At 39.9% G+C, this 55,753-nt stretch carries 72 protein-coding genes and 2 other annotated features (1 of these 74 cut by a window edge); of the genes, 69 read left to right on the top strand and 3 right to left on the bottom strand.

Translation table 11 applies throughout. From position 1 onward, the window contains the following. The 27 genes from radA to tuf all read left to right on the top strand — a co-directional run. Positions 1 to 1,162, top strand: partial view of a DNA repair protein RadA gene (radA, locus tag SLH51_RS16010; RefSeq protein WP_335962358.1) — the 3' portion only. Its footprint begins 212 nt before the window's first position; 1,162 of the gene's 1,374 nt are visible here — the last part of the coding sequence; the start codon falls outside the window, past its left edge; it ends in the stop codon at positions 1,160 to 1,162. Positions 1,163 to 1,165: 3 nt separating this feature from the next. Continuing rightward, positions 1,166 to 2,242, top strand: a complete 1,077-nt coding sequence (gene disA, locus SLH51_RS16005; protein ID WP_335962356.1) for a DNA integrity scanning diadenylate cyclase DisA — start codon at positions 1,166 to 1,168, stop codon at positions 2,240 to 2,242. Positions 2,243 to 2,416: 174 nt separating this feature from the next. Then, on the top strand, positions 2,417 to 3,511 hold the full coding sequence (locus SLH51_RS16000; RefSeq protein ID WP_335962354.1) for a PIN/TRAM domain-containing protein: 1,095 nt from the start codon (positions 2,417 to 2,419) through the stop codon (positions 3,509 to 3,511). Between the two features lie 215 nt (positions 3,512 to 3,726). Beyond that, on the top strand, positions 3,727 to 4,419 hold the full coding sequence (gene ispD / locus SLH51_RS15995; protein WP_335962353.1) for a 2-C-methyl-D-erythritol 4-phosphate cytidylyltransferase: 693 nt from the start codon (positions 3,727 to 3,729) through the stop codon (positions 4,417 to 4,419). Continuing rightward, positions 4,416 to 4,895 carry a 2-C-methyl-D-erythritol 2,4-cyclodiphosphate synthase gene (gene ispF / locus SLH51_RS15990; protein ID WP_335962352.1) on the top strand — a complete coding sequence of 160 codons (480 nt, stop codon included), beginning with the start codon at positions 4,416 to 4,418 and terminating at the stop codon, positions 4,893 to 4,895. The genes ispD and ispF overlap by 4 nt, the downstream gene beginning before the upstream one ends. 289 nt (positions 4,896 to 5,184) lie before the next feature. Continuing rightward, entirely contained in the window at positions 5,185 to 6,645 is a 1,461-nt protein-coding gene (gene gltX / locus SLH51_RS15985; RefSeq protein WP_335962351.1) for a glutamate--tRNA ligase, read from the top strand. 1 nt (position 6,646) lies between these two features. Next, positions 6,647 to 6,876 (top strand) — a binding site (T-box leader). 94 nt (positions 6,877 to 6,970) lie between these two features. Beyond that, on the top strand, positions 6,971 to 7,630 hold the full coding sequence (cysE, locus tag SLH51_RS15980) for a serine O-acetyltransferase (protein ID WP_335962350.1): 660 nt from the start codon (positions 6,971 to 6,973) through the stop codon (positions 7,628 to 7,630). 44 nt (positions 7,631 to 7,674) lie between these two features. After that, positions 7,675 to 9,072, top strand: coding sequence for a cysteine--tRNA ligase (cysS, locus tag SLH51_RS15975; protein WP_335962349.1), 1,398 nt, complete (start codon positions 7,675 to 7,677; stop codon positions 9,070 to 9,072). 1 nt (position 9,073) lies between these two features. Continuing rightward, a complete protein-coding gene (locus SLH51_RS15970; RefSeq protein ID WP_335962348.1) occupies positions 9,074 to 9,481 on the top strand; it encodes a Mini-ribonuclease 3 in 408 nt (135 codons plus the stop codon). Between the two features lie 24 nt (positions 9,482 to 9,505). Continuing rightward, positions 9,506 to 10,255: a 23S rRNA (guanosine(2251)-2'-O)-methyltransferase RlmB gene (gene rlmB / locus SLH51_RS15965; protein WP_335962347.1), complete on the top strand. Its 750-nt coding sequence runs from the start codon at positions 9,506 to 9,508 to the stop codon at positions 10,253 to 10,255. A gap of 1 nt (position 10,256) precedes the next feature. Beyond that, on the top strand, positions 10,257 to 10,766 hold the full coding sequence (locus SLH51_RS15960; protein ID WP_335962346.1) for an NYN domain-containing protein: 510 nt from the start codon (positions 10,257 to 10,259) through the stop codon (positions 10,764 to 10,766). A 79-nt stretch (positions 10,767 to 10,845) separates the two neighbouring features. Next, on the top strand, positions 10,846 to 11,502 hold the full coding sequence (gene sigH / locus SLH51_RS15955) for an RNA polymerase sporulation sigma factor SigH (RefSeq protein WP_335962345.1): 657 nt from the start codon (positions 10,846 to 10,848) through the stop codon (positions 11,500 to 11,502). 196 nt (positions 11,503 to 11,698) lie between these two features. Then, positions 11,699 to 11,848 carry a 50S ribosomal protein L33 gene (gene rpmG / locus SLH51_RS15950; RefSeq protein WP_335962344.1) on the top strand — a complete coding sequence of 50 codons (150 nt, stop codon included), beginning with the start codon at positions 11,699 to 11,701 and terminating at the stop codon, positions 11,846 to 11,848. A gap of 93 nt (positions 11,849 to 11,941) precedes the next feature. After that, on the top strand, positions 11,942 to 12,136 hold the full coding sequence (gene secE, locus SLH51_RS15945; protein WP_335962343.1) for a preprotein translocase subunit SecE: 195 nt from the start codon (positions 11,942 to 11,944) through the stop codon (positions 12,134 to 12,136). Positions 12,137 to 12,255: 119 nt separating this feature from the next. Then, positions 12,256 to 12,789 (top strand): transcription termination/antitermination protein NusG, encoded by a 534-nt coding sequence (gene nusG / locus SLH51_RS15940; RefSeq protein WP_335962342.1) that lies wholly within the window; start codon positions 12,256 to 12,258, stop codon positions 12,787 to 12,789. Positions 12,790 to 12,959: 170 nt separating this feature from the next. After that, a complete protein-coding gene (gene rplK / locus SLH51_RS15935; protein WP_335962341.1) occupies positions 12,960 to 13,385 on the top strand; it encodes a 50S ribosomal protein L11 in 426 nt (141 codons plus the stop codon). A 54-nt stretch (positions 13,386 to 13,439) separates the two neighbouring features. Then, positions 13,440 to 14,180 (top strand): 50S ribosomal protein L1, encoded by a 741-nt coding sequence (rplA, locus tag SLH51_RS15930; protein WP_335962340.1) that lies wholly within the window; start codon positions 13,440 to 13,442, stop codon positions 14,178 to 14,180. Positions 14,181 to 14,238: 58 nt separating this feature from the next. Then, positions 14,239 to 14,370 (top strand) — a sequence feature (ribosomal protein L10 leader region). Positions 14,371 to 14,408: 38 nt separating this feature from the next. Next, positions 14,409 to 14,906 (top strand): 50S ribosomal protein L10, encoded by a 498-nt coding sequence (gene rplJ / locus SLH51_RS15925; protein WP_335962339.1) that lies wholly within the window; start codon positions 14,409 to 14,411, stop codon positions 14,904 to 14,906. A gap of 68 nt (positions 14,907 to 14,974) precedes the next feature. After that, positions 14,975 to 15,337: a 50S ribosomal protein L7/L12 gene (gene rplL, locus SLH51_RS15920; protein WP_335962338.1), complete on the top strand. Its 363-nt coding sequence runs from the start codon at positions 14,975 to 14,977 to the stop codon at positions 15,335 to 15,337. Positions 15,338 to 15,491: 154 nt separating this feature from the next. Next, positions 15,492 to 16,094 carry a class I SAM-dependent methyltransferase gene (locus tag SLH51_RS15915; RefSeq protein WP_335962337.1) on the top strand — a complete coding sequence of 201 codons (603 nt, stop codon included), beginning with the start codon at positions 15,492 to 15,494 and terminating at the stop codon, positions 16,092 to 16,094. 320 nt (positions 16,095 to 16,414) lie between these two features. After that, entirely contained in the window at positions 16,415 to 19,957 is a 3,543-nt protein-coding gene (gene rpoB, locus SLH51_RS15910; RefSeq protein ID WP_335962336.1) for a DNA-directed RNA polymerase subunit beta, read from the top strand. Positions 19,958 to 20,081: 124 nt separating this feature from the next. Continuing rightward, positions 20,082 to 23,708, top strand: a complete 3,627-nt coding sequence (gene rpoC, locus SLH51_RS15905; protein WP_335962335.1) for a DNA-directed RNA polymerase subunit beta' — start codon at positions 20,082 to 20,084, stop codon at positions 23,706 to 23,708. An 88-nt stretch (positions 23,709 to 23,796) separates the two neighbouring features. Beyond that, positions 23,797 to 24,045, top strand: a complete 249-nt coding sequence (locus SLH51_RS15900; RefSeq protein WP_335962334.1) for a 50S ribosomal protein L7ae-like protein — start codon at positions 23,797 to 23,799, stop codon at positions 24,043 to 24,045. 109 nt (positions 24,046 to 24,154) lie between these two features. Further along, the gene (gene rpsL / locus SLH51_RS15895; protein WP_335962333.1) at positions 24,155 to 24,574 is read left to right on the top strand and encodes a 30S ribosomal protein S12; all 420 of its coding nucleotides are present in this window, start codon (positions 24,155 to 24,157) and stop codon (positions 24,572 to 24,574) included. Positions 24,575 to 24,603: 29 nt separating this feature from the next. Further along, positions 24,604 to 25,074, top strand: a complete 471-nt coding sequence (gene rpsG / locus SLH51_RS15890) for a 30S ribosomal protein S7 (protein ID WP_335962332.1) — start codon at positions 24,604 to 24,606, stop codon at positions 25,072 to 25,074. A 51-nt stretch (positions 25,075 to 25,125) separates the two neighbouring features. Then, the gene (fusA, locus tag SLH51_RS15885; protein WP_335962331.1) at positions 25,126 to 27,204 is read left to right on the top strand and encodes an elongation factor G; all 2,079 of its coding nucleotides are present in this window, start codon (positions 25,126 to 25,128) and stop codon (positions 27,202 to 27,204) included. A gap of 137 nt (positions 27,205 to 27,341) precedes the next feature. Beyond that, complete coding sequence (gene tuf, locus SLH51_RS15880; RefSeq protein WP_335962330.1) at positions 27,342 to 28,532, top strand: elongation factor Tu; 1,191 nt, start codon at positions 27,342 to 27,344, stop codon at positions 28,530 to 28,532. Positions 28,533 to 28,796: 264 nt separating this feature from the next. On the opposite strand, the gene SLH51_RS15875 is transcribed toward tuf, so the two are convergent. Next, positions 28,797 to 29,996: an MFS transporter gene (locus SLH51_RS15875; RefSeq protein WP_335962329.1), complete on the bottom strand. Its 1,200-nt coding sequence runs from the start codon at positions 29,994 to 29,996 to the stop codon at positions 28,797 to 28,799. A gap of 310 nt (positions 29,997 to 30,306) precedes the next feature. Here SLH51_RS15875 and rpsJ point away from each other — a divergent pair, with 310 nt between their 5' ends. The 40 genes from rpsJ to SLH51_RS15675 all read left to right on the top strand — a co-directional run bounded on the left by rpsJ (position 30,307) and on the right by SLH51_RS15675 (position 52,597). Further along, a complete protein-coding gene (rpsJ, locus tag SLH51_RS15870) occupies positions 30,307 to 30,615 on the top strand; it encodes a 30S ribosomal protein S10 (protein ID WP_227938904.1) in 309 nt (102 codons plus the stop codon). A 91-nt stretch (positions 30,616 to 30,706) separates the two neighbouring features. Next, a complete protein-coding gene (rplC, locus tag SLH51_RS15865; RefSeq protein ID WP_335962328.1) occupies positions 30,707 to 31,336 on the top strand; it encodes a 50S ribosomal protein L3 in 630 nt (209 codons plus the stop codon). 25 nt (positions 31,337 to 31,361) lie between these two features. Continuing rightward, complete coding sequence (gene rplD, locus SLH51_RS15860) at positions 31,362 to 31,985, top strand: 50S ribosomal protein L4 (protein WP_335962327.1); 624 nt, start codon at positions 31,362 to 31,364, stop codon at positions 31,983 to 31,985. Beyond that, entirely contained in the window at positions 31,985 to 32,275 is a 291-nt protein-coding gene (rplW, locus tag SLH51_RS15855; RefSeq protein WP_332696588.1) for a 50S ribosomal protein L23, read from the top strand. The genes rplD and rplW overlap by 1 nt, the downstream gene beginning before the upstream one ends. A 27-nt stretch (positions 32,276 to 32,302) precedes the next feature. Further along, a complete protein-coding gene (rplB, locus tag SLH51_RS15850) occupies positions 32,303 to 33,133 on the top strand; it encodes a 50S ribosomal protein L2 (protein WP_335962326.1) in 831 nt (276 codons plus the stop codon). Positions 33,134 to 33,191: 58 nt separating this feature from the next. After that, entirely contained in the window at positions 33,192 to 33,476 is a 285-nt protein-coding gene (rpsS, locus tag SLH51_RS15845) for a 30S ribosomal protein S19 (protein WP_335962325.1), read from the top strand. A gap of 28 nt (positions 33,477 to 33,504) precedes the next feature. Continuing rightward, complete coding sequence (gene rplV / locus SLH51_RS15840; protein WP_034631489.1) at positions 33,505 to 33,846, top strand: 50S ribosomal protein L22; 342 nt, start codon at positions 33,505 to 33,507, stop codon at positions 33,844 to 33,846. 3 nt (positions 33,847 to 33,849) lie between these two features. Further along, complete coding sequence (gene rpsC / locus SLH51_RS15835) at positions 33,850 to 34,509, top strand: 30S ribosomal protein S3 (RefSeq protein ID WP_335962324.1); 660 nt, start codon at positions 33,850 to 33,852, stop codon at positions 34,507 to 34,509. Between the two features lie 2 nt (positions 34,510 to 34,511). Next, a complete protein-coding gene (rplP, locus tag SLH51_RS15830) occupies positions 34,512 to 34,946 on the top strand; it encodes a 50S ribosomal protein L16 (RefSeq protein ID WP_335962323.1) in 435 nt (144 codons plus the stop codon). Next, entirely contained in the window at positions 34,936 to 35,139 is a 204-nt protein-coding gene (gene rpmC, locus SLH51_RS15825; RefSeq protein ID WP_003322618.1) for a 50S ribosomal protein L29, read from the top strand. The genes rplP and rpmC overlap by 11 nt, the downstream gene beginning before the upstream one ends. Before the next feature lie 17 nt (positions 35,140 to 35,156). After that, the gene (rpsQ, locus tag SLH51_RS15820) at positions 35,157 to 35,417 is read left to right on the top strand and encodes a 30S ribosomal protein S17 (protein ID WP_335962322.1); all 261 of its coding nucleotides are present in this window, start codon (positions 35,157 to 35,159) and stop codon (positions 35,415 to 35,417) included. Positions 35,418 to 35,450: 33 nt separating this feature from the next. Next, positions 35,451 to 35,819, top strand: coding sequence for a 50S ribosomal protein L14 (gene rplN, locus SLH51_RS15815; RefSeq protein WP_034631482.1), 369 nt, complete (start codon positions 35,451 to 35,453; stop codon positions 35,817 to 35,819). A gap of 48 nt (positions 35,820 to 35,867) precedes the next feature. After that, positions 35,868 to 36,179 (top strand): 50S ribosomal protein L24, encoded by a 312-nt coding sequence (rplX, locus tag SLH51_RS15810; protein ID WP_335962366.1) that lies wholly within the window; start codon positions 35,868 to 35,870, stop codon positions 36,177 to 36,179. 26 nt (positions 36,180 to 36,205) lie between these two features. Beyond that, the gene (gene rplE / locus SLH51_RS15805; protein ID WP_335962321.1) at positions 36,206 to 36,745 is read left to right on the top strand and encodes a 50S ribosomal protein L5; all 540 of its coding nucleotides are present in this window, start codon (positions 36,206 to 36,208) and stop codon (positions 36,743 to 36,745) included. A 30-nt stretch (positions 36,746 to 36,775) separates the two neighbouring features. After that, positions 36,776 to 36,961, top strand: a complete 186-nt coding sequence (locus SLH51_RS15800; protein ID WP_012957149.1) for a type Z 30S ribosomal protein S14 — start codon at positions 36,776 to 36,778, stop codon at positions 36,959 to 36,961. 28 nt (positions 36,962 to 36,989) lie between these two features. Next, positions 36,990 to 37,388 carry a 30S ribosomal protein S8 gene (gene rpsH, locus SLH51_RS15795; RefSeq protein ID WP_335962320.1) on the top strand — a complete coding sequence of 133 codons (399 nt, stop codon included), beginning with the start codon at positions 36,990 to 36,992 and terminating at the stop codon, positions 37,386 to 37,388. 32 nt (positions 37,389 to 37,420) lie between these two features. Next, positions 37,421 to 37,957 carry a 50S ribosomal protein L6 gene (gene rplF / locus SLH51_RS15790; RefSeq protein WP_335962319.1) on the top strand — a complete coding sequence of 179 codons (537 nt, stop codon included), beginning with the start codon at positions 37,421 to 37,423 and terminating at the stop codon, positions 37,955 to 37,957. A gap of 30 nt (positions 37,958 to 37,987) precedes the next feature. Further along, positions 37,988 to 38,347 carry a 50S ribosomal protein L18 gene (rplR, locus tag SLH51_RS15785; protein WP_335962318.1) on the top strand — a complete coding sequence of 120 codons (360 nt, stop codon included), beginning with the start codon at positions 37,988 to 37,990 and terminating at the stop codon, positions 38,345 to 38,347. Between the two features lie 20 nt (positions 38,348 to 38,367). Continuing rightward, positions 38,368 to 38,868 (top strand): 30S ribosomal protein S5, encoded by a 501-nt coding sequence (rpsE, locus tag SLH51_RS15780; RefSeq protein WP_332696619.1) that lies wholly within the window; start codon positions 38,368 to 38,370, stop codon positions 38,866 to 38,868. Between the two features lie 13 nt (positions 38,869 to 38,881). After that, positions 38,882 to 39,070 carry a 50S ribosomal protein L30 gene (rpmD, locus tag SLH51_RS15775; RefSeq protein WP_034631470.1) on the top strand — a complete coding sequence of 63 codons (189 nt, stop codon included), beginning with the start codon at positions 38,882 to 38,884 and terminating at the stop codon, positions 39,068 to 39,070. A 32-nt stretch (positions 39,071 to 39,102) separates the two neighbouring features. After that, on the top strand, positions 39,103 to 39,543 hold the full coding sequence (gene rplO / locus SLH51_RS15770; RefSeq protein ID WP_335962316.1) for a 50S ribosomal protein L15: 441 nt from the start codon (positions 39,103 to 39,105) through the stop codon (positions 39,541 to 39,543). Continuing rightward, positions 39,543 to 40,835: a preprotein translocase subunit SecY gene (gene secY, locus SLH51_RS15765; protein WP_335962315.1), complete on the top strand. Its 1,293-nt coding sequence runs from the start codon at positions 39,543 to 39,545 to the stop codon at positions 40,833 to 40,835. Before rplO ends, secY begins: the two co-directional genes overlap by 1 nt. A gap of 73 nt (positions 40,836 to 40,908) precedes the next feature. Continuing rightward, on the top strand, positions 40,909 to 41,562 hold the full coding sequence (locus SLH51_RS15760; protein WP_335962314.1) for an adenylate kinase: 654 nt from the start codon (positions 40,909 to 40,911) through the stop codon (positions 41,560 to 41,562). Beyond that, the gene (gene map / locus SLH51_RS15755; RefSeq protein WP_335962313.1) at positions 41,559 to 42,305 is read left to right on the top strand and encodes a type I methionyl aminopeptidase; all 747 of its coding nucleotides are present in this window, start codon (positions 41,559 to 41,561) and stop codon (positions 42,303 to 42,305) included. Before SLH51_RS15760 ends, map begins: the two co-directional genes overlap by 4 nt. A gap of 18 nt (positions 42,306 to 42,323) precedes the next feature. Further along, positions 42,324 to 42,629, top strand: a complete 306-nt coding sequence (locus SLH51_RS15750; RefSeq protein WP_335962312.1) for a KOW domain-containing RNA-binding protein — start codon at positions 42,324 to 42,326, stop codon at positions 42,627 to 42,629. Positions 42,630 to 42,633: 4 nt separating this feature from the next. After that, positions 42,634 to 42,852: a translation initiation factor IF-1 gene (infA, locus tag SLH51_RS15745; protein WP_010896341.1), complete on the top strand. Its 219-nt coding sequence runs from the start codon at positions 42,634 to 42,636 to the stop codon at positions 42,850 to 42,852. A 103-nt stretch (positions 42,853 to 42,955) separates the two neighbouring features. Further along, positions 42,956 to 43,069 carry a 50S ribosomal protein L36 gene (rpmJ, locus tag SLH51_RS15740; RefSeq protein WP_003322638.1) on the top strand — a complete coding sequence of 38 codons (114 nt, stop codon included), beginning with the start codon at positions 42,956 to 42,958 and terminating at the stop codon, positions 43,067 to 43,069. A gap of 20 nt (positions 43,070 to 43,089) precedes the next feature. Continuing rightward, entirely contained in the window at positions 43,090 to 43,455 is a 366-nt protein-coding gene (rpsM, locus tag SLH51_RS15735) for a 30S ribosomal protein S13 (protein WP_335962311.1), read from the top strand. Positions 43,456 to 43,475: 20 nt separating this feature from the next. Beyond that, positions 43,476 to 43,868: a 30S ribosomal protein S11 gene (gene rpsK / locus SLH51_RS15730; protein WP_335962310.1), complete on the top strand. Its 393-nt coding sequence runs from the start codon at positions 43,476 to 43,478 to the stop codon at positions 43,866 to 43,868. 166 nt (positions 43,869 to 44,034) lie between these two features. After that, a complete protein-coding gene (locus tag SLH51_RS15725; protein WP_335962308.1) occupies positions 44,035 to 44,979 on the top strand; it encodes a DNA-directed RNA polymerase subunit alpha in 945 nt (314 codons plus the stop codon). A gap of 62 nt (positions 44,980 to 45,041) precedes the next feature. Next, complete coding sequence (gene rplQ, locus SLH51_RS15720) at positions 45,042 to 45,404, top strand: 50S ribosomal protein L17 (RefSeq protein ID WP_335962307.1); 363 nt, start codon at positions 45,042 to 45,044, stop codon at positions 45,402 to 45,404. 118 nt (positions 45,405 to 45,522) lie between these two features. Beyond that, a complete protein-coding gene (locus SLH51_RS15715; protein WP_335962306.1) occupies positions 45,523 to 46,359 on the top strand; it encodes an energy-coupling factor transporter ATPase in 837 nt (278 codons plus the stop codon). Next, entirely contained in the window at positions 46,335 to 47,201 is an 867-nt protein-coding gene (locus SLH51_RS15710) for an energy-coupling factor transporter ATPase (RefSeq protein ID WP_335962305.1), read from the top strand. The genes SLH51_RS15715 and SLH51_RS15710 overlap by 25 nt, the downstream gene beginning before the upstream one ends. Before the next feature lie 4 nt (positions 47,202 to 47,205). Then, on the top strand, positions 47,206 to 48,006 hold the full coding sequence (locus tag SLH51_RS15705; protein ID WP_335962304.1) for an energy-coupling factor transporter transmembrane component T family protein: 801 nt from the start codon (positions 47,206 to 47,208) through the stop codon (positions 48,004 to 48,006). Positions 48,007 to 48,020: 14 nt separating this feature from the next. Continuing rightward, complete coding sequence (truA, locus tag SLH51_RS15700) at positions 48,021 to 48,785, top strand: tRNA pseudouridine(38-40) synthase TruA (protein WP_335962303.1); 765 nt, start codon at positions 48,021 to 48,023, stop codon at positions 48,783 to 48,785. Positions 48,786 to 49,057: 272 nt separating this feature from the next. Continuing rightward, positions 49,058 to 49,495 carry a 50S ribosomal protein L13 gene (gene rplM / locus SLH51_RS15695; protein ID WP_335962302.1) on the top strand — a complete coding sequence of 146 codons (438 nt, stop codon included), beginning with the start codon at positions 49,058 to 49,060 and terminating at the stop codon, positions 49,493 to 49,495. Between the two features lie 19 nt (positions 49,496 to 49,514). Beyond that, positions 49,515 to 49,907, top strand: a complete 393-nt coding sequence (gene rpsI, locus SLH51_RS15690; protein WP_335962301.1) for a 30S ribosomal protein S9 — start codon at positions 49,515 to 49,517, stop codon at positions 49,905 to 49,907. Positions 49,908 to 50,113: 206 nt separating this feature from the next. After that, positions 50,114 to 50,548, top strand: coding sequence for a YbaK family protein (locus tag SLH51_RS15685; protein ID WP_335962300.1), 435 nt, complete (start codon positions 50,114 to 50,116; stop codon positions 50,546 to 50,548). Between the two features lie 159 nt (positions 50,549 to 50,707). Beyond that, on the top strand, positions 50,708 to 51,421 hold the full coding sequence (cwlD, locus tag SLH51_RS15680; RefSeq protein WP_335962365.1) for an N-acetylmuramoyl-L-alanine amidase CwlD: 714 nt from the start codon (positions 50,708 to 50,710) through the stop codon (positions 51,419 to 51,421). A gap of 123 nt (positions 51,422 to 51,544) precedes the next feature. After that, complete coding sequence (locus SLH51_RS15675) at positions 51,545 to 52,597, top strand: Mrp/NBP35 family ATP-binding protein (protein ID WP_335962299.1); 1,053 nt, start codon at positions 51,545 to 51,547, stop codon at positions 52,595 to 52,597. A 75-nt stretch (positions 52,598 to 52,672) separates the two neighbouring features. On the opposite strand, the gene gerD is transcribed toward SLH51_RS15675, so the two are convergent. Continuing rightward, positions 52,673 to 53,290: a spore germination lipoprotein GerD gene (gene gerD, locus SLH51_RS15670; RefSeq protein WP_335962298.1), complete on the bottom strand. Its 618-nt coding sequence runs from the start codon at positions 53,288 to 53,290 to the stop codon at positions 52,673 to 52,675. A gap of 145 nt (positions 53,291 to 53,435) precedes the next feature. Between gerD and SLH51_RS15665 the strand changes: the two genes are divergently transcribed. Then, the gene (locus SLH51_RS15665; RefSeq protein WP_335962297.1) at positions 53,436 to 54,023 is read left to right on the top strand and encodes a KinB-signaling pathway activation protein; all 588 of its coding nucleotides are present in this window, start codon (positions 53,436 to 53,438) and stop codon (positions 54,021 to 54,023) included. 263 nt (positions 54,024 to 54,286) lie between these two features. Here the strand turns inward: SLH51_RS15665 and pdaB are convergent, their stop codons facing one another. Further along, entirely contained in the window at positions 54,287 to 55,048 is a 762-nt protein-coding gene (pdaB, locus tag SLH51_RS15660) for a polysaccharide deacetylase family sporulation protein PdaB (RefSeq protein WP_335962296.1), read from the bottom strand. Between the two features lie 143 nt (positions 55,049 to 55,191). Here pdaB and SLH51_RS15655 point away from each other — a divergent pair, with 143 nt between their 5' ends. Beyond that, entirely contained in the window at positions 55,192 to 55,413 is a 222-nt protein-coding gene (locus SLH51_RS15655; protein ID WP_335962364.1) for a hypothetical protein, read from the top strand. Positions 55,414 to 55,753 lie beyond the last annotated feature (340 nt).

Raw genomic sequence — 55,753 nt, 5'->3', positions numbered from 1 at the left:
AATTAGTACAACAATGATGGAGCTTGATCGTGTTCTTGGTGGGGGAATTGTACCCGGATCCCTTGTACTTGTTGGAGGAGATCCTGGAATTGGAAAATCTACACTATTGCTACAGCTTTCTTCCAAGTTAGCTGAAACAAAGCATAAAGTATTATATATATCAGGTGAGGAGTCGGTGAAACAAACCAAATTACGTTCTGAGCGGTTAGGTGTCTCATCAACTGATTTATTTGTGCTAGCTGAAACCGATGTTTCGATTATTGAACGTGCGATAGATGAAGTACAGCCAACACTTGTTATCATTGATTCTATTCAAACTGTATATCAAGAAGACATTACGTCAGCTCCGGGAAGCGTTGCCCAAGTGAGAGAATGTACAGCTGCTTTTATGAGAGTCGCAAAAACAAGAGGGATAGCCATATTTATTGTTGGACATGTGACAAAGCAAGGCTCGATTGCTGGACCGAAATTGCTTGAACATATGGTTGACTCTGTTTTGTATTTTGAGGGAGAACGACATCATACGTATCGGATATTGCGTGCAGTTAAAAACCGGTTTGGATCAACAAATGAAATGGGTATATTTGAAATGAAAGAGTTGGGTCTTGAAGAGGTACTCAATCCATCTGAAATTTTTTTAGAGGATCGATCTCAAGGAGCAGCAGGGTCCATTGTTGTTGCATCGATGGAAGGAACGAGGCCTGTACTTGTAGAAATTCAAGCATTAGTCTCACCGACCAGTTTTGGAAATCCACGGAGAATGGCAACTGGAGTTGATCATAATCGTGTATCGTTATTAATGGCGGTCCTCGAAAAGCGAGTGGGACTTCTTTTACAAAATCAAGATGCATATTTAAATGTAGCAGGAGGAATACGGCTCGATGAACCAGCAATTGATTTAGCTATCGCAATATGTGTAGCCTCAAGTTTCCGCAATCAAGTGACAAGCCCGACAGATGTAGCGATAGGAGAGGTCGGGTTAACTGGTGAAATTAGACGTATTTCAAGAATTGAACAACGAGTAAATGAAGCTGCAAAGTTAGGCTTTAAACGGGCAATTATTCCAGAGAAGAATTTAGGAGGATGGACGTATCCTAAAGACATTCAAGTGATTGGTGTATCAACATTAGAGAGAGCATTAGAGGTTGGATTAGGAGGTTAATAAATGAGTGAAGGGAAAAAGCGTGATGCTTTTATCCAAAATGTTTTGAAGTTAGTGGCTCCTGGAACAGATTTACGAGCTGGAATTGACAATGTCCTACGTGCCAAAACAGGTGGTTTAATCGTCATTGGCTATGACAATGCAATGGTCCCAATTGTCGATGGAGGATTCTTTATTAATTGTGGCTTTTCCCCAGCGTATTTATATGAATTAGCGAAAATGGATGGGGCAATTATCCTAAGTGAAGATGGCAAAAAGATCTTATATGCAAACACACAGCTTGTTCCAAACAACGGGATTACTTCAAATGAAACGGGAATTCGTCATCGTACAGCAGAACGTGTTGCCAAACAAACTGGAAATTTAGTCGTTTCCATTTCACAGCGACGAAATGTGATCACTCTTTATCAAGGTGAACATCGTTATTCATTAAAGGATATAGGGGTTATCTTAACTAAGGCAAATCAAGCCATTCAAACATTGGAAAAGTATAAAGTTGTGTTAGATCAAGGAATTACCAATTTAGGGGCATTAGAGTTTGAACAACTAGTTACGTTTCATGAAGTCACACAAGTGATCCATCGCGTGCAGATGGTACTTCGGATTAAACGTGAAATTTTAAATTATATTAATGAGTTAGGAAATGAAGGCAGATTAATTACAATGCAACTAAATGAATTAGTTGCCAACACTGAGAAAGAAGCTGCTCTTTTACTGAAAGACTATGTGAAAAATCGCAATCAGAATGTGAACGAAATTTTAAAAGAACTAATGAAGTTTGACACAGAAGAGCTGTTAGATGAACAAGAAATTGTTAAGGCACTAGGTTATGGAAAAAATATTAATATTCAAGAGCAAGCAGTTGCCCCGAGAGGATACCGAATTTTGCATCGTATACCAAGACTGCCGTCATCAATTATTGAGAATTTAATTGTGAAATACGGAAATTTATCGAACATTATGTTCGCAAGTATTAATGATTTAGATGAGGTAGAAGGAATTGGCGAACCAAGAGCAAAAATGATTAAAGATGGAATGAATCGCATTCAAGAACAATTATTTGTTGATCGTCATATCTAAACTTGAGAAATGAGAACCGTAACGGTATAATGATAAGTTTTCAGAATTGACAAAAAATTACTCATTTGGTACGTTTAAGAAGTACGGAAGAATTCTGAGAATTTATGTGAAATGCAGTTTGATAGGTTTCAATTCTGTATTCTTGTCTATAATAATAAAAGGAGGTGAATATGGATGCTGAAGCGAATTGTACAGCTTTTTTTCGTTCTAGTTGGAGGAACATTAGGTTTTATCTTCATCCCAGAACTTATCCATATCTTAAATTTAGGCGAAATGCCTGTTTGGATTATGAATTCTTATGCTGGTTCAGTGATTGGTGCTATTATTTTCTTTTTTGCAACGTTTTGGCTTACCGATTATATTGTAAATGTGATGAAACTACTTGAGGAAGCAATTGTACGGGCCCCTGTAACTGATGTGTTATTCGGAACGCTCGGTTTGATTGTTGGTCTAATTGTTGCTTATTTAATCGGAATTCCGTTAAATGCCATTAACATCCCAATCGTTAGTACTGTCCTTCCAATTTTCACAACCATATTTTTAGGGTATTTTGGATTTCAAATTGGTTTCAAAAAACGAGATGAACTTATTAATTTATTTACCATTACGAGAAATTTAGGCAAGAAAAAAGAGGATGAAGAAGTAGACGTTAATGTAGGAAAACAATTAAAAATTCTTGATACAAGTGTCATTATTGATGGGCGAATTGCGGATATTTGTAAAACTGGTTTCTTAGAAGGGACACTTGTCATCCCTGAGTTCGTATTAGAAGAACTGCAACATATTGCGGATTCTTCAGATGTATTAAAACGAAACCGAGGTCGTCGTGGGCTTGATATTTTAAATAAAATTCAAAAAGAACTACCGATTAATGTTGAGATTTATGAAGGTGATTTTGAAGAGATCTCAGAAGTGGATAGCAAGCTTGTTAAATTAGCGAAAGTTTCTTTAGGGATGGTTGTAACGAATGATTTTAACTTAAATAAAGTTTGTGAATTACAAGGAGTCTCCGTTCTGAACATTAACGATTTAGCTAATGCAGTAAAGCCAGTTGTCTTACCTGGGGAAGAACTTAAAGTACAAGTGATTAAAGATGGAAAAGAACAGCACCAAGGTGTCGCTTATTTAGATGATGGCACAATGATTGTCGTCGAAGGTGGACGTGATTATATCGGAAAGCACCTTGACGTTGTTGTCACAAGTGTTCTTCAAACAAGTGCTGGCCGAATGATCTTTGCAAAACCAAAACTGCTTGAAAAGGCTCTATAATAAAAGTGATATATTTAAAAGTAGCGCTATACTTCTAAAAGGAAGGTGGCGCTTCTCTTTTGTACAAAAGCCAATTGTACAAGCATTTCTGAAAACAAACATATGCACATTGTTGGTAGAACGTGCTAAAATGAAATCGATTTTGTGAATAAGTGTGAGCGATCATCGAACCTTTATATTCACATAAGTACGTATAGTAATAGGAGAGAACTCGGATGAACTATAGTGTCGTCATACCCGCTGCCGGGCAAGGGAAAAGAATGAAGGCGGGGAGAAACAAACAATTTTTAAAGTTGGCAGGAGAACCGCTAATTGTTCATACACTTCGTTTGTTTGAAAATGATTCGTGGTGTGAAAACATCATTTTGGTGGCAAATAAAACGGAACACCAAATGATGTGGAACTTAGCAAAGGAAATGGGATTTCAGAAAATATCCGGAGTCATTTGTGGTGGAGAAGAAAGACAGCAAAGTGTAAAAAATGGGATTGATTCACTACATAAAGAGCAGATTGTACTTGTGCATGACGGTGCTCGTCCATTTATTACGGTTGATGTGATTCACCGACTCGTTGAAACAGCCATGGAAAAAAGGGCAGTAACCGTAGCGGTGCCGGTTAAAGATACCATTAAGCGAGTAAAAAAAGGGAAAGTCGTCGATACGTTAAATAGAGAGGAACTGTGGCAGATCCAAACTCCACAAGCGTTCCAACTGTCTCTATTGCAAGAAGCACACACACGAGCAAAACAAGAGGGAATGATTGGGACAGATGACGCGAGCCTAGTAGAATGGTTAGGTCATGAGGTATGTGTGATCGAGGGGGACTATCAAAATATTAAGCTTACTACCCCCGATGATATGCTGTTAGCAGAGGCTATTTTACAGAAAAGGGAGTTAGGGAAGTCATGATGAGAATTGGACAAGGTTTTGACGTACATCAATTAGTTGAAGGAAGACCGCTAATACTTGGAGGAATTACAATTCCATACGAGAAAGGGCTGCTTGGTCATTCTGATGCTGATGTTTTATTACATACAATTGCTGACGCGGCACTTGGAGCGATCGGAGAAGGAGATATCGGAAAGCATTTCCCTGATACAGATAGTGCCTTTAAAGATGCTGATTCGGCAAAGCTTCTAATTCATGTATGGAATCTGGTGAAAGAGAGAGGCTACCAATTAGGAAATATCGATTGTACCATTATTGCCCAAAAGCCCAAAATGGCTCCTCATATTGAAGATATGAGAACACGGATTGCCGAGTTATTAGAAGCGGATACGACTCAGGTGAATGTGAAAGCAACAACAACTGAAAAATTAGGATTTACAGGTAGAGGCGAAGGTATTGCCGCTCAAGCTGTGATTTTATTAGTACAGCAGCCATAAGAGTACCCTCAAAAAGGTAAAAATCAACCTTTTTGAGGAGTGTTTCGGGGAAGAGGCAATGGCTCCGCACGCCGTACGCCTTTTGAGAAGTATTCGGGGAAGAGGCAATGGCTCCGCACGTCGTGCGCCTTTTGAGAAGTTCGCTCAAAAGGCTTAAAAGATAACGACGGCTCCGCTCATTGCTAAGAGTAGTACCCTCAAAAAGGTTAAAATCCAACCTTTTTGAGGGTACTCTATGCTAAAATAGGGAAAGTATAAAAAGTGATGATAGAAATGGAAGGTGTTTATTATGGGAAGTGACGTTCGCGTTCGTTTTGCTCCTAGTCCAACAGGACATTTACATATTGGTGGTGCTCGTTCAGCGCTATTTAATTATTTATTTGCAAAAAGCCAAGGAGGGAAATTTGTTCTTCGTATTGAGGATACGGATCAAGCTCGTAATGTCGATCAGGCAAAAGAAAAGTTATTAGAAAGTTTAAAGTGGCTTGGTCTTGATTGGGATGAGAGTATTGATGTTGGTGGTGAGTATGGGCCGTATAGCTGTATGGAGCGCGTAGGTTTATACCAGGAGTATATTGAGCAGCTTCTTGAAAAAGGGAAGGCTTACTATTGCTACATGACAGAAGAAGAACTTGATGCTGAACGTGAGGCACAAAAGGCTCGTGGTGAATTGCCAAAGTACAGTGGACGTGATCGAAATTTAACGGAAGAACAACGCAATCAATATGAAGCGAAAGGTCTTAAGCCTGTTGTTCGTTTCCGTGTTCCAGAGGGCAAGGTCATTGAGATTGATGATGCTGTTCGTGGCCATGTTACCTTTGAATCTGATGGAATTGGTGACTTTGTTATTGCGCGTAAAGACGGCATTCCTATGTACAATTTTGCGGTCGTGATTGATGATCACTTAATGAAGATTTCTCATGTGATTCGTGGAGAAGAACATTTATCGAATACACCAAGACAAGTCTTGTTATATGAAGCATTCGATTGGGATGTACCTCGCTTTGCGCATGCATCACTTATCTTAAACCCTGACCGTCAAAAAATGAGTAAGCGTGATGAATCGATTATACAGTTTGTTGAACAATATAAAGAATTAGGTTACATGCCGGAAGCATTAGTTAATTTTCTGGCGCTACTCGGGTGGTCTCCAGTTGGTGAAGAAGAAACTTTCTCAATGAAAGAATTGGGAGAGCAATTTACGTTAGAGCGAGTATCGAAAGCTCCTGCGGTATTTGATACAGATAAATTGGCTTGGATGAATAATCAGTACATTAAGAATGCAGAACTTGATACGGTAGTAAGTCTTGCCTTGCCTCACTTAGTAAAGGCTGGTAAGTTACCAGAGGTCATGACAGCAGAGCAGGAAGAGTGGGCAAAGAAACTAATTGGCTTGTATCAAGAGCAATTGCAATATGGGGCAGAAATTGTTGAATTAACAGAACTTTTCTTTAAGACGAAAATTGAGTATAATGAAGAGGCACAAACTGTTTTAGATGAAGAGCAAGTTCCTGAAATATTAGCTCAATTTGTAAAAGAGATAGAAACAATAGAAGAGTTTACGTCAGCGAACATTAAGTCTTCGATTAAAGCAACTCAAAAAGCAACTGGACATAAAGGCAAGAAGTTGTTCATGCCGATTCGTGTAGCAACAACAGGTCAAACTCATGGCCGTGATTTGCCAGATTCCATTGAACTTCTTGGTAAAGAAGTTGTAATTGCACGCTTAGAGAGTTTATTAAATAAATAATGGTACCGTGTTGAAAGGGAAAAGTAAAAGTGAGTAACTCCTTGCAGAGAGAACCATCATTGGCTGAAAGTGGTTTAGGTATCTTACTTTGAACATGCACCCTAGAGCCTTTTTCTGAAATGATACTAGAGTAGGAAAAAGCGAGTAGCTTCGTTACAAGCTATAGAGATGAGTAGGTAGAATGTTAGCCTATTCGTAAACAGAGTGGAACCGCGCAAAAGCGCCTCTGTGCATATACATGCACGGAGGTGCTTTTTTATATGTTATAGCTGCTTGTTAGGCAAACAATTATGCTCGGGTTTGTAGAAAAGGGGGATGAGAACACATGAGGAAGAAGTTTCGAACATTATTAAACGACGTTGATGTTGTATTTGAACAAGATCCTGCTGCAAGAAGTCGACTTGAAGTTATTTTTACCTACTCAGGTGTTCACGCAATCTGGGCACACCGGTTTGCACATTGGTTTTGGAGACGGAAAATGTATTTCTTAGCCAGGGTAATCTCACAAATTAGTCGATTTTTTACAGGGATTGAAATTCACCCTGGGGCTGTGATCGGTCAACGTTTATTTATTGATCATGGTATGGGAGTTGTTATTGGAGAAACGTGTGAAATCGGAAATAACGTGACGATTTATCAAGGAGTGACACTTGGAGGAACGGGCAAAGAAAAAGGAAAGCGGCACCCGACAGTGGAAGACGGTGTGTTAATCGCATCTGGGGCTAAAATATTAGGTTCCTTTAAAATTGGAGAAAATGCAAGAATAGGTGCTGGGTCCGTTGTGTTAAAAGAAGTACCCGTTAACTCAACGGTTGTAGGGATCCCAGGGAAAATTGTGATCCAAGACGGAGTGAAAGTAGAGCATGGACTAAATCACCACACCCTACCTGATCCGATTGCCGATAAGTTAAAAGAATTAGAAGAGGAAATAAAAGCATTAAAAGCGGAGCGAGAACATTGGCATAAATCTTCATCAATGGATTAGCTTTTAGCATAATGTAGTAGAAAAAGAAAGAAGGAGTCAATTAGATGTCTATTCATGTTTATAATAGTCTGACTAAAACAAAGGAACCGTTCATTCCCATTGAGGAAGGAAAAGTAAAGATGTATGTTTGTGGTCCGACGGTTTATAACTATATCCACATTGGGAATGCAAGGCCGCCGATTGTATATGATATGGTTCGGAAATACTTGGAATACCGAGGCTATGATGTAACTTTTGTTTCGAATTTCACCGATGTTGACGATAAAATTATTCGTGCAGCCAATGAACTAGGCGAAGATGTATTTAAAGTGGCCAATCGATTTATTGAAGCGTATCACCATGATACATGTGCACTTGGTGTAAAGGAAGCTGATATTCATCCTCGTGTTACAGAAACGATTCCGGAGATTATTGCGTTTGTTCAGGCGTTGGTCAACAAAGGGTATGCCTATGAATCAAAGGAAGATGTTTACTTTAGAACGCGAAAATTTGAAGGGTACGGCAAACTTTCTTCTCAATCCATTGAAGACTTACGGTCTGGAGCGCGAATTGAAGTTGATGAACGGAAAGAAGATGCGCTCGATTTTGTTCTCTGGAAAGCAGCAAAAGAAGGCGAAGTATCTTGGGAAAGTCCGTGGGGAGAAGGTAGACCAGGGTGGCATATTGAATGTTCAGCAATGGTAAAGAAGTATTTGGGGGATACGATTGATATTCATGCTGGTGGTCAAGATTTATCTTTCCCTCATCATGAAAATGAAATTGCTCAATCTGAGTCTTTAACGGGTAAACCAATGGCAAATTATTGGCTGCATAACGGTTTTATTAACATAGATAATGAAAAAATGTCGAAATCACTCGGAAATTTTGTTTTGGCAAATGAAATCATTCGACAACATTCTGCAGAAGTCGTGCGTTTCTTCATGTTAACAGCACACTATCGCAGCCCAATTAACTTCAGTGATGAATTACTAGACGGAGCTCGGAACGGACTTGAACGATTAAAAACAGCTGTTTCAAGTTTAGAACATCGATTAGAAGAGTCAGCGGATCTTGGGCAAGAGGCAGATTGGTTGGAGAGAGTCGCTGCGCAAAAACAACGATTTATTCAGGAAATGGATGATGATTTTAATAGTGCAAATGGAATTGCTGTATTGTTTGACTTAGCGAAAGAGGCAAATCGTTATCTTCGTGAAGACCAAACATCGAAAAAAGTGATCGAATCCTTTATCTCGCTATTTCATGAGTTTGCAAATGTATTAGGCCTTACCTTGCATTCACAAAAAGAACTATTAGATGCTGATATCGAGCAATTAATAAAACAGCGAAATGAAGCAAGAAAACAAAAAGACTTTGCGCTTGCAGATCAAATTCGTGATGAATTAAAAGAACAAGGCATTGTTTTAGAGGATACGGCACAAGGTGTTCGTTGGAAACGAGGATAATATGAAGATCATTGAAGCTGAGGTAGATTTCAAGCAATTGAATGCATTAGCGCTTGCCTACATGGGTGATTCGGTATTAGATATGTATATTCGCTATTATCTCATTGCTAAAGGCAATGTTAGGCCGCATCGCCTCCATGTTGAGGCAACGAAGTACGTATCAGCAAAAGCTCAAGCGTTTATTATGGGTGGGCTACTTGATGAAGGCTTTTTAACCGATGAAGAAGTAGCGATATTTAAGCGAGGACGAAATGCAAAATCGGGTTCAATCCCTAAAAATACCGACTTAAATACATACCGGTATTCAACTGGTTTTGAGGCATTATTAGGATATCATTATTTCCAAGGAGAAGAAGAGCGTCTTGATGAAATTATGAAAAAAGCCGTTATCATTATAGAGAATAAATAAGTCAGAAGAAAGGAGGAAAAGAAAATGAGTCAAGAGTTTATTACCGGAAAAAATCCGATTATTGAAGCGCTAAAATCAGGTCATTCAATCAATAAAATTTGGATTGCAGAAGGATCGCAAAAAGGGCAAATGACCAAAGTTGTTCAGTTAGCAAAGGAAAATGGTGTACTCATTCAACATGTTCCAAAAAAGAAATTAGTACAGCTTGTGGATACAGATAATCATCAAGGTGTTGTTGCTTCTATTGCTGCATATGAGTATGCAGAGATTGACGACTTATTTGATGCTGCGAGTAAGAAAGGGGAGGATCCATTTTTCCTAATATTAGATGAAGTGGAGGACCCTCATAATCTTGGATCGATCTTACGTACAGCAGATGCAGTAGGTGCTCATGGAGTGATTATCCCAAAACGACGTGCAGTAGGACTAACACAAACGGTTGCCAAGTCTTCAACAGGGGCGATTGAATATGTTCCTGTTGTCAGAGTAACCAATATAGCAAGAACAATGGATGAGCTAAAGAAACGTGGCATTTGGTTTGCTGGTACGGATGCATTAGGTTCTGATGATTATCGTAAGGCCACATTTACGATGCCAATCGGACTTGTCATTGGTAGTGAAGGAAAAGGAATAAGTCGCCTAGTAAAAGAAAAATGTGACTTCCTAGTGAAGATCCCAATGGTTGGTCACGTTACGTCTTTAAATGCCTCGGTGGCGGCAAGTTTACTTATGTATGAAGTGTATCGGAGACGCCATGAAATAGGTAGTGAGTGAGATGAAGGATATCTTACTTGTTGACGGCTATAACATGATTGGAGCATGGCCTGAACTCCGAATATTAAAAGATAAAGACTTGGGACTTGCAAGGGATCGTCTCGTTGAAGCTATGGCTGAGTACCAAGCCTATACAGGTTATAAAGTAAAAGTAATTTTTGATGCTCATATGGTTGAAGGGATAGGGAAGAGCTACCATAACCATCGTGTCGATGTCCTTTATACACGTAAGAATGAGACAGCAGATGAACGAATTGAGAAGCTTGTAAATGAGTTAAAAAGAATTGATACACGTATCCACGTGGCAACATCTGATTTCACTGAGCAATCGTTGATCTTTGGAAGTGGTGCACTAAGGAAGTCTGCACGTGAATTATTACTTGAAACAGAAACGATTGAAAAGGGTATCGACACAGAAGTACAAAATACGCAAAAAAGGAGAAATTCGACAAAAATTCCGCTTAGTGATGAAATTGCTGAAATTTTTGAAAAATGGCGTCGACAGCGTTGATGCGTGGTTGACCAGCTGGAAAACTGTGCTATATAATGGGTCTATACTTTAGACAACAGCAAAGGTCGGAGGGATTGTCGTGAGCATGGACCTTCAAGAAACCAAGGTAAAACCGATTTATGACACAGTGGAAGATGATGAATTAGTCATTTTTGTTCGAAATGGTGATAGTGGTGCGCTAGAGTTTTTAATTAATAAATATAAGAATTTTGTTCGTGCTAAAGCAAGATCTTATTTTTTAATTGGTGCTGACCATGAGGATATTGTTCAAGAAGGAATGATTGGACTTTATAAAGCGGTTCGTGACTTTAATGGGGACAAGCTGTCTTCTTTTAAAGCGTTTGCCGAGCTTTGTATAACGAGGCAGATCATTACAGCTATTAAGACAGCTACAAGACAAAAACATATTCCTTTAAATTCATATGTTTCTCTTGATAAGCCTTTATACGATGAGGAATCTGATCGAACTTTGCTAGATGTAATCTGTGGAACACGTGTGACAGATCCGGAAGAATTGTTAATTAATCAAGAAGAGTTTGAAGATATTGAATTAAAAATGGGTGAACTTCTTAGTGATCTTGAGCGACAAGTATTAATGCTTTATTTAGATGGAAGGTCCTATCAAGAGATATCGGTTGATTTGAATCGTCATGTAAAGTCAATTGATAATGCCTTACAGAGAGTAAAGCGAAAATTAGAACGCTATGTAGAACTTAAAGGAGTTTCGATATCGTAAGTGATAGAGGGTAGCTCATGGCTAGTGTCTGAAGTCTTCTAGTACATAATCTAAAATGGTTGTGCTACTAGATAGAAGTAGATTCTACATGTGCCGCCCTCTATTTTCTCATCTTACAGATTGTTCCCATAATTGACACGAAATGTTGCGTATGATAGATTTAGATAGTATGTACTTTAAATGGTGGAGGTGCGTCGTGCGAACGAAAGTAGTACTAGCATGTGATGTTTGCCATTCGAGAAATTATGTAACTGAAAAAAGCAAACAAACGCACAGTAACCGCATTGAGATGAAGAAGTTCTGCAAGACTTGTCAAGAACACACCCTTCATCGTGAAACAAAGTAATTAGTATGATGTTTGAATTGCCAATAAAATGTAATAATTTCGAATAGATAATGACGTATTTGTCTATATTGATTGATGCTGGAGGTGTCTGTGTTGGCTGGCGGAGTGAAAAATATTGGGAAGTTTTTTCAAGATGTTGTACGAGAGATGAAGCGTGTATCATGGCCTAATCGTAAAGAATTAACGCGTTATACATGGGTTGTTATAGGAACGGTGGCTTTTATTTCTGTTTTCTTCTTTGTTGTAGATTATGGAATTTCAGAGCTTGTTCGCATCCTGCTCGGGTAATTTTTGTGTGTAATCGTTACAATTGCTTTTAAAAAGTTATGCAATGGCTTAGAGGTTGTCTTCGTAATAGACAAGCTCTATATTGAAGAGGAGGGAAGGACAAAACCGTCCTAGTTAACATGGAAAAAAATTGGTATGTGCTTCATACGTATTCAGGGTACGAAAATAAGGTGAAGACGAATCTGGAAAAACGTGTAGAATCGATGGATATGACAGATAAGATCTTCCGTGTGCTTGTGCCTGTTGAAGAAGAGACAGAAGTGAAAAACGGCAAAAGTAAAACGGTAACAAAGAAAGTTTTTCCTGGTTATGTCATTGTTGAAATGATCATGACTGATGATTCTTGGTATGTTGTGAGAAACACACCAGGAGTAACAGGGTTTGTTGGATCTTCAGGTGCAGGATCTAAGCCTACACCGCTTCTTCAAGAAGAAGTTGAATCTATTTTGAAACAAATGGGTGTAGAGCAACCTAAGGCGGAAATTGATTTTGAAGTAAAAGAATCTGTTAAAGTGAAGGAAGGTCCTTTTGCTAACTTCGTTGGGTCAATTGAAGAGATTCAAATGGATAAGCAAAAGCTAAAAGTTCATGTTAATATGTTTGGTCGTGAAACGCCAGTGGAATTGGACTTTAATCAAGTCGAAAAGATTTAATTAAAAAAAACTTGATATCTTTTGTTAGAAATGATAGAATCTTCATGGTTGACATTGGTTTCATAAAATGAACCATCGGGTGCACAAAGCATTGCATCCGTTTTTTGAGTGGGAGGGTGAAAATATAAACACCCGGATACCACATCACGGACTTTAAGGAGGTGTGTCACGTGGCTAAAAAGGTTATTAAAATGGTTAAATTACAAATTCCTGCTGGGAAAGCTAATCCAGCGCCACCAGTTGGTCCTGCATTAGGTCAAGCAGGTGTAAATATTATGGGATTCTGTAAAGAATTCAACGCTCGTACTTCAGACCAAGCGGGTCTTATTATCCCGGTTGAGATCACAGTATTTGAAGACCGTTCGTTTACATTCATCACGAAAACTCCACCTGCAGCTGTTCTTTTAAAGAAAGTTGCTGGAATCGAGTCAGGTTCTGGAGAACCTCATGTTAAAAAGGTTGCTACAGTGAAGCGTGATAAAGTACGCGAGATTGCTGAGACAAAAATGCCAGATCTTAACGCAGCTGATGTAGAAGCAGCTATGCGTATGGTTGAAGGTACTGCTCGCAGCATGGGTATTGTGATTGAAGACTAATTGGTAAGTTACTGAAGGTTGCAGCCTATTTGATAGGTTCGCAACCTTTCATAAGTGGGAGGTATTACCGCTAAAACCACATTCGAGGAGGAAATAAGCATGGCTAAGAAAAGTAAAAAATATACAGATGCTTTGAAACTTGTTGATCGTGAAACTGCGTATCAAGTAGAAGAGGCTATTGAATTAGTAAAGAAAACAGCGACGGCAAAGTTCGACGAAACAGTTGAAGTAGCTGTACGTCTTGGTGTTGACCCTAAGAAAGCAGACCAACAAATTCGTGGTGCTGTAGTTCTTCCAAACGGAACAGGTAAAACACAACGTGTACTTGTATTCGCTAAGGGTGAAAAAGCAAAAGAGGCAGAAGCTGCTGGTGCTGATTATGTAGGAGACGAAGATTTCATTAATAAAATCAACCAAGGTTGGTTTGAGTTTGATGTAATCGTTGCTACACCTGACATGATGGCTCAAGTAGGTAAATTAGGTCGCGTCCTTGGACCAAAAGGTTTAATGCCGAATCCTAAAACTGGTACTGTAACATTTGATGTAACGAAAGCTGTTAATGAAATCAAAGCTGGTAAAGTTGAATACCGCGTTGATAAAGCTGGAAACATCCACGTACCAATTGGAAAAGTTTCTTTTGAAACTGGAAAGCTTATTGAAAACTTTAAAACAATCATTGAAACTCTTGTTAAGGTTAAACCTGCAGCTGCAAAAGGTACGTACATGAAGAACGTAGCGATTGCTTCTACAATGGGACCTGGAGTTCGTGTAAATGCAACTGCGCTTGCAAAATAATGATTGACATATAGGTCTTGTGTCTGTATACTCTTAAGGGTGTCTTACACAAGACGCATTAAAATTGAATGTCATACCGTAGACAGTAGGTGTGTGAGAAACACTTAATCTCCTACCGAGGTAAGCAATAGATACAGTGATCTGTGTTTGTATGCCCTCATGTCTACATGGGGGCTTTTTATATGCTTCTTTTAACGGTATGGTAGAAAAACCATAGGAGGTGTAAGGATGAGCGTATTAGAACAAAAAAAGCAAGTAGTATCGGACATTGCGACGAAACTACGTGATAGTAAATCAACGGTTGTAGTCGATTACCGCGGATTGACGGTTGCTGAAGTGACAGAACTTCGTAAGCAACTTCGTGAAGCTGGTGTTGAGTTCAAGGTTTACAAGAACACGCTTGCGCGTCGTGCGACTGCTGAGGCGGAACTAACTGCTCTTGATGAGCAACTTGTAGGTCCTACAGCGATTGCATTTAGTACAGAGGATGTTATTGCTCCTGCTAAGGTCATTAACGAATTTGCTAAAAAGCATGAAGCGCTTGAGATTAAAGCGGGTGTCATTGAAGGACAAGTTGCGACTGTTGCAGAAGTGAAAGCTCTTGCTGAACTTCCATCACGCGAAGGACTACTTTCAATGCTTGCAAACGTACTTCAAGCTCCAGTTCGTGGTTTTGCATTGGTTACAAAGGCTGTTGCAGAACAAAAAGAAGAGCAAGGTGCTTAAGAGCATCTTAGCATCTTGATTGTTAACAAACGAAATTAAAATAAAACAATAAATAGGAGGATTTTAAAATGACTAAAGAACAAATCATTGAAGCGGTTAAAGAAATGACTGTTTTAGAACTTAATGACCTAGTAAAAGCTATTGAAGAAGAATTTGGTGTAACTGCTGCTGCTCCTGTAGCTGTAGCTGCTGCTGGTGGAGACGCTGGTGCTGCTGAGCAAACTGAATTTGATGTTATTCTTGCATCTGCTGGTGGTTCTAAAATCAACGTTATCAAAGTTGTTCGTGAAATCACAGGTCTTGGTCTTAAAGAAGCGAAAGGTCTTGTTGATGGTGCTCCTGCTCCAATCAAAGAAGGCGTTTCTAAAGATGAAGCTGAAGAGTTCAAAGCTAAGCTTGAAGAAGCTGGCGCATCTGTAGAAGTTAAGTAATAGTATTAAATAAGAAGGACTCGCTTATGCGGGTCCTTTTTTTCAAGTTGTTATAGATCGATTTGTGATTGCAAGTAAATACAAAGATGGAAGACTCAAGTAGGTGGTTACTTGGTTATAATGGAGAGGAAATACTTAGAAAAGGGGTGATTGTGTGTCTGAACATTATTATTCAGCGAACCCGGGAGTAGAAAGTGACGAGCGTGATTGGACGTTCACATTAAGGGAAATGTCCTTTCGCTTTTATTCAGATCGCGGGGTTTTTTCTAAAAAAGAGGTAGACTTTGGTAGTAAGTTATTAGTTGAATCATTTGTTATCCCGGCTACGGAAGGTGATTTTTTAGATGTTGGTTGTGGGTATGGTCCGATTGGCTTGACGTTGGCAAAGCTTGATCACAATCGTCAAGTGCATATGGTAGACGTGAATGAAAGGGCGTTACAGTTGGCTTGTCGCAACGCAGAAAGAAACTCTATTAGCAATGTGATGATTTACAAAAGTGACTGTTTGGAAAGTGTTACAAAAAAAGATTTTAGTGTAATCGTGACAAATCCCCCGATTCGAGCTGGAAAAAAAGTGGTACATGCAATTTTTGAACAATCATTCCACCACTTAAAAAAAGAGGGGGAGCTCTGGATTGTTATTCAGAAGAAACAAGGGGCACCATCGGCTATTGAAAAATTACAAAGTCTCTTTCAAGAAGTAGAAGTGGTTGTAAAGAAAAAAGGCTACTATATTATTAAAGCAAAAAAAGATTGACCGTACTTGTCTTTTGTGATATTGTTATTTAATGCGTATAACTACCTATTTTTAGATCGTGTTTTTTTAGGAAAGTCAAGTGGAAATATTTGAATAACGATGTTTAATAGTGGTTATACTAATATAATCGAATGAAGTTTGTTACCTATTTTTCGTTAAGAGAAAGAAATCGAGCTTTCTTTTAACGTCCGTACATATTGAGTGTGCGAGTTTTGCTTAATCGATAAAAATGTTTTATTTCATTCTATTTTTATCAATGGCAGAAATAGAGGAGTAAACATTTTTAGATACTATAACGCGAGATTTGAGGGGTGAATCAGTTGACAGGTCAACTAGTTCAGTATGGACGCCACCGCCAGCGAAGAAGCTATGCAAGGATTAACGAAGTGTTGGAGCTGCCGAACTTAATCGAAATTCAGACAGCATCCTATCAGTGGTTTCTTGATGAGGGCCTAAGAGAGATGTTTCAAGATATTTCTCCAATTCAAGACTTCACAGGGAACTTAGTTCTAGAATTTATTGACTATAGTCTTGGAGAACCAAAGTATCCAGTGGATGAATCGAAAGAACGTGATGTGACGTATGCTGCGCCTTTACGTGTAAAGGTTCGTCTCATTAACAAAGAAACTGGAGAAGTAAAAGAGCAAGAAGTCTTTATGGGAGATTTTCCATTGATGACTGAGACAGGTACGTTTGTGATCAATGGCGCAGAACGTGTTATTGTATCTCAGCTCGTACGCTCGCCAAGTGTATATTACAGTCAAAAAACGGATAAAAACGGTAAAAAGGGATTTACAGCTACTGTTATCCCGAATCGGGGTGCGTGGTTAGAGCTTGAAACAGACGCTAAAGATATCGTTTACGTTCGTATCGACCGCACAAGAAAAATACCAGTGACGGTTCTTTTGCGTGCATTAGGTTTTGGATCTGATCAAGAGATCATTGATTTATTAGGAGAAGATGAATATCTTCGTAACTCGTTAGAAAAAGACAATACAGACGGTACAGAGAAAGCGCTACTTGAAATTTATGAGCGTCTTCGCCCTGGAGAACCACCAACTGTTGAAAATGCAAAAAGTCTTTTGGATTCACGTTTCTTTGACCCGAAACGCTATGACTTAGCGAATGTTGGTCGTTACAAGATTAACAAGAAACTTCATATTAAAAATCGTTTATTTAATCAACGTCTAGCAGAAACATTAGTAGACCCTGAAACAGGAGAAGTAATCGCTGAAGAAGGGACGTTGCTAGATCGTCGTACACTCGATCGTATCCTGCCTTACATTGAAAACAATGTAGGATTCCGTCATGTGCGCGCGTCTGGCGGTGTTGTAAATGATGACGAGATTGCATTGCAATCAATTAAAATTTATGCTCCTAACGATCAAGATGGGGAACAAACGATTCGAGTGATTGGGAATGCAATGGTTGAACGTGATGTGAAGCATATTACACCATCTGATATTATTGCAGCTATTAACTACTTCTTTAATCTATTACACGGTGTCGGTGGTACTGATGATATTGATCATCTCGGAAATCGTCGTCTTCGTTCTGTAGGAGAACTTTTGCAAAATCAATTCCGTATCGGTTTATCCCGTATGGAAAGAGTTGTTCGTGAGCGGATGTCGATCCAGGACCCTAATATGATTACGCCGCAAGCGTTAATTAATATCCGCCCTGTTATCGCATCGATCAAAGAGTTCTTTGGTAGCTCGCAGTTATCTCAGTTCATGGACCAAACGAACCCGTTAGCTGAATTAACGCATAAACGTCGTCTTTCGGCACTTGGACCAGGTGGTTTAACACGTGAACGTGCGGGCTTTGAAGTTCGAGATGTTCACTACTCCCACTATGGACGTATGTGCCCGATTGAAACACCAGAGGGACCAAACATTGGTTTGATTAACTCTCTTTCTTCCTATGCAAAAGTAAATGAATTTGGGTTTATGGAGACACCGTATCGCCGAGTTGATCCTGATACAGGGAAAGTAACTTCTCAGATTGATTATTTAACTGCAGATGAAGAGGACAACTATGTTGTCGCACAAGCGAATGCACGCCTTAATGACGATGGCTCATTCATTGATGATAATATCATCGCTCGTTTCCGTGGGGAAAACACTGTTGTACCTCGTGAACGTTTAGATTATATGGATGTATCGCCAAAACAAGTTGTTTCTGCTGCGACATCTTGTATTCCATTCTTAGAAAACGATGACTCTAACCGTGCTTTAATGGGAGCGAATATGCAACGTCAAGCAGTTCCGTTGCTTGTACCAGAAGCTCCAATTGTCGGTACCGGTATGGAGCATGTATCTGCAAGGGATTCAGGTGCAGCGATTGTTTCAAAAAGCAAAGGGATCGTAGAACGTGTAACAGCAAAAGAAATTTGGGTTCGCCGCCTTGAAGAAATTGATGGCAAGGAAGTAAAAGGTGACCTTGATAAATATAAGTTACAAAAGTTCATCCGTTCGAACCAAGGAACTAGCTATAACCAACGACCAATTGTAGCAGAAGGAAACGTTGTTACGAAACGTGAAATTTTAGCTGACGGTCCATCTATGGAACTTGGTGAAATGGCACTTGGACGTAATGTTATGGTTGGTTTCATGACATGGGATGGTTATAACTATGAGGATGCGATCATTTTAAGTGAGCGTCTTGTAAAAGATGATGTGTATACATCTGTTCATATTGAAGAATATGAATCAGAAGCTCGTGATACAAAGCTTGGACCTGAAGAAATTACACGTGACATCCCGAATGTAGGGGAAGATGCTCTTAAGAATCTTGATGAGCGTGGAATTATTCGTACAGGTGCTGAAGTGAAAGATGGCGACATTCTCGTAGGGAAGGTTACACCTAAAGGGGTAACAGAACTAACGGCTGAAGAGCGTCTTTTGCATGCAATCTTCGGTGAAAAGGCTCGTGAAGTACGTGACACGTCGCTTCGAGCACCGCATGGTGGAGATGGAATTGTTCTTGATGTGAAGATCTTTAATCGTGAAGATGGAGATGAGTTGCCACCAGGAGTGAACCAATTGGTTCGTGTTTACATCGTACAAAAGCGAAAAATTCATGAAGGTGACAAGATGGCCGGACGTCATGGAAATAAAGGTGTTATCTCGCGTATTCTTCCTGAAGAAGATATGCCTTATTTACCAGACGGAACGCCAATTGATATCATGTTAAATCCATTAGGTGTACCATCTCGTATGAACATCGGTCAGGTACTAGAGCTTCACCTAGGAATGGCTGCTAGAAAATTAGGTATCCATGTTGCGTCACCAGTATTCGATGGTGCTAACGAGGAAGATGTTTGGTCAACGATTGAAGAGTCAGGTATGGCGCGTGATGGAAAGACGGTTTTATATGATGGTCGTACGGGTGAACCTTTTGATAACCGTGTGTCTGTCGGGATTATGTATATGATCAAACTTGCGCACATGGTCGATGATAAGTTACATGCTCGTTCAACTGGTCCATATTCACTAGTAACGCAACAGCCTCTCGGTGGTAAAGCACAGTTTGGTGGCCAGCGTTTTGGAGAGATGGAAGTATGGGCACTTGAAGCTTATGGAGCTGCCTACACGCTTCAAGAAATCTTAACTGTTAAATCCGATGATGTTGTTGGACGTGTTAAGACGTATGAAGCGATCGTTAAAGGAGAAAATGTTCCTGAACCAGGTGTACCAGAATCATTTAAAGTACTTATTAAAGAACTTCAATCCTTAGGTATGGATGTGAAGATGCTTTCAAGTAACGAGGAAGAAATTGAAATGAGAGAACTTGATGACGAAGATGAACAAACAAGTGAAAAGTTAAATTTAAACTTCGAAACAAGTGAATCAAAAGCATAAATAAAGCTTGGGAGCTAGTAAAGGCTAGTTCCCTCAAGCTGTCTACTTTGTATATGAACGGATTTTTACGTTATTACAGTCACGTGCTCGATTAGACATGGAAACGAAAAGGGAGGTTAGCCCCTTGATAGATGTAAACAACTTCGAATATATGAAAATTGGTCTTGCTTCACCAAACAAAATCCGCTCTTGGTCAAGAGGGGAAGTTAAGAAGCCTGAAACAATCAATTATCGTACGTTAAAGCCTGAAAAGGATGGGCTTTTCTGTGAACGTATTTTCGGTCCAACAAAAGACTGGGAATGTCATTGCGGAAAGTATAAGCGTGTTCGGTACAAAGGTGTTGTATGTGACCGTTGTGGGGTAGAAGTGACTCGTGCAAAGGTTCGTCGTGAGCGTATGGGGCATATTGAACTCGCTGCACCTGTATCACATATTTGGTATTTCAAAGGAATTCCAAGTCGTATGGGACTTGTCCTTGACATGTCTCCGCGTTCACTTGAGGAAGTAATTTATTTTGCTTCTTACGTTGTAACAGACCCAGGTGATACGCCGCTTGAGAAAAAGCAGCTTCTTTCTGAAAAAGAGTATCGTACATACCGTGATAAGTATGGTCGTTCGTTTAATGCCCAAATGGGTGCTGAAGCGATTCGAAAGCTACTTGCTGACATTGATTTAGAGAAGGAAGTAGGGCTTTTAAAAGAAGAACTAGTAACTGCTCAAGGTCAACGTCGTACACGTGCGATTAAAAGACTAGAAGTATTAGAAGCGTTTCGTAACTCTGGCAATGAACCATCTTGGATGGTTCTTGATGTTCTTCCTGTTATCCCACCAGAGCTTCGTCCGATGGTCCAACTAGATGGTGGACGATTTGCAACATCTGATTTAAATGACCTTTACCGTCGAGTTATTAACCGTAACAACCGCTTGAAGCGCCTTCTTGATTTAGGGGCACCGAATATCATTGTTCAAAATGAAAAGCGTATGCTTCAAGAAGCAGTTGATGCGTTAATTGATAATGGTCGTCGTGGCCGTCCTGTTACAGGACCGGGGAACCGTCCGCTTAAGTCTCTTTCGCATATGTTGAAAGGGAAACAAGGGCGTTTCCGTCAAAATCTACTTGGTAAACGTGTTGACTATTCTGGTCGTTCCGTTATCGTAGTAGGTCCTAACCTAAAAATGTATCAGTGTGGATTACCGAAGGAAATGGCGCTTGAGCTCTTTAAACCATTTATTATGAAAGAGCTTGTTAGCAAGGGCCTTGCTCATAATATTAAGAGTGCAAAGCGGAAAGTGGAACGAGTTCAACCGGAAGTATGGGATGTGTTAGAAGAAGTAATTCGTGAGCATCCGGTCTTATTGAACCGTGCTCCTACTCTTCACCGTCTTGGTATTCAGGCATTTGAGCCAACTCTTGTTGAAGGTCGTGCGATTAAACTTCATCCACTTGTTTGTACTGCTTATAATGCAGACTTTGATGGAGACCAAATGGCTGTCCACGTTCCATTGTCAGCAGAAGCACAAGCGGAAGCGCGTATTTTAATGCTTGCAGCTCAAAATATTTTGAATCCAAAAGACGGAAAGCCAGTTGTTACACCATCTCAAGATATGGTCCTTGGTAACTACTATCTAACATTGGAACGAGTAGATGCAAAAGGCGAAGGATCTATTTTTAAGGATACAAATGAAGCATTGATTGCCTATCAAAATGGATATGTTCATTTGCACAGTCGAGTTGCTGTTCCAGTAGCATCGCTTAACAAACCAACATTCCGCGAAGATCAATCAGATAAGCTGTTGTTAACAACAGTTGGTAAACTAATCTTTAATGAAATATTACCGGAAACATTCCCATATATTAATGAGCCGACAATGTACAATTTGGAAGAAGAAACACCAGAAAAGTACATTGTTCCTAGTACGACAAATGTGAAAGAACATTTCTTAAACAACGAACTTGTTTTGCCGTTTAAGAAAGGGTTCTTAGGTAACGTCATTGCTGAAGTGTTCAAAAAGTTTGCGATTGCGGAAACATCTAAAATGCTTGACCGTATGAAAGAACTAGGATTTAAACACTCAACTAGAGCAGGTATAACAGTAGGGGTTGCCGACATCGTCGTATTAGCGGAAAAGAAAGAAATTCTTACAGAAGCTGAACAGAAGGTTGAGAAGATTCTAAAGCAATTCCGTCGTGGTCTAATCACAGAGGAAGAGCGTTATGATCGAGTTATCTCTGTATGGAGTGAAGCGAAGGATGTTATTCAAAGTAAGTTAATGGGTACGCTTGATCGAAGTAACCCGATCTTCATGATGAGTGACTCTGGTGCTCGTGGTAACGCATCAAACTTTACGCAGCTTGCCGGTATGCGTGGTCTTATGGCTAACCCGTCTGGTCGAATCATTGAGCTTCCAATTAAATCAAGTTTCCGTGAAGGGTTAACAGTACTCGAGTACTTTATCTCGACTCATGGTGCGCGTAAAGGACTTGCTGATACGGCGCTTAAGACTGCCGATTCAGGTTACCTTACTCGTCGACTTGTTGATGTTGCGCAAGATGTCATTGTTCGCTCAGATGATTGTGGTACGGACCGTGGCTTAGCTGTTCAAGCGATTAAAGAAGGCAATGAAGTAATTGAGAATTTATACGATCGTCTTGTTGGTCGTGTTGCATTTAAGACACTTAAACATCCTGAAACGGGTGAAGTGTTGATTAGTAAAAATGAATTGATTCATGAAGATATTGCTAGAACGATTATTGAAGCAGGCGTAGAAGAAGTAACGATTCGTTCTGTATTTACGTGTGATACTCGCCATGGTGTATGTAAGAAGTGTTACGGACGTAACCTTGCTACTGGTAGTGACGTAGAAGTTGGGGAAGCGGTTGGGATTATCGCTGCTCAATCAATCGGTGAGCCTGGAACACAGCTTACAATGCGTACCTTCCATACGGGTGGGGTTGCCGGTGATGATATTACACAAGGTCTTCCGCGTATCCAAGAATTATTTGAAGCACGTAATCCTAAAGGGCAAGCGGTTATCTCTGAAATTGATGGTGAAGTTATTGATTTCAAAGAAGGAGATAAGCGTGAGGTCACGATTCGAAGTGAAATGGAAACGAAGAATTATGCGATTCCATACGGTGCTAGAATTAAAGTTTCCATTGGTGACTTTGTTAAGTTTGGTGAGCCTATTACAGAAGGTTCCATTGACCCTAAAGAGTTGCTAAAAGTTAAAGGTATGAGTGGCGTACAAGAGTACTTACTTCGCGAAGTACAAAAAGTTTATCGTATGCAAGGGGTTGAAATTGGCGATAAGCACGTAGAGGTAATGGTTCGCCAAATGCTTCGTAAAGTGCGCGTTGTCGATGCGGGTGAAACAAATGTATTGCCAGGTTCGCTTATTGAAATTCAACAGTTTAACGATGAGAACAAAAAGGTCCTTCTTGATAGACAGCGTCCTGCAACCGGGAAACCTGTTTTACTTGGTATTACAAAAGCATCACTTGAAACAGACTCATTCTTATCCGCTGCATCGTTCCAAGAAACAACACGTGTCTTAACAGATGCTGCGATTAAAGGTAAGAGAGATGAATTACTTGGTCTAAAAGAGAATGTTATCATTGGGAAGCTTGTACCAGCTGGAACTGGAATGCCGCGTTATCGTCATATAAACATTACTTCTGAGTACGATGAGGTTGCTGTTGAATCTACCGAGGAAGTTAAAGTTGGAGAAGAAGTGCTCACTCACGAATGATTTTCATAAAGATGTTGACATTCGTTACTAAAGGGTGATAATATATCAAAGTGTGCCTGAGAAAACCTGTTGCTTTGGAGGATGAAACATGTCTTATGAAAAAGTCTTACAGGCAAAAGATCTAGTTATAGGTACCAAACAAACGCTTAAGGCGCTTGATGATGGTATTGTCTCTGAAGTTCTTATTGCAAAAGATGCCGAATACCACGTAGTATACAAAGTTGAAGCATTAGCTAAGACCAAAGATATACCACTTTTATATGTCGACTCAATGAAGAAGCTTGGAAAAGCTTGTGGAATTGAAGTCGGTGCAGCCACTGTTGCTTTAAGGAAGTAATTGTGTTTTTGCCATCCGGAGTTTCCCGTTTGGCAAAAACTTTCCTTTTGCCTAAAGATGATCCACCAGGATCAGTGGTCTTAATTAATCGAAGAGAGGAGGAAACAAAATGCCTACAATTAATCAATTAATTCGTAAAGGTCGTGTTGCGAAAGTTAAGAAGTCTGATTCACCAGCTCTTAACAAAGGGTTCAACAGCTTTAAAAAGTCTCAAACTAATCTTTCATCTCCACAAAAGCGTGGTGTATGTACTCGTGTTGGTACAATGACTCCAAAGAAGCCGAACTCAGCACTTCGTAAATATGCTCGTGTACGTTTGACAAACCAAATTGAGGTAACAGCTTACATCCCAGGGATCGGTCACAACCTTCAAGAGCACAGTGTTGTACTTATCCGTGGTGGACGTGTAAAGGATTTACCAGGGGTTCGTTATCACATCGTACGTGGTGCACTTGATACGGCTGGGGTTCAAAACCGTATGCAAGGTCGTTCTAAATATGGAACGAAACGTCCAAAAGCTAAAAAGTAATCTATTAAAAGTTGAAGGGAGGGTAAATTATGCCTCGTAAAGGACCAGTCGCTCGTCGCGACGTATTACCAGATCCAATTTATAAGTCGAAGCTTGTTACACGTTTGATCAACCGTATTATGGAGGATGGAAAACGTGGTAAAGCACAAACGATTCTTTACAATGCATTTGACCTTGTTAAAGAACGTAGCGGAAACGATCCTATGGAAGTTTTCGATCAAGCTCTAAAAAACATTATGCCTGTTCTTGAAGTTAAAGCTCGTCGTGTCGGTGGTGCTAACTATCAAGTGCCAATCGAAGTGAAACCTGAACGTCGTACGACTTTAGGACTTCGTTGGTTAGTAAGTTATTCACGTGCTCGTGGAGAGAAAACGATGGAAGAACGCCTAGCTAATGAAATTCTTGATGCAGCAAACAACACAGGTTCTGCTGTTAAGAAGCGTGAAGATACTCACAAGATGGCAGAAGCGAACAAAGCATTCGCTCACTATCGCTGGTAGGATTTATATCATACTAAATAAATTGATTGAATCAGGAAGGAGAAATACCCTATGGCAAGAGAGTTCTCCTTAAAAGATACACGTAATATCGGCATCATGGCTCACATCGATGCCGGTAAAACAACAACAACTGAACGTGTTCTTTTCTACACAGGACGTATCCATAAAATTGGTGAAACTCATGAAGGTGCATCTCAAATGGACTGGATGGCACAGGAGCAAGAGCGTGGAATCACGATCACTTCTGCTGCAACAACAGCTTCTTGGAAAGATCACCGTATTAATATCATTGATACACCTGGACACGTAGATTTCACTGTAGAAGTAGAACGTTCATTACGTGTGTTGGACGGAGCTGTAGCAGTACTTGATGCTCAATCTGGAGTTGAGCCTCAGACAGAAACAGTTTGGCGCCAAGCTACTACTTATGGTGTGCCACGTGTCGTATTTGTAAACAAAATGGACAAGACAGGTGCAGATTTCCTTTATTCTTTAGGTACTCTTCGTGAACGTCTTCAAGCGAATGCGCATGCAATCCAATTACCAATTGGTGCAGAAGATGATTTCGAAGGAATCATTGACCTTGTTGAAATGGTCGCTTACTTCTACGAAGATGACCTTGGTACTCGTACGGAAGCAAAAGAAATTCCTGCAGAGTACAAGGATAAAGCTCAAGAACTACATGAGCAACTTGTAGAAGCTGTGGCTGAACTTGATGAAGAGTTAACAATGAAGTACTTAGAAGGTGAAGAGATCACAAAGGAAGAACTTAAAGCTGCAATCCGTACAGGTACTTGTAACGTTGAGTTCTACCCAGTAATTTGTGGATCGGCATTTAAGAACAAAGGTGTTCAACTTATGCTTGACGCAGTTCTTGATTACCTTCCATCACCTTTAGATGTTCCAGCTATCAAAGGTATTGTACCTGATAGTGATGAAGAAGTAATTCGTGAGTCTGGTGATGATCAACCATTCTCAGCACTAGCGTTTAAGGTTATGACTGACCCTTACGTTGGAAAACTTACTTTCTTCCGTGTTTATTCAGGAACACTAGATTCAGGTTCTTATGTTAAGAACTCTACGAAAGACAAGCGTGAGCGCGTTGGACGTATTTTACAGATGCATGCAAATTCACGTGAGGAAATCTCTACGGTTTACTCTGGTGATATTGCGGCGGCTGTAGGTTTGAAAGATACAACAACTGGGGATACTCTATGTGATGAAAAGAGTCTTGTAATTCTGGAATCTATGGATTTCCCTGAGCCAGTTATTTCATTATCAGTTGAGCCTAAATCAAAGGCTGACCAAGATAAAATGGGTATGGCTTTAGCGAAGCTTGCTGAAGAAGATCCAACTTTCCGTACTGAGACTAACGAAGAAACAGGTCAAACGATTATTTCTGGTATGGGTGAGCTTCACCTTGATATCATTGTTGACCGTATGAAGCGTGAGTTTAAAGTTGAAGCTAACGTTGGTGCTCCTCAAGTTTCATATCGTGAAACAATTCGTCAATCGGCTCAAGTTGAAGGTAAATTCGTCCGTCAATCTGGTGGTCGTGGACAATTTGGTCACGTATGGATTGAATTCTCTCCTAACGAAGAAGGAGCAGGATTTGAATTTGAAAATGCAGTAGTTGGTGGATCTGTTCCTCGTGAATACATTAACTCTGTTCAACAAGGGGTTGAAGAATCTCTAGTTAATGGTATGGTTGCTGGCTATCCTATTATCGATATTAAAGCTAAGTTATATGATGGTTCTTACCATGATGTCGATTCTAGTGAAATGGCGTTTAAAATTGCCGCTTCAATGGCACTTAAAAACGCTAAATCAAAATGTGCACCAGTGTTACTTGAGCCATTGATGAGAGTTGAGGTTGTTGTACCTGAAGAGTACATGGGCGATGTAATGGGTGACGTTACTGCACGTCGTGGACGTGTTGACGGAATGGAAGCACGTGGTAACGCTCAAATCGTTAAAGCATTTGTACCTTTAGCTGAAATGTTTGGTTACGCAACTTCACTTCGCTCACGTACACAAGGACGCGGAACGTATTCAATGTTCTTTGATCATTATGAAGAAGTTCCAAAGAGTGTTTCTGAAGAGATTATTAAGAAACAAACTGGACAATAATATTTGTTTATAATTGTTTCTAATGTCTTTTTGTTGTAAGCTAAGAAAGGTGTGAATTTCGTTTCGATCTTTCACCTTTCTTATCCATAAAAAATTCTTAAATTATACTTATGTTCAATTAAGGGAGGAAATGAATCATGGCTAAAGAAAAATTCGACCGTTCCAAGACACATGCCAATATTGGTACAATTGGACACGTTGACCACGGTAAAACTACACTTACTGCTGCAATTACAACAGTATTAGCTAAAAAATCTGGTAAAGGTACTGCAATGGCGTATGACGCTATCGATGGTGCTCCAGAAGAGCGTGAGCGTGGAATCACAATCTCAACTGCACACGTTGAGTATGAAACTGACTCTCGTCACTATGCACACGTTGACTGCCCAGGACACGCTGACTATGTTAAAAACATGATCACTGGTGCTGCACAAATGGATGGAGGAATCCTAGTAGTATCTGCTGCTGATGGTCCAATGCCACAAACTCGTGAGCACATCCTATTATCACGTCAAGTTGGTGTTCCATACCTTGTTGTATTCATGAACAAGTGTGACATGGTTGACGATGAAGAACTTCTTGAGTTAGTAGAAATGGAAGTTCGTGATTTACTTTCTGAGTACGACTTCCCTGGTGATGACATTCCTGTTATCCAAGGTTCTGCTCTTAAAGCTTTAGAAGGCGACGCTGATTGGGAAGCTAAAATCATCGAGCTTATGGATGCTGTAGATTCTTACATCCCAACTCCTGAGCGTGACAAAGAAAAGCCATTCATGATGCCAGTTGAGGATGTATTCTCAATCACTGGTCGTGGTACAGTTGCTACTGGTCGTGTTGAGCGTGGACAACTTAACGTTGGTGACACAATCGACATCATCGGTATTACTGAAGAGCCTAAATCAACTACTTGTACTGGTGTTGAAATGTTCCGTAAGCTTCTTGACTATGCTGAAGCTGGAGACAACATCGGAGCACTTCTTCGTGGGGTAGCTCGTGATGAAGTACAACGTGGACAAGTACTTGCTAAGCCTGGTACTATCACTCCACACACAAACTTCAAAGCTGAAGTTTATGTTCTTTCTAAAGAAGAAGGTGGACGTCACACTCCATTCTTCTCTAACTACCGTCCTCAGTTTTACTTCCGTACAACTGACGTAACTGGAATTTGTAACCTTCCAGAAGGCGTTGAGATGGTTATGCCTGGTGACAACATCGAAATGACGGTTGAGCTTATCGCTCCAATCGCTATCGAAGAAGGTACTAAGTTCTCTATCCGTGAGGGTGGACGTACTGTTGGTGCCGGCGTTGTTGCTTCAATTCAAAAGTAATAACAATAACGAACCACCTCGAATTTCTCGAGGTGGTTTTTTGGCTTTTATTTCTGTTTAATTGATATCTGATTTGATGCTAGATATGGTACTGTGACGCCATGAAATTGTGAGAAAAGTAATCATAAGGTCATCAAAAGGGGATAATGATGACCAAAAAGCATTTATAGAGGAACGTAGGTCATCTAAGAGAGAAAAAACTCTCTACCAGGTTCATACCTCTATCACTAAACCATTCTTTTCAATAATTTATTGTATTTAGAACTATGTATTAACGTTACTATTCCTCTCTCTAACTAGAACATACAAACAAATTGGGGCTAAAATCGTAACCACTCCAATTGCTGTAAAAGCGATCCCCCAAGAATAGTGATCTAAGAAAATTCCAAAGATTAAAGGAGCAAAGATTGTAGCACTAAATCCTAATACTGATTGAATCCCTAATGCAATTCCTAACAATTCAGGATCAGTCACTTCACTGATTGCTGTGTTGTAAATGGGTGAGTCAGCTACAATTGTGAATCCATAAATAAACGCAATCACTAACATAACAATAACAGGGACAAATGTAAGCCACCCTATGATGAGTGAACAAGTAATGCTAATAACTAGAAAAGCAGATGCAGTTTGTCCACGACCAAACCTATCAGAAAGACGACCTCCTATATAGGTGGCAATGCCTCCAACAATAATAATTAAAGCACCGGTTGTATTTCCTAATTTAATGGCGACATCACCCTCGTATCCGTGATTACTAAAATAAAAGACGAGAAAGGGACCGATCCAAGACCACATGGCATATAATTCCCAACAATGACATGTGTAGCCGCCATTAATAAGTAAGTTCTTTTTTTTAAAGACACTTTTTATTTTCGCAAAAGTTAACTTAGTTCCTTCTATCTTAATAGATGAAGGAATACGAATTGTCATAATTAACATAGCTGCAACAATACAAAGTGAAGATGTTACTAAAATGATCCCTTGCCAACCTATCAACTTTACAAATAAGCCAGAGATAAGTAACGAGCTCCCTGATCCAACAACTAAAGACCCGACATAAATGCCAAGGGCTCGTCCACGCTTTTCAACGGAAAATATATCTGCTACGATTTTCATTCCCGGAACATAGATACCAGCTACTCCGATACCGGATAACGTTCTTAGTACTAGAGCTGTTAAGAAACCTTCTGCAAATAAAGCAAAAACAATACCAGATATACCAGCTAGAAATGCACCGAAAACAAAGGAATACTTTGGGTTGTATGCCGTAATCAAAAAACTATAGAAAATAATAGCCAAAACATATCCTATATGAAAAAAAGCTAGGATAAGACCAGACTCACTAGATGATAAATTCCACTCAACTTCTATAATGGGAATAATGGAAGAATAATTAAACCATACTTGCATGACAAAAAACTGTGCAAGCGACAAGATCCATAATAATCGTACAGATTGCTTCATAATACCTCCTATATTTGATGCAATAATTAGTGCTAATTGTAGTTTACAACATTTGCTATAGGAAACTTAACGAATCAATGCATAAAGAAGTTGATTTTTTATAAAAGAGGCTATATAATAGTAAAAGTGTGATCAGCGTAAGTTTTCACTTGCACTGATTTTTAATTATGTGTATAATGTGTAACGTTGGTCATTGACAGCGATGATGCGGAAGGTTGCTGACACACCCGGCCCCATTGCCATGGCAGGGTGTAGGAAATTTTCGCGGAGTATGTCTGTTTATAAAATGGACGATAAAGGAGGGGCTATAATGGCAAAGCAAAAGATTCGCATTCGTTTGAAAGCATATGATCATAGAGTCCTTGATCAATCTGCAGAAAAGATTGTAGAAACAGCAAAACGTTCAGGTGCAAGTGTATCGGGTCCGATTCCACTTCCTACTGAAAAGTCTGTATATACAGTACTTCGTGCAGTTCACAAGTACAAAGATGCTCGTGAACAGTTTGAAATGCGTACTCACAAGCGTCTTATTGACATTGTGAATCCAACACCACAAACTGTGGATGCGCTAATGCGTTTGGATTTACCATCTGGTGTCGATATCGAAATTAAGCTGTAGTACTTACATTAAATTTAACTAATGAGAATTACTCATTATTATGATATGAAAAATGGCATAAAATTATGATTTTTAATAGGAGGTGTAACGGATGACTAAAGGAATCTTAGGTAGAAAAATTGGCATGACTCAAGTTTTTGCTGAAAACGGTGAAGTAATCCCAGTAACAGTTATTGAAGCTGAACCTAACGTGGTTCTTCAAAAGAAAACTGCTCAATCTGATGGTTACGAAGCAATCCAAGTAGGATTTGCTGACCAAAAGAAAGCAAACACAAACAAGCCAGCTGAAGGCCATGCTGCAAAAGCAAACACGGCTCCTAAGCGCTTCATCAAGGAAATCCGTAACGTAAATCTTGACGAGTATGAAGTAGGTCAAGAAGTTAAGGTAGATACATTCGCTGAAGGTGATGTAGTTGACGTAACAGGAACATCGAAAGGGAAAGGTTTCCAAGGTGCTATTAAGCGTCATAACCAATCTCGCGGACCGATGTCTCATGGTTCACGTTATCACCGTCGCCCAGGTTCGATGGGACCAGTTGCTCCAAACCGCGTATTCAAAGGAAAATTACTTCCAGGGCGTATGGGTGGAGAAACAATCACTGTTCAAAATCTTGAAATCGTAAAAGTAGATACAGATCGCAACCTTCTTTTAGTAAAAGGTAATGTACCTGGTGCAAAGAAGAGCTATGTGTCTATCCAAAGTGCGGTTAAAGTAAAATAAAGATTGAAAGAAAGGAGGACACATCATGCCGAAAGTAGCATTATTTAACCAAACAGGCTCTCAAGTTGGAGATATCGAACTAAATGAATCTGTATTTGGAATTGAACCAAACACAAGTGTGCTTCATGACGCTGTAGTAATGCAACAAGCATCTCTTCGTCAAGGAACACATAAAACAAAAGGACGTTCTGAAGTACGTGGTGGCGGTCGTAAGCCATGGCGTCAAAAGGGAACTGGTCGTGCACGTCAAGGATCGATCCGTTCACCACAATGGGTAGGTGGTGGTGTAGTATTTGGCCCAACGCCACGTAGCTACAGCTACAAATTGCCTAAGAAAGTTCGTCGTTTAGCTATTAAATCTGCTCTTTCTAGTAAAGTGCAAGCTGAGGAAATCGTAGTGCTAGAAAACCTAGCTTTCGATGCTCCGAAGACTAAAGAAATGGCTGCCGTTCTTTCTAGCCTATCTGCTGACCGTAAAGCATTAGTTGTAACTGCTGATTATAATGAAGCTGTTGCTCTATCTGCACGTAACTTACCTGGCGTAACGTTTGTTACAGCTGACCATGTAAACGTGCTTGATGTGCTTAAGCATGATAAGCTTGTTATTACGAAAGATGCCGTTGAAAAGGTAGAGGAGGTGCTTGCGTAATGTCAAACGCTCGTGATATCATTAAGCGCCCTGTGATTACTGAACGTTCAACTGACCTTATGAGTGATAAGAGATACACATTCGAGGTTGATGTTCGTGCTAATAAAACTCAAATCAAAGATGCGGTCGAAGAAATCTTTGAAGTGAAAGTTGACAAAGTAAACACAATGAATTACAAAGGTAAATCAAAACGTTTTGGTCGTTACACGGGTTACACAGCTCGTCGTAAAAAAGCCATCGTTACATTAACACCTGAGAGCAAAGAACTTGAGTTCTTTGAAGGTGTATAAGAATACTAGCGAAGGAGGGAAATAGAAATGGCGATTAAAAAGTATAAACCAACCAGTGCCGGTCGTCGTGGTATGTCTGTATTAGACTTTGCAGAAATCACAACGGACAAACCGGAAAAATCGTTACTTGCACCTTTACACAAAAAAGGCGGACGTAACAACCAAGGTAAGTTAACTGTACGTCACCAAGGTGGCGGACATAAGCGTCAATACCGTGTTATTGACTTCAAGCGTAATAAAGATGGAATTCCAGGACGCGTTGCTACGATCGAATACGATCCAAACCGTTCGGCTAATATCGCTTTAATCAACTATGTTGATGGAGAAAAGCGTTACATTTTAGCGCCAAAAGGTCTTAAAGTTGATATGATGATTGAATCAGGAGCTGAAGCGGATATCAAAGTTGGTAATGCTTTACCACTTAAGAATATTCCTGTAGGTACTGTTATTCATAACATCGAACTTAAACCTGAAAAAGGCGGACAACTTGTTCGTTCTGCAGGAACTGAAGCTCAACTTTTAGGTAAAGAAGGCGATTACGTTCTTGTTCGTTTAAACTCTGGTGAGACTCGTTACATCTTAGCTACTTGCAGAGCTACAATCGGTCAAGTTGGTAATCTTGAGCATGAACTTGTTAACATTGGTAAAGCAGGTCGTTCACGTTGGTTAGGCAAGCGTCCTACTGTTCGTGGATCTGTAATGAACCCTAACGATCACCCACACGGTGGTGGTGAAGGTAGATCACCAATCGGACGTAAGTCTCCTATGTCTCCTTGGGGTAAACCAACACTTGGTTATAAAACTCGTAAGAAGAACAAAGCGTCTGATAAACATATTGTACGTCGTCGTAAAAAATAACGGGGTTGCACTACGGTTCTAATTAGAACCGTGGGTAATCACGAAGGGAGGTTTTCTCATGGGTCGTAGTTTAAAAAAGGGACCTTTTGTCGATGATCATTTGATGAAAAAGGTTGAAGTAATGAACGAAGGCAGTGATAAGGATAAGAGAGTTATCAAGACTTGGTCTCGTCGCTCAACAATTTTCCCTGAGTTTATTGGTCATACAATTGCAGTATATGATGGCCGTAAACACGTACCTGTTTATGTTTCTGAGGATATGGTCGGTCACAAACTTGGTGAGTTCGCACCAACTCGTACGTATAAAGGTCACGCAGCTGATGATAAGAAAACAAGACGTTAATAGGTAAGTAAGAGAGGAGGTCAATCCTATGCAAGCTAAAGCGGTAGCAAAACAAGTTCGTATTGCTCCTCGTAAAGTGCGTCTAGTTGTAGACTTAATTCGTGGCAAGCAGGTTGGTGAAGCTGTGGCTATTTTACGTCACACTCCTAAAGCTGCTTCTCCAGTTGTAGAAAAGCTTTTAAATTCTGCAATTGCGAATGCTGAACACAACTATGAAATGGAGCCAAACAACCTTGTAATTAGCGAAGTGTTTGTAGATGAAGGTGTAACGTTAAAACGTTTCCGTCCACGTGCTATGGGACGTGCGAGCCGTATCAACAAACGTACTAGTCATATTACATTAGTTGTAACTGAAAAAAAGGAGGGATAAGACGTGGGTCAAAAGATTAATCCTACTGGACTTCGAGTTGGTGTCATTCGTGACTGGGAGTCAAAATGGTACGCTGATAAAGATTATGCTGATTTATTGCACGAAGATATTAAAATTCGTGAATATGTTGAAAAACGTTTAAAAGATGCATCTGTGTCTAAAGTAGAAATCGAACGTGCTGCAAATCGCGTTAACATTACAATTTCTACTGCTAAACCAGGTATGGTGATCGGAAAAGGCGGTTCAGAAGTTGAAGCGTTACGTAAAGCACTAAATGCATTAACTGGCAAACGTGTACACATTAACATTCTTGAAATCAAACAAGCAGATTTAGATGCAAAGCTTGTTGCTGAAAATATTGCTCGTCAATTAGAAAATCGTATTTCGTTCCGTCGTGCGATGAAGCAAGCTATCCAACGTACAATGCGTTCTGGTGCTAAGGGTATTAAAACCCAAGTATCTGGTCGTCTTGGTGGCGCTGATATTGCTCGTGCAGAACATTATAGTGAGGGAACTGTTCCACTTCACACGCTTCGTGCTGATATCGATTACGGTACTGCTGAAGCTGATACAACATACGGTAAGCTGGGTATTAAAATCTGGATTTATCGTGGTGAAGTCCTTCCAACGAAAGGAACGAAAAAAGAGGAAGGAGGCAACTAATTATGTTAATGCCTAAACGTGTTAAATATCGTCGCGAACATCGTGGAAATATGCGTGGTCGTGCAAAAGGCGGTACTGAAGTACATTTCGGTGAGTTTGGTTTACAAGCGCTTGAAGCTTCTTGGATTACAAACCGTCAAATCGAATCTGCTCGTATTGCAATGACTCGTTACATGAAGCGTGGTGGTAAGGTTTGGATCAAGATTTTCCCTTCTAAGCCATACACTGCTAAGCCATTAGAAGTTCGAATGGGTTCTGGTAAAGGTGCTCCTGAAGGTTGGGTAGCAGTTGTCAAGCCTGGAAAGATTATGTTTGAAATCGCTGGTGTTTCAGAAGAAGTTGCTCGTGAAGCTTTACGTCTAGCTTCTCATAAATTACCGGTTAAATGTAAGTTTGTAAAACGCGATGAAGTGGGTGGTGACGCAAATGAAAGCTAATGATATTCGTAACTTAACCACTGCTGAAATTGAGCAAAAGACGAAATCACTAAAAGAAGAATTGTTTAACCTACGCTTTCAACTAGCGACTGGTCAATTGGATAATCCAGCCCGTATTCGTGAAGTTCGTAAAGCAATTGCTCGTGCGAAAACAGTTTTGCGTGAACGTGAGCTTGGAATTAACAACGGCTAAAAAGGAGGTTTGCTTAAATGGAACGCAACCAACGTAAGGTTTACACAGGGCGTGTTGTTTCTGATAAGATGGATAAGACAATTAGTGTACTTGTCGAAACTTATAAGAAAGATCGTCTATACGGAAAACGCGTAAAGTACTCTAAAAAGCTGAAGGCACATGATGAAAATAACAGCGCTAAGATTGGCGATGTTGTTAAAATCATGGAAACTCGTCCGCTTTCTAAAGACAAACGTTTCCGCTTAGTTGAAATTGTAGAAGAAGCGGTTATTATCTAATAGAAACCTTGGTTTGAAGGGAGGTAAGTTTGTATGATTCAACAAGAATCCCGTTTAAAAGTTGCAGATAACTCTGGTGCACGTGAGGTACTTTGTATTAAAGTATTAGGTGGTTCTGGTCGTAAAACGGCTAACATTGGTGATGTTATTGTTTGTTCGGTAAAACAAGCAACACCAGGTGGCGTTGTCAAGAAGGGTGACGTTGTTCGTGCGGTCATCGTTCGTACAAAGAGTGGTGCTCGTCGTAACGACGGTTCATACATCAAATTTGACGAAAATGCTGCAGTTATCATTCGTGATGATAAGAGCCCGCGTGGGACTCGTATTTTCGGACCGGTTGCGCGTGAACTTCGTGAAAATCAATTCATGAAAATTGTGTCTCTTGCTCCAGAAGTTCTTTAATAGAAGATAATTGAAAGGCCCTGTCAAGGAGGTGCGAACATGGCAAATATGCATGTCAAAAAAGGTGATACTGTTAAGGTCATCTCTGGAAAAGACAAAGGGAAACAAGGTGTAATCCTTGAGGCGTTCCCGAAGAAGAATCGTGTACTTGTTGAAGGTGTAAACATTGTTAAGAAACATGCTAAACCTTCTCAAGATAACCCACAAGGTGGAATCTTGAATCAAGAAGCACAGATTCACGCTTCTAACGTTATGCCTATCGATCCTAAGTCTGGTGAACCTACTCGTGTAGGTTATAAGGTAGAGAACGGTAAAAAAGTACGTATTGCTAAGAAGTCTGGCGAAACTTTAGATAAGTAGTCAGAGTGTGAAAGGAGGTCAATCGTATGAGTCGATTAAAAGAAAAGTATTCAAGTGAGATCGTTCCTTCTCTTGTTGAGAAGTTCAATTATTCTTCTGTAATGGGTGTGCCTAAGCTTGAGAAAATCGTTGTTAACATGGGTGTTGGTGACGCAGTTTCGAATGCAAAAGCACTTGATAAAGCAGTTGAAGAATTAACTGAAATCACAGGTCAAAAACCATTAGTTACAAAAGCAAAGAAATCAATAGCAGGATTCAAACTACGTGAAGGTATGCCAATCGGTGCGAAAGTTACACTTCGTGGCGAGCGTATGTATGATTTCCTTGATAAATTAATTTCTGTATCACTACCTCGTGTACGTGACTTCCGTGGAGTATCTAAAAAGGCATTTGACGGTCGTGGAAACTACACACTTGGTGTTAAAGAACAATTAATCTTCCCTGAAATTGATTACGATAAAGTCGATAAAGTTCGTGGTATGGATGTTGTTATCGTTACAACTGCTAACACGGATGAAGAAGCTCGTGAACTTTTAACTCAAATGGGAATGCCATTTCAAAAATAATCGAAGTCGTTTCGAAGAGGAGGGATAACGTTGGCGAAGAAATCAATGATTGCAAAGCAAAAACGCACACAGAAGTATAAAGTACAAGAATATACTCGCTGTGAACGTTGCGGTCGTCCTCATTCAGTATTACGTAAGTTTAAACTTTGCAGAATTTGCTTCAGAGAACTTGCTCACAAAGGGCAAATTCCTGGTGTGAAAAAAGCTAGTTGGTAATCCCAAGAACGGGAAGGAGGTAAATATTATGGTCATGACAGATCCAATTGCAGATATGCTTACTCGTATTCGTAATGCAAACACGGTTCACCACGAAAAGCTTGAGTTACCTGCTTCAAAGGTGAAAAAAGAGGTTGCTGAAATCCTAAAGCGTGAAGGTTTCATCCGTGATTATGAGTACATCGAAGATAACAAGCAAGGTGTAATTCGCATCTTCTTAAAATATGGTGCTACAAATGAACGTGTAATTACTGGACTTAAGCGTATTAGTAAGCCTGGTCTTCGTGTTTACGCGAAAGCTGGTGAACTTCCACGTGTTCTAGGTGGTCTAGGTATCGCATTAGTTTCAACATCTAAAGGTGTAATGACAGACAAGGATGCTCGTCAACAACAAATTGGTGGCGAAGTGTTAGCTTACGTTTGGTAAGAAATCCTTGAAATGAACGGAGGTGTACAAGAATGTCTCGTATTGGTAAAAAGCCAGTAGAAGTACCAAGTGGAGTTACAATTACACTTGATAGTACGCTTTTGACTGTTAAAGGTCCTAAAGGCGAACTTAAGCGTAATCTTCACGAGGACATGAAAATCAATATTGAAGAGAATCTAGTTACAGTTGAGCGTCCTTCTGAAAGTAAGGAACACCGTGCACTTCACGGTACAACTCGTAGTTTGATCAATAACATGGTTGAAGGTGTAACAAAAGGTTTTGAACGTTCACTTGAACTTGTCGGTGTCGGTTACCGTGCTACTAAGTCAGGTCAGAAGCTTGTTCTTAACGTTGGTTACTCTCATCCAGTTGAAATCACTCCTGAACAAGGAATTGATATCGAAGTTCCTTCTAACACGAAGGTTATTGTTAAAGGAATTGATAAAGAGCGTGTAGGTGCAATTGCATCTAACATCCGTTCTGTACGTTTGCCAGAGCCTTACAAAGGTAAAGGTATTCGTTACGAAGGCGAATATATTCGTCGTAAAGAAGGTAAAACTGGTAAATAATCACTAACTCACGGAAAGGAATGACGTTCAATGATTACGAAGCGTAATAAAAACGTAGCTCGTAAGAAGAGACATGCACATGTTCGTCGTGCGATTACAGGAACACCTGAACGTCCTCGCCTAAATGTTTTCCGTTCATCTAAACATATTTACGCTCAACTTATTGATGATGTAAATGGTGTTACACTTGCTTCTGCATCTACTCTTGATTCAGAGATAGCTGCAGATGCAACGAAAACTGATGCGGCAAAGCTTGTAGGTGAACTCGTAGCTAAACGTGCGATTGAAAATGGACATAAAGTAGTTGTATTTGACCGTGGTGGTTATTTGTATCACGGACGTGTAGCAACACTTGCAAATGCAGCTCGAGAAGCTGGATTGCAATTCTAAGAAAAAAGGAGGGAAAACGAATGCGTCGTATTGACCCTAATACGTTGGAACTTGAAGAAAAAGTAGTAGCTGTCAATCGTGTAGCGAAAGTAGTTAAAGGTGGACGTCGTTTCCGCTTTGCTGCATTGGTTGTTGTTGGCGATAAAAATGGCCATGTTGGATTCGGTATGGGTAAAGCTCAAGAAGTACCAGAAGCGATCCGCAAAGCTGTTGAAGATGCAAAGAAAAATCTTATTGAAGTACCAGTAGTTGGTACAACAATCCCTCATGAGATTGTTGGTCATTTTGGTGCAGGACGTGTCTTGCTTAAAAATGCTTCAGAAGGTACAGGAATCATCGCTGGAGGTCCAGTTCGTGCGGTACTTGAATTAGCTGGTGTCGGTGATATTCTATCAAAATCTCTTGGTTCAAATAACCCTATTAACATGGTTCGTGCTACTATGCAAGGACTTAAAGGTTTAAAACGTGCTGAAGAGGTTGCTAAACTTCGCGGCAAATCCGTGGAAGAACTGTTAGGATAAGGAGGGAAAGTAAATGGCTAAGAAATTAGAAATTACCCTCACTCGTAGTCTTATCGGACGCCCGGAAGACCAACGCGTTACTGTGAATACACTTGGTTTACGTAAAATGCACCAAACGGTTGTTCAACAAGATAACGCTGCGATTCGCGGTATGGTAAACAAGGTATCTCACCTTTTAACTGTTAAAGAAATCGAAGCTTAATTGATTATTTATAGATACGAGGAGGTGTCGACATGAAACTTCATGAGTTGAAACCTGCAGAAGGATCACGTAAAGTTCGTAACCGTGTAGGTCGTGGTATTGGGTCTGGTAACGGTAAGACAGCAGGTAAAGGGCATAAAGGTCAAAACGCTCGTTCTGGTGGCGGTGTACGTCCTGGTTTTGAGGGTGGTCAAAACCCTTTATACCGTCGTTTGCCTAAACGTGGGTTCACAAACCCAACACGTAAGGAATTTACAGTAGTTAACCTTGAAACGTTAAACCGTTTTGATGCGGGTACTGAGGTAACTCCAGAACTTCTTATTGAAACGGGTACTGTGAAAAATGTAAAGTTCGGTATTAAGATTCTTGGTAATGGTAAACTTGAGAAAAACTTAACTGTTAAAGCACATAAGTTTTCAGCATCTGCAGTAGAGGCTATCGAAGCTGCCGGCGGAAAAACTGAGGTGATTTAATGTTCCGGACGATCTCCAACATTATACGAGTGGGTGATTTACGCCAAAAGGTCGTATTCACCCTGCTTATGCTCATTGTCTTTCGTATCGGAAGTTTTATTCCTGTTCCAGGAGCGAACAAGGATGTTCTTAATTTTCACGATCAAGCGAATGCATTTGGGTTTTTGAATACGTTTGGTGGTGGAGCTTTAGGGAACTTTTCGATTTTCGCAATGGGTATTATGCCATACATCACTGCATCAATTGTTGTGCAGTTGTTACAAATGGATGTCGTACCTAAATTTGCTGAATGGGCAAAAGAAGGGGAAGCTGGTCGACGTAAATTAGCTCAGTTTACCCGTTATGGGACAATCGTATTAGGTTTTATCCAAGCGTTGGGAATGTCTATTGGTTTTAATTCATTATTTCCTGGGTTAATTCCAAATCCTAGTGTTCCAACATATCTATTTATTGCGTTAGTATTAACAGCGGGTACTGCTTTTCTTATGTGGCTCGGGGAACAGATTACCGCAATAGGTGTAGGTAATGGTATTTCCATTATTATCTTTGCGGGTATTGCAGCTGGGATTCCTAATGGCATTAACCAAATTTATGCGACGCAAATTGAAGGTGCTGGTGAGCAATTGTTCTTAAGCATTGTTACTGTACTTCTCATTGCACTTGCTGTTTTGGCGATTGTTGTTGTTGTAATCTTTGTTCAACAAGCATTAAGAAAAGTACCTGTTCAATATGCGAAGCGTTTAGTAGGTCGAAGTCCAGTTGGCGGCCAATCAACTCATCTACCATTAAAGGTTAATGGTGCAGGTGTTATTCCGGTCATCTTTGCTCTTTCTTTATTCATTTTTCCTCCAACCGTTGCTGGTTTTTTCGGAACAGATAATGAGATTGCTGCGTGGGTGACAAGAGTATTTGATTATACTCATCCTATTGGTATGGTTGTATATGTACTCTTGATTATTGGATTTACTTATTTCTATACGTTTATTCAAGTGAATCCGGAAAAAATGGCTGACAACCTCAAAAAGCAAGGTGGGTACATTCCAGGCATTCGTCCCGGTAAAACAACACAAACTTACTTAACTCGCATTTTATATCGATTAACGTTTGTTGGTGCACTCTTTCTTGCTACTGTTTCCATAATACCTGTTTTCTTTACAGCGTGGATGGATTTACCACCAGCTGTTCAAATTGGCGGTACTGGATTATTAATCGTTGTTGGTGTAGCATTAGACACGATGAAGCAAATTGAAAGTCAACTAATTAAACGTTCTTATAAAGGGTTTATTAAGTAATAAGGGGATCTGGGAAGTTATCACTTCCCGTTCGCCTTCTGTTGTTAAATCGGAGCGATGGAGGGAGTATGGAATGAATCTAATTTTAATGGGTTTACCTGGTGCAGGTAAAGGTACTCAGGCTGAAAGAATTGTGAAGGAATACGGAATACCTCATATTTCAACGGGCGACATGTTTCGTGCTGCGATGAAAGGCGAAACAGAGCTTGGTTTAAAAGCGAAGTCGTATATGGATGCGGGAGAACTGGTTCCTGATGAAGTAACAATTGGCATCGTTCGTGATCGTCTAACAGAGGATGATTGTAAAGATGGATTCTTATTAGATGGTTTTCCTCGTACGGTGGCTCAAGCAGAAGCGCTAGAAGACTTACTTGATTCTATGGGGCGTAAGATTGATTTCGTTCTTAATGTAGATGTTCCTGAAAAGCTTTTACTGGATCGTTTAACAGGTCGTCGTGTATCACCTACTTCCGGAAAAACATATCATGTGATCTTCAATCCACCAAAAGTGGAGGGAGTTTGCGATGTTGATGGAAAAGAGTTGGTTCAACGAGATGATGATAAACCTGAAACAGTTAAAAAGCGTCTTGAAGTAAACCAGAAACAAGCGAAACCTCTGGTTGATTTCTACACAAAGAAGGGGTACTTACGCGACATAAACGGTGATCAAGATATAAATAAAGTGTTTGAAGATATCGATGGTCTCTTGAAAGGACTTCATGCATGATCATTTGTAAGACGGAAAGAGAAGTTGAAATCATGCGAGAAGCTGGGAAGATTGTTGCTTTAACGCATCAAGCGTTACAAGAACATATTCAACCTGGCATATCTACGAAAGAACTCGATGAGATTGCAGAAAAGTTAATTCGCACACACGGAGCAACTCCATCATTCAAAGGTTATAATGGGTTTACAGGTAGTATCTGTGCTTCGGTAAATGAGGAATTAGTACACGGTATTCCTGGGAAGCGAGTGCTTAAAGATGGCGATGTCATAAGTGTTGACATCGGAGCTTATTATAATGGTTATCATGGTGATTCGGCATGGACTTATGCGGTTGGCCAGATTTCTGAGAAAGATCAAGAATTACTTGACGTCACAGAAACTTCCCTCTATAAAGGGTTAGAGTTTGCAAAACCTGGGAACCGTTTGTCAGATATTTCACATGCTATTCAATCTTATGCAGAACCATTAGGTTATTCGATCGTTCGTGAGTATGTTGGGCACGGTGTTGGGCAAGACTTGCATGAGGATCCTCAAATTCCTCACTATGGTCCACCAGGAAAAGGTCCACGACTTAAACCAGGAATGGTTTTAGCGATTGAGCCGATGATTAATGCTGGAACTCGTTATGTACGCACTCTTTCTGATGACTGGACTGTTGTAACAGTTGATGGAAAGAATTGTGCACACTTTGAGCATACAATTGCTATTACAGAATCAGGATATGAAATCTTAACAAAAGCTTAAATGTAGGTGATGATGTCTATGCAAGACTCTGGTTCTCCGGAGATTGGTCAAGTCGTTATAATTACAAAAGGTCGTGATCAAGGGCAACTAGGCATTATTGTTGAATTAGTTAATGATCGCTTTGTGAAAGTTGCTGATGGCGATAAGCGAAAAGTAGACCGCATGAAGAAAAAGAACATTAACCACTTAGAGCTAATTGATTACATTGCTGATGAAGTGAAGAGCAGCTTTATTGAAACAGGACGTGTTACTAACGGAAAGTTACGTTATGCAATAACGAAATTTTTAGAGCAACACTCTGATTTACTGAAGGAAGGAGAGTGAACCCATGGCTAAAGAAGATGTTATTGAGGTGGAAGGAACGGTAATTGAGCCCCTTCCAAATGCAATGTTTCGTGTTGAACTAGAAAATGGTCATAAGATTCTTGCCCACGTTTCTGGAAAGATTCGTATGCATTTCATTCGAATTCTTCCTGGTGACAAGGTGACAGTTGAACTATCACCTTATGACTTAACACGTGGACGAATCACATATCGATACAAATAATACGTTGCGAGAGCGACTAGCAAGATAATCGGAGATTGTCCTGCTTTACCCTGATTAGAGGTTTCTTATCAGTGCACTCCGTACCATATAGGAGGTAAAAAAAATGAAGGTAAGACCATCAGTCAAGCCTATTTGTGAAAAGTGTAAAGTTATCCGCCGTAAAGGAACGGTAATGGTTATTTGTGAAAACCCTAAACACAAGCAAAAACAAGGTTAATTAACAAGGAGGTGCTATACATGGCACGTGTCGCAGGCGTCGATATTCCGCGTGACAAACGAGTAGTGATTTCACTAACGTATGTCTTTGGAATCGGCAAAACAAAGTCGTCTGAAATTCTAGCGAAAGCTGGTGTATCTGAGAATACTCGCGTTCGTGATTTAACAGAAGAAGAATTAGGACGTATTCGTGAAGCAGTAGAAGGCTACAGAGTGGAAGGTGACCTTCGTCGTGAAGTATCACTTAACATTAAGCGTCTAATTGAAATTGGTTCATATCGTGGGATTCGCCACCGTCGTGGATTACCTGTTCGTGGACAAAATTCTAAAAACAATGCTCGTACGCGCAAAGGTCCTCGTCGTACAGTAGCAAATAAGAAAAAGTAGTAAAGGAGGTCGCATAAAAAATGGCTAAGAAAACGAATACTCGTCCAAAGCGTCGTCAACGTAAAAATGTTGAAACTGGTATTGCTCATATTCGTTCAACGTTTAATAATACGATTGTGACAATCACAGATACGCATGGTAATACAATTTCTTGGGCAAGTGCTGGTGGATTAGGATTCAAAGGTTCTCGTAAGTCAACTCCATTTGCTGCCCAAATGGCTGCTGAAGCAGCTGGTAAAACAGCTATGGAGCATGGCATGAAGACTGTCGAGGTTTCTGTTAAAGGACCTGGTGCTGGTCGTGAAGCGGCAATCCGTTCTTTACAAGCTGTAGGTCTTGAAGTCAACATGATTAAAGATGTTACTCCAGTTCCTCACAACGGTTGTCGTCCGCCAAAACGTCGTAGAGTATAACGGAATTAATCTTTGTATAGATTTTCCTAATTTGTCAATAATGGATAGAGCGGTAACGGTCCTGTTGGCAAAATTGGTGTAAAGCTTAGGAATTGCCTACTGGTTATCCGGTTAGGCAATCCTTGCAGTCTACCGGAGTTCGACGTTTTGAAGGAGGGTTTGTTTAATGATAGAAATTGAGAAGCCAATTATTGAAGCGGTTGAAGTGAGTGAAGACGCAAAGTATGGGAAATTTGTGGTAGAACCATTAGAACGTGGTTATGGTACCACTTTAGGAAATTCCTTACGTCGTATTCTTCTCTCCTCTTTACCAGGCGCTGCTGTAACTTCAGTTCAAATTGACTCTGTGTTACATGAGTTCTCTACGATCGAAGGTGTTGTAGAAGATGTAACAACAATTATTTTGAACTTAAAAAAGCTTGCTCTTAAAATCTATTCTGATGAAGAGAAGACCCTTGAAATCGACATCCAAGGTGAAGGTGTCGTAACAGCAAATGACTTAACACATGATAGCGATGTTGAAGTATTAAATCCAGATCTTCACATTGCAACGCTTGCAAAAGGTGCACACTTACATATGCGTCTAATTGCTAAACGTGGTCGTGGTTATGTTCTTGCAGAGGGCAATAAGAATGAGGATCAACCAATTGGAGTTCTTCCTATTGATTCGATCTATACACCTGTATCACGTGTGAATTATCAAGTTGAGAATACACGCGTCGGTCAAGTAACTAACTATGACAAACTAACTCTTGATGTCTGGACTGACGGAAGCATCCGTCCTGAAGAGGCTGTGTCTTTAGGTGCTAAAATCTTAACTGAGCATTTGAATATTTTTGTAGGGATGACAGATCAAGCTCAAAACGCTGAGATTATGGTTGAAAAAGAAGAAGATCAGAAAGAAAAAGTTCTTGAAATGACAATTGAAGAGTTAGATCTTTCTGTTCGTTCTTACAACTGCTTAAAGCGCGCGGGCATTAACACGGTTCAAGAATTAACTCATAAGTCTGAAGAAGACATGATGAAAGTACGGAACCTTGGTCGTAAGTCATTAGAAGAAGTGCAAGAAAAACTTGGCGAACTTGGTTTAGGTCTTCGTAAAGAAGAATAGACGGTTTGGTAAGTATTAGAATTGTTCGCTAGGCGAGCACGTAACAAAGGAGGGAATCGAACATGGCATACGCAAAATTAGGTCGTGATAGCGCTGGTCGTAAGGCTCTATTCCGTGATTTAGCTACAGATCTTATCATAAACGAGCGTATTGAAACAACGGAGGCGAAAGCGAAAGAGCTTCGTTCAATCGTTGAGAAAATGATTACACTTGGTAAGCGTGGAGATTTACATGCACGTCGTCAAGCTGCATCTTTCATCCGTAGAGAAGTAGCAAACGAAGAGACTGGCGAAGACGCTATCCAAAAACTTTTCTCTGATATTGCAACTCGTTATGAAGAGCGTCAAGGTGGTTATACACGTATCCTTAAAATTGGTCCTCGTCGTGGTGACGGTGCACCAATGGTTATTATTGAGCTTGTATAATTCATTTGATACATGAGTGAATAGATGAGGCGACAAAGGGCAAATCAGATCTGAGCACGTATGCTCTGACTCTGGGCCCTTTTTTGTTTGCCTGTTTTTTTGGGGGAGAGGTGTACTCATGACTGCATTAATTGCTTTAAAGAATGTCACCTATCAATACGAAAATGCTAATAGCAACGCCTTGAACGACGTGAGTGTCACGATTACAGCGAATGAGTGGGTGTCTGTTATAGGTCGAAATGGCTCTGGAAAGTCAACTTTTGGTCGTTTATTAAATGGGATTATCGTCCCATCACAAGGGTCAGTAAACGTGTCTGGATATTCAACTCTTATTGAAGATGAAGTATGGGATATTCGGAAGGTGGTCGGAATGGTTTTTCAAAATCCTGACCATCAATTTGTCGCTACAACAGTAAGAGATGATCTTGCATTCGGTTTGGAGAATTTAGGTCTTACACGGGAAGTGATGGAGGAACGGATTACGAAGTATGCTTCGTTAATTGGTATTACTCCTCTTCTAGAAGAGGAACCTCACCGCTTATCTGGTGGTCAAAAACAACGAGTTGCTATTGCAGGTGTGATGGCAATGGAACCGAGGGTGATTGTATTTGATGAATCAACATCGATGTTGGACCCCATTGGTCGAAAAGAAGTGATTGAGACGATGCATTTGCTTCATCAACAGGGAATTACCATTATTACGATTACCCATGACATGGATGAGGCTGTGATCGGAAGTCGTATTTTGCTTTTTAATAATGGCGAAATTGTCTTAGATGGTCAATCGAAAGAGGTCTTTTCTCAAGCGGATGTAGTAACCGATTATGGCGTCTCCCTACCTTTTTCTATTGAATTGCAAAATCAATTAGAGGAGCAAGGAATTTCTTTGCCTGATACTTGTTTAACACAAGAGGAGCTGATCAGTGAACTATGGACATTGTATTCAGCCAAGTAGACCATTGCTATATGAAAGGTACTCCATTTGAGAAAGTTGCCTTAAAAGATTTTTCTTTGACCATTCCCTCAGGGTCCTTTACTGCTGTTATTGGTCATACTGGTTCGGGGAAGTCGACGTTTATCCAGCATATAAATGGTTTGTTGCGGCCATCAAGTGGAACCGTCCAAGTTGGTTCGTACGTAATCAAAGCCGGTGAAAAAAAAGTAAACTTAAAAGGGTTACGTAAAGAAGTTGGATTTGTATTCCAATACCCCGAACATCAGCTTTTTGAAGAGACAGTTGAAAAGGATATCACTTTTGGCCCGGTTAATTTTGGCCTTAGTAAAGAGAAAGCTCAAAAACGGGCGAGGGAGCTAATGCCACTCGTTGGTTTACAAGAAGAGCTGTTATCGGTCTCTCCCTTTCAATTAAGTGGTGGTCAGATGCGTCGTGTAGCCATTGCGGGTGTACTAGCAAGTCGTCCTTCTGTATTAGTGTTAGATGAGCCCGCTGCGAGTCTTGATCCGGAGGGCCGAGTGAACATCATGAACCTATTTTATGATTATCACAAGACACATCAGACAACAACTATACTCGTTACACACCATATGGAAGATGCGGCTAAATATGCCGATCAAATTATCGTCCTTCACAATGGCATGGTTGAAATGATTGGCGGAAGAGAGCTTATTTTTGAACGCGTGTCTAGATTAAATGAGATTGGCTTAGATTTACCTAAATCGGTCAGTTTTCTACAAAATATTAAAAAGAAATTCGAACTTAGTGAAGTCCCTATGGAATTTGATGTAAAAGGTACATCTAATTTTTTAGCGAATCTCGTGACCAAAAAGGGGGAGTAGCTCAATGTTGCAAAATGTCATTATCGGGCAATATGTATCTACTTCTTCGGTTTTGCATCGTCTAGACCCACGTTCTAAGTTACTTAGTGTATTTGTATTAGTATTTGTCATTTTTCTAGCTAACAATTGGATTGCTCATTCAATTGTCGTTCTGTTTGCGTTTGGAATGGTTTTACTCTCAAAAGTACCAATCCCATTTATATACAAAGGGTTACGTCCGATATTATGGATCGTCTTGTTTACGTTTATCCTACATCTCTTCTTAACAAGAGAAGGGGATGTTATCTTTGGATTTGGTTTCTTCACTTTTTATGAAGAAGGTTTGAGACAAGGTGTTTCGATAGCGATACGACTTATAACCATTATTATGCTGACATCACTTGTTACACTCACAACAAGACCAATTGATTTAACTGATGGATTAGAGCAGTTGTTTAGCCCCTTAAAGAAAATTGGATTGCCAGCTCATGAATTAGCACTCATGATGTCGATATCCTTACGTTTCATCCCAACGTTCATGCAAGAAACTGAGAAAATTATGAAGGCACAGATGGCTCGAGGGGTTGACTTTACATCTGGGCCATTCAGTGAACGGATCAAAGCACTACTGCCATTGCTTGTACCATTGTTTATTAGTGCGTTCAATCGAGCAGAGGAGTTAGCTCTTGCCATGGAGTCACGTGGTTATCGTGGGGGCATTGGGCGAACAAAATATAGGATTCTCCGATGGAAGTTTCAAGATACATTGGCGCTACTCTGTTGCTTAGGATTTGGACTGATAATTATTTTGTTACGTTTCATATGAAAGGAATGATTAAGGTGAGACGAGTTGCTTTATGGATAACGTATGAGGGCACACATTTTTCCGGCTATCAAGTGCAACCAAACAGTCGGACAGTTCAAGAGGAAATAGAAAAGGCGTTATCTAAAATTCATAAAGGCGAAACGATTCGTATTTATTCTTCAGGAAGAACAGATAGCGGTGTTCATGCTAGGGGTCAGGTTGTCCATTTTGACTCTAGCTTAGATATTCCCCTCATTCGTTGGCCTAAAGCAATTAATGCTTGTCTTCCAAGTGATATAAGAATCATTGAGGCAAATCATGTATCAGAAACGTTTCATTCTCGTTATCATGCAATAAAGAAAGAATACCACTACCGTGTCTTAGTCAGACAAGAAGGTGATGTGTTTAGGAGGAATTTAACACATCACATTACGTATCCTGTGAACATAGAGCGGATGCAAAAAGCAGCGGAGCACCTAATCGGGAAACATGACTTTTCTTCTTTTTGTGCGGCTAATACTGACGTGAAAGATAAAGTTAGGACTTTATTTGATATTTCTATTGTTTTAGATCAGGATGAAATCGTCTTTAAACTGGTTGGTAATGGTTTTTTGTACAATATGGTGCGGATTATTGTTGGTACTCTACTAGAAATCGGCGCTTTGAAACGAGAAGTTGACGAACTCTTGTTGATTTTGCAGGCAATGGATCGTACAGTAGCAGGTAAAACAGCACCTGGCAATGGATTGTATCTTTGGAGGGTTTCTTATGAGAACTCTATTTTTAGCGAGCGCTATTAAATGTTGAAAAATATAGTTTCTTATCAGTTATTAATGAAAAAGGTTCATTAGAATGTAGACATTGAAGATTTCATAGCATAGAGGTGTACAGCCTCTATAAAAAAATATAATATGACAACGACGCCTAGTGTAACATTTTGTTGACATTGTGTTTTGAATATTATATGATGTTAGATGGTAATTCCAAAACCCACTAGCCCCGGGTTCGGAATGTTACATTAGACACTGGTTTTAAATTTATTAATTGATTTTTAAAATACGGAGGGAAATTCATGCGTACAACATATATGGCAAAGCCAAATGAAACTGATCGTAAGTGGTTTGTAGTAGACGCTGAAGGTCAAACGCTTGGTCGTCTAGCTTCAGAAGTTGCTTCTATCCTACGTGGTAAGCACAAGCCGACTTTTACTCCTCACGTTGACACTGGTGATCATGTAATCATCATTAACGCGGAGAAAATTCATTTAACAGGTAACAAATTAAATGACAAGATTTACTACCGTCACACAAATCACCCTGGTGGTTTAAAAATGACAAAAGCTGCAGACATGCGTGCAAACAAGCCTGAGCGTATGCTTGAGCTAGCGATCAAAGGAATGCTTCCAAAGAACACTCTTGGACGCGCACAAGGCATGAAACTTCACGTTTATGCAGGTAATGAACACAAACATCAAGCTCAAAAACCAGAAGCTTACACACTTCGTGGTTAATCGATAGGAGGGTATTATTTTGGCACAAGTACAATATTATGGTACAGGTCGTCGTAAGCATTCAGTCGCTCGTGTGCGTCTATTGCCAGGTGACGGTCGTATCGTTATCAACGGTCGCGAATTAGATGAATATTTTGGTCTTGAAACTTTAAAGCTTATTGTAAAACAACCACTTGTTGAAACAGGTGTTGAAGGTCAATATGACGTTCACGTAAATGTTGATGGTGGTGGTTACACAGGACAAGCGGGCGCAATCCGTCATGGTGTTGCACGTGCTCTACTTAAAGTAGATCCTGACAACCGTCCTTCATTAAAAACTGCAGGTTTCTTAACTCGTGATGCACGTATGAAAGAGCGTAAGAAATACGGTCTTAAAGCAGCACGTCGTGCACCTCAGTTCTCAAAACGTTAATACTTGCGTTGTTTGGAAGACTCTCATCCTTTTGGGTGGGGGTCTTTTTTTATTTCTTCATACAATAATTATTGTTTCATTATATAGATAATACATCCTTGACTAATTTTGGTTCATGATTGGACAATATCGACAAGTTTTCCATAGCATGCTCGAACTTTACAATCGTCATACTAAAAGAAAACAAAGGAAAGGGGCGGAGGTTCATGGCTGTTACGGTGCTATCTGAAAAACGAAGGGAAAAGCAGTGGAAATTTGAACGGAGTGTCTTACGTAATCTTTCATTAAAGAAACTTCAAGCAAACGTGAATGAGTATTTTAAACCTGTTGTTCCTTTTCATTTTCTTTCCCATCCATTTTTATTAGATCCTTGCATGGACATGGCCATTGATGCGTTTTTATTAGGTGCTGAATATGGGAAATTTGGTTATTTAGGTGAATCGATTAAACAAGTTAAAGAACGTTGTGATGATGAATTAACGGAAATCACCCATTGTATCTTTAATTTATTACAAGGGTGGTTGCTTGATTCTGACTATTTACTTGACTCATTAAAGGTAGCGGTAGAAGCCTTTGTTGACGACTGGTGGACCCAAGGTTTTAAAGAAGGTGAGAAACGGTATCGATTACGATTGCATTAATAAATGGGAATATAGAGTATTTTTAATACATTTAGAACTAAATAGCTGCTTTTCCTCATTTATAAGTATGAAGTCCAATTTTTTTTAGTGGACTCTTCATAATTTTCACCTTGTCCCAATATATATAGGGTAGTGGGCGAGGAGGGATCGTTAGTGAATCTGGTAAAGTGGCTAAAAGGTGGAGCTTTTGCCTTAGGTGTCGTTGGTTTGCTATTTATTATTCAATATCAATTTGTCAGTAATGATTCATGGAATTCATGGAACTTACCGTTATCTGGAAAGGTGATTGTTGTTGATCCAGGTCATGGGGGGATTGATGGTGGCGCGGTTTCCAAGAGTGGCATTCTTGAAAAAGAAGTGACGCTACTTATTAGCGAAAAGCTTAGAGATTATTTGCAGGAATCAGGCGCACTTGTATTAATGACAAGAGAAGATGATCACGATTTAGCAAATGCAGATACGAAGAGAGTGCGTCAAAGGAAGAATGAGGATTTAAAGCGCAGGGTCGATATCGTAAACGATTCAGATGCCGACCTTTTCGTCAGTCTTCATCTTAATGCTATACCGTCTCCAAGATGGAGTGGGGCTCAAACGTTTTACAATCGGACAATTCCAGAAAACGAACGTATTGCAAAATTTGTCCAAGATGAGGTACGGAGAAATTTAGAAAATACAAGTCGACAAGCAAAACCGATCCATAATGTGTACTTGTTAAAGCATGCTGAAACTCCAGGTGTACTAATCGAAGCCGGGTTCTTATCGAATCCAACTGAAGCTGAGTTATTGCAAACAGAAGAGTATCAACAAAAGATTGCTGCATCCATTTATCAAGGAATTTTGCGCCATTATACAGGGGAGTCAGTTCCTGAGTGACAATAAACTGGGACTCACGCGATAGAGGTTGTTCAAGAAGGGAAAAAATAACCTTCTTGAACAACCTCTACTAGTTTCCTATGCTATACTAGGCATATAATTGGAAAAAGGAAGGTGTCCGTATTGATAACAGAAGAAACAGTCATCGAGGCATTAAAACGAGTAAAAGACCGAGACTTAAATAAAGATCTTATTGAAACTGGTGGCCTTCGTGAAGTGAAAATTAAAGAAGGAAATGTCAGTTTGAAAATTGCACTTGCACAAACAGGAACGCCTGAGCAAATGGAAGTACAGCAAGAGATTGTGAATGTGATAAAAGGAGAAGGTGCGACGTCAGTAGGCCTTCGCTTTGAGGAATTAACGAACGAAGAGCTTCAGAAACTTGGTGGTGTGAATGAGCCTGCTTTTAATGGACCTCAGATTCTTGCCCCTTCTAGCAAGACGACGTTTATCGCTGTAACAAGTGGAAAGGGTGGAGTAGGTAAATCAACCGTTTCTGTAAATCTTGCAACGACTCTTGCCCGCTTAGGTAAAAAAGTCGGTATGATTGATGCAGATATTTATGGATTTAGTGTACCTGATATGATGGGAATAGAAGAAAGACCGAAAGTGATTGCTGATCGTATTTATCCAGTTGAACGTTTCGGTGTTAAAGTAATTTCAATGGGGTTCTTCGTTGAAGACAATGCCCCTGTTATATGGAGAGGTCCAATGCTTGGCAAAATGTTAAATCAGTTCTTTACCGAAGTAGAATGGGGAGAATTGGATTACTTGATACTAGATCTGCCGCCTGGAACTGGCGATGTCGCACTCGATCTTCATACGATGCTCCCACACTCAAAAGAAATACTAGTTACAACTCCGCATGCAACAGCCGCTTTTGTAGCAGCACGTGCGGGAACAATGGCGATTAAAACGCACCATGAGATTCTAGGTGTTGTCGAAAATATGGCCTATTTTGAAAGCGTTGTGACTGGTGAGAAGGAATATGTGTTCGGTAAAGGTGGGGGAGAGCGCCTAACCGAAGAGTTAAAAACGGAGTTGCTTGGACAAATCCCACTTGGACAGCCTGAAATAAATAAAGAAGATTTTGCCCCGTCTATTTATAGTGCGGACCATAAAATCGGAAAGATTTACGAGCAAATTTCAAAAAGAATAATCGAAAAAACGAATTAAAAAAAGCCCGCATTAGAAGGCCACTGAAAAAGCAACCTTTTTCAGTGGCCTCGCATTAGGGCTTTTTTTTAATGGTTATTCACCACCGCCTCCACCTTCTTCGGCACTTGCCTCTTTTCCACCTTCCGCTTGGTCTTGTTTCTCCATTTGTTTCTCGGCAACCTTGGTTAGAATTTCATTAATCTTTCCTGTGAAGAAAGGACTTTCAAATGACTCTGACATAATGGCTATGACTTGTTGGCGATATTCTTTTGACTTCATTGTTTCAAGAAAGGCATTTTCCATTTCGGGATCTTGTAATATGGTTATCAGCATGGTTTGGTATTCTGGATCTTTCATTAATCCTTTTAGTATCTTTTCATTTTCCGTTTGCATACTTTCAGCAAATGTCTGAGCGAACTCAGGATCTTTCATAACATCTTGCCAGAACTTCCTTCCTTCCTCTGAGGTTAATGTTGTTTGAATCGTTTCTTTTACGAATTCTGTATCCATCACGAGCTCTTTCTTTATTTCTTCATCACTAAGAACTTCTTGTACTGCCTTCTTCCCTTCTTCTGTTTGTAGCATATCAACCATCATTTTTTTCGTGCTTTCATAATCTGGGCTGCTGCTTCCGCCATTTTCAGCCGCTGCACAACTAGTAAAAATAGCTAAGAATAGACAAAAAGCAAAAAAATACGTAATTTTTTTCATGCTGGTGCGGCTCCTTTCGATCGCTTTGTCATTAATTTGAGATATTTCTTCGGTAATTATGCATGACTATATGAGAACATCTAGCAATTTTTTATAGGGATTGTTACAATCATGTAAGCATAATTGAATAATGGAGGATTTGCCTGTGGACAGTCGGAAAGTGGTTTACTTGTTTTTCACCACTCTTTTAGTAGGGAGTATCAGTGGTGCGATTGTTGGATTTATATTAGAGTATCATGTTTATACAGAAGGTTCTTTTTTAAATTTAGTCTTTGGTGTTATATGGCTTCTTGGTATTTGTGCTGCATTTAGTCTTGTGAGTCAGATGGGTTTCTTTGCTTATTTAACGATTCATCGCTTTGGTCTTGGTTTGTTTAAGTCGCTAAAGCTTTGGAATTACGTCCAAATCATTATTATTGCCTTTGTGGTTTTTGATTTAATTTACTTTCGATATATAGCCTTTGCAAAGCAGGATGAAACGATTCTTAATTACATGGTCATGCCACTATTGCTGTTAGGCTACGGACTTGTCGTTGCTTATTTAAAGGCAAAAGACACAAACAAAGGGGCATTTATCCCTGCTCTTTTCTTTATTGTTGTTGTTACCGCAATTGAGTGGGTGCCAGCACTAACGGTAAATGATCCTAAGTGGTTATGGTTATATCTAACTCCTTTAATTACAGCCAATACTTGGCAAGTGCTCATTCTTCATCGTTTAACGAAAAAGGCATAGAGTGCATGAGAAAAAGGACGTTCTAATGATTTCCCCTAAGTTTTTGGGAGAAACATTCGAACGTCCTTTTTTAGGGAGGTTTTTGAAAAAAACGAGGCTTGTGGTTTTTCTTAAAATATAAAGATTTCGAAGTTTTTTTTGGATTATTCGAAGTGGGGAAATGGTTCCACACGTTGCGCGCCTTTTAGGAAGCATACCTAAAAGGCTTAAAATCATAGCAACGGCTCTACTCATTTCTTCAAAAGACGACCACGCCGTCTTTCTTATTTTATTTCTTCATTTTCCGATTTTGTGCTGGCCATAAGATCCTCGACCGTTGTAAATGAAAAACCTTTTCCGCGAAGCTGGTCGATGATGATTGGTAGAGCTTTATGTGTTTGTTTTACAGAATCGGATGCGTGAAATAGTATGACATCTCCAGAGTCGGTTTCAGGTACCACTGCATTAACGATAGCATCAACACCAGGATTTAGATAATCTTTTGAATTTACACTCCAATGAACAATGCTATAGCCTTGTCTATCTGCTAGTTGTAAGACACGTTTATCAAAAGAGCCATTTGGTGGACGTAATAGCGTAGGTCTTTCTCCAATCAGTTCAGATAAAATCTGGCCACTTTGATTAAGGTCTTTTCTTATTTTCTCATCTTCCCAATTCGTATAGTCTTTGTATTGATAACCATGACTCCCGATGTTATGTCCTCGTTTTTTAATTTCTTCTACCACATCAGGGAATCGCTCGGCCCAAGAGGCAGAAATAAAAAAGTTTGCATGATCGACCTCTTTTTGGTCTAAAATGTCTAAAATCGGACCAATCCGATTCTCTCCCCAACTAATATTAAAGGTTAGCGCAATTTGTTTATCATCGGTTTCTGCTTTGTAAAATGCTTGAGGGCCATCAGGGGTAGAGAAGACGGCGATTTGTGAACGTTCTACATAAAGCAAACCAGCGGTAAAAAAAGCTGCGATGATTATAAGTGATAATTGCTTAATGCGCTTTGCATGAAAGATCCAAAAGAAGTTCATTGCTTACCCTCCTTGTCCATTGTTATGACCAATCTATGGCTAAAAGAGGAAAGATATGAATAAAATTGGAACAAATTGAAAACAATTTTAAAAGAAAAATATGTATTTATAGTTGTTTAGTCACAATAGTCGAGGTGATTGCTGTGTTAGGGGTTATATTGAATGAAAAAGAAGTTCAAGAAGTGGAGTACATGCTTAAAAGAGAAATGGAAGAGTTGCTTTTAGATTTATCAGACCCGCGGATTGATGAAGTTGTAAAACGCGCTATGGAAGAAAAATATCAAATTGTTTTTAAGATATATAAACGCTTTGTTCCACCGAAAGAAACAATGAAGTATGTTTTAAATCGCCGTAATACACAATAAGTGGTGTATTGCGGCAATAAGTGTTGACATTGTTAACAGATAGATGTTATATTGTTTCTTGTCACCAAAAAGACGTAAACATTTCATTAAAAAGAAGTGTTGACTGCGAAAAAGATTTTTGGTATAGTAATTAAGTCGCCGATGAGCGATAAATTAGTTCTTTGAAAACTGAACAAAAGCCAAGCGAAATAGAGAAACATGTTTTCTCGTCAATTAAATCCTATCATTCGATAGGTTGAAATAACTTAGTATCGTTAGCGATACATTTTGAGCGAATCAACTCAACTTTTATGGAGAGTTTGATCCTGGCTCAGGACGAACGCTGGCGGCGTGCCTAATA

The organism is Halalkalibacter kiskunsagensis (assembly GCF_037027555.1).
Classification (GTDB): domain Bacteria; phylum Bacillota; class Bacilli; order Bacillales; family Bacillaceae_D; genus Halalkalibacter; species Halalkalibacter kiskunsagensis.
The sequence above is the reverse complement of the archived record's forward strand: the minus strand, read 5'-3'. Positions and strand labels throughout refer to the sequence as shown.

Excerpts from the sequence above, each read along its gene's own strand:
- disA (WP_335962356.1), top strand. The coding sequence starts at position 1,166 with ATGAGTGAAGGGAAAAAGCGTGATGCTTTTATCCAAAATGTTTTGAAG.
- SLH51_RS16000 (WP_335962354.1), top strand. The coding sequence starts at position 2,417 with ATGCTGAAGCGAATTGTACAGCTTTTTTTCGTTCTAGTTGGAGGAACA.
- ispD (WP_335962353.1), top strand. The coding sequence starts at position 3,727 with ATGAACTATAGTGTCGTCATACCCGCTGCCGGGCAAGGGAAAAGAATG.
- ispF (WP_335962352.1), top strand. The coding sequence starts at position 4,416 with ATGATGAGAATTGGACAAGGTTTTGACGTACATCAATTAGTTGAAGGA.
- gltX (WP_335962351.1), top strand. The coding sequence starts at position 5,185 with ATGGGAAGTGACGTTCGCGTTCGTTTTGCTCCTAGTCCAACAGGACAT.
- cysE (WP_335962350.1), top strand. The coding sequence starts at position 6,971 with ATGAGGAAGAAGTTTCGAACATTATTAAACGACGTTGATGTTGTATTT.
- cysS (WP_335962349.1), top strand. The coding sequence starts at position 7,675 with ATGTCTATTCATGTTTATAATAGTCTGACTAAAACAAAGGAACCGTTC.
- SLH51_RS15970 (WP_335962348.1), top strand. The coding sequence starts at position 9,074 with ATGAAGATCATTGAAGCTGAGGTAGATTTCAAGCAATTGAATGCATTA.
- rlmB (WP_335962347.1), top strand. The coding sequence starts at position 9,506 with ATGAGTCAAGAGTTTATTACCGGAAAAAATCCGATTATTGAAGCGCTA.
- SLH51_RS15960 (WP_335962346.1), top strand. The coding sequence starts at position 10,257 with ATGAAGGATATCTTACTTGTTGACGGCTATAACATGATTGGAGCATGG.
- nusG (WP_335962342.1), top strand. The coding sequence starts at position 12,256 with ATGGAAAAAAATTGGTATGTGCTTCATACGTATTCAGGGTACGAAAAT.
- rplJ (WP_335962339.1), top strand. The coding sequence starts at position 14,409 with ATGAGCGTATTAGAACAAAAAAAGCAAGTAGTATCGGACATTGCGACG.
- rplL (WP_335962338.1), top strand. The coding sequence starts at position 14,975 with ATGACTAAAGAACAAATCATTGAAGCGGTTAAAGAAATGACTGTTTTA.
- SLH51_RS15900 (WP_335962334.1), top strand. The coding sequence starts at position 23,797 with ATGTCTTATGAAAAAGTCTTACAGGCAAAAGATCTAGTTATAGGTACC.
- rpsL (WP_335962333.1), top strand. The coding sequence starts at position 24,155 with ATGCCTACAATTAATCAATTAATTCGTAAAGGTCGTGTTGCGAAAGTT.
- rpsG (WP_335962332.1), top strand. The coding sequence starts at position 24,604 with ATGCCTCGTAAAGGACCAGTCGCTCGTCGCGACGTATTACCAGATCCA.
- fusA (WP_335962331.1), top strand. The coding sequence starts at position 25,126 with ATGGCAAGAGAGTTCTCCTTAAAAGATACACGTAATATCGGCATCATG.
- tuf (WP_335962330.1), top strand. The coding sequence starts at position 27,342 with ATGGCTAAAGAAAAATTCGACCGTTCCAAGACACATGCCAATATTGGT.
- SLH51_RS15875 (WP_335962329.1), bottom strand. The coding sequence starts at position 29,996 with ATGAAGCAATCTGTACGATTATTATGGATCTTGTCGCTTGCACAGTTT.
- rpsJ (WP_227938904.1), top strand. The coding sequence starts at position 30,307 with ATGGCAAAGCAAAAGATTCGCATTCGTTTGAAAGCATATGATCATAGA.
- rplC (WP_335962328.1), top strand. The coding sequence starts at position 30,707 with ATGACTAAAGGAATCTTAGGTAGAAAAATTGGCATGACTCAAGTTTTT.
- rplD (WP_335962327.1), top strand. The coding sequence starts at position 31,362 with ATGCCGAAAGTAGCATTATTTAACCAAACAGGCTCTCAAGTTGGAGAT.
- rplW (WP_332696588.1), top strand. The coding sequence starts at position 31,985 with ATGTCAAACGCTCGTGATATCATTAAGCGCCCTGTGATTACTGAACGT.
- rplB (WP_335962326.1), top strand. The coding sequence starts at position 32,303 with ATGGCGATTAAAAAGTATAAACCAACCAGTGCCGGTCGTCGTGGTATG.
- rpsS (WP_335962325.1), top strand. The coding sequence starts at position 33,192 with ATGGGTCGTAGTTTAAAAAAGGGACCTTTTGTCGATGATCATTTGATG.
- rplV (WP_034631489.1), top strand. The coding sequence starts at position 33,505 with ATGCAAGCTAAAGCGGTAGCAAAACAAGTTCGTATTGCTCCTCGTAAA.
- rplP (WP_335962323.1), top strand. The coding sequence starts at position 34,512 with ATGTTAATGCCTAAACGTGTTAAATATCGTCGCGAACATCGTGGAAAT.
- rpmC (WP_003322618.1), top strand. The coding sequence starts at position 34,936 with ATGAAAGCTAATGATATTCGTAACTTAACCACTGCTGAAATTGAGCAA.
- rpsQ (WP_335962322.1), top strand. The coding sequence starts at position 35,157 with ATGGAACGCAACCAACGTAAGGTTTACACAGGGCGTGTTGTTTCTGAT.
- rplN (WP_034631482.1), top strand. The coding sequence starts at position 35,451 with ATGATTCAACAAGAATCCCGTTTAAAAGTTGCAGATAACTCTGGTGCA.
- rplX (WP_335962366.1), top strand. The coding sequence starts at position 35,868 with ATGCATGTCAAAAAAGGTGATACTGTTAAGGTCATCTCTGGAAAAGAC.
- rplE (WP_335962321.1), top strand. The coding sequence starts at position 36,206 with ATGAGTCGATTAAAAGAAAAGTATTCAAGTGAGATCGTTCCTTCTCTT.
- rpsH (WP_335962320.1), top strand. The coding sequence starts at position 36,990 with ATGGTCATGACAGATCCAATTGCAGATATGCTTACTCGTATTCGTAAT.
- rplF (WP_335962319.1), top strand. The coding sequence starts at position 37,421 with ATGTCTCGTATTGGTAAAAAGCCAGTAGAAGTACCAAGTGGAGTTACA.
- rplR (WP_335962318.1), top strand. The coding sequence starts at position 37,988 with ATGATTACGAAGCGTAATAAAAACGTAGCTCGTAAGAAGAGACATGCA.
- rpsE (WP_332696619.1), top strand. The coding sequence starts at position 38,368 with ATGCGTCGTATTGACCCTAATACGTTGGAACTTGAAGAAAAAGTAGTA.
- rpmD (WP_034631470.1), top strand. The coding sequence starts at position 38,882 with ATGGCTAAGAAATTAGAAATTACCCTCACTCGTAGTCTTATCGGACGC.
- rplO (WP_335962316.1), top strand. The coding sequence starts at position 39,103 with ATGAAACTTCATGAGTTGAAACCTGCAGAAGGATCACGTAAAGTTCGT.
- secY (WP_335962315.1), top strand. The coding sequence starts at position 39,543 with ATGTTCCGGACGATCTCCAACATTATACGAGTGGGTGATTTACGCCAA.
- SLH51_RS15760 (WP_335962314.1), top strand. The coding sequence starts at position 40,909 with ATGAATCTAATTTTAATGGGTTTACCTGGTGCAGGTAAAGGTACTCAG.
- map (WP_335962313.1), top strand. The coding sequence starts at position 41,559 with ATGATCATTTGTAAGACGGAAAGAGAAGTTGAAATCATGCGAGAAGCT.
- SLH51_RS15750 (WP_335962312.1), top strand. The coding sequence starts at position 42,324 with ATGCAAGACTCTGGTTCTCCGGAGATTGGTCAAGTCGTTATAATTACA.
- infA (WP_010896341.1), top strand. The coding sequence starts at position 42,634 with ATGGCTAAAGAAGATGTTATTGAGGTGGAAGGAACGGTAATTGAGCCC.
- rpmJ (WP_003322638.1), top strand. The coding sequence starts at position 42,956 with ATGAAGGTAAGACCATCAGTCAAGCCTATTTGTGAAAAGTGTAAAGTT.
- rpsM (WP_335962311.1), top strand. The coding sequence starts at position 43,090 with ATGGCACGTGTCGCAGGCGTCGATATTCCGCGTGACAAACGAGTAGTG.
- rpsK (WP_335962310.1), top strand. The coding sequence starts at position 43,476 with ATGGCTAAGAAAACGAATACTCGTCCAAAGCGTCGTCAACGTAAAAAT.
- SLH51_RS15725 (WP_335962308.1), top strand. The coding sequence starts at position 44,035 with ATGATAGAAATTGAGAAGCCAATTATTGAAGCGGTTGAAGTGAGTGAA.
- rplQ (WP_335962307.1), top strand. The coding sequence starts at position 45,042 with ATGGCATACGCAAAATTAGGTCGTGATAGCGCTGGTCGTAAGGCTCTA.
- SLH51_RS15715 (WP_335962306.1), top strand. The coding sequence starts at position 45,523 with ATGACTGCATTAATTGCTTTAAAGAATGTCACCTATCAATACGAAAAT.
- SLH51_RS15710 (WP_335962305.1), top strand. The coding sequence starts at position 46,335 with ATGGACATTGTATTCAGCCAAGTAGACCATTGCTATATGAAAGGTACT.
- SLH51_RS15705 (WP_335962304.1), top strand. The coding sequence starts at position 47,206 with ATGTTGCAAAATGTCATTATCGGGCAATATGTATCTACTTCTTCGGTT.
- rplM (WP_335962302.1), top strand. The coding sequence starts at position 49,058 with ATGCGTACAACATATATGGCAAAGCCAAATGAAACTGATCGTAAGTGG.
- SLH51_RS15685 (WP_335962300.1), top strand. The coding sequence starts at position 50,114 with ATGGCTGTTACGGTGCTATCTGAAAAACGAAGGGAAAAGCAGTGGAAA.
- gerD (WP_335962298.1), bottom strand. The coding sequence starts at position 53,290 with ATGAAAAAAATTACGTATTTTTTTGCTTTTTGTCTATTCTTAGCTATT.
- pdaB (WP_335962296.1), bottom strand. The coding sequence starts at position 55,048 with ATGAACTTCTTTTGGATCTTTCATGCAAAGCGCATTAAGCAATTATCA.